This window comes from Providencia sp. 2023EL-00965, assembly GCF_033550225.1.
Lineage (GTDB): Bacteria > Pseudomonadota > Gammaproteobacteria > Enterobacterales > Enterobacteriaceae > Providencia > Providencia manganoxydans.
On the sequence record NZ_JAWUEH010000004.1, the window covers coordinates 1 to 57,671 of the forward strand.

At 39.4% G+C, this 57,671-nt stretch carries 49 protein-coding genes, 4 tRNA genes and 1 pseudogene (1 of these 54 running past the window's edge); 33 read left to right on the forward strand and 21 right to left on the reverse strand.

The features are described 5' to 3' along the window. Window positions 1–128: 128 nt before the first annotated feature. Together SC428_RS06720 and SC428_RS06725 are read left to right on the forward strand one after the other, a co-directional pair. Window positions 129–335 (forward strand): annotated as a pseudogene (locus SC428_RS06720) (RHS repeat-associated core domain-containing protein); the annotation flags it as partial. Between the two features lie 324 nt (window positions 336–659). After that, on the forward strand, window positions 660–1,355 hold the full coding sequence (locus SC428_RS06725) for a hypothetical protein (RefSeq protein WP_318706504.1): 696 nt from the start codon (window positions 660–662) through the stop codon (window positions 1,353–1,355). An 84-nt stretch (window positions 1,356–1,439) separates the two neighbouring features. Here the strand turns inward: SC428_RS06725 and SC428_RS06730 are convergent, their stop codons facing one another. Continuing rightward, window positions 1,440–1,724, reverse strand: a complete 285-nt coding sequence (locus tag SC428_RS06730; protein WP_318706953.1) for a SymE family type I addiction module toxin — start codon at window positions 1,722–1,724, stop codon at window positions 1,440–1,442. Window positions 1,725–1,906: 182 nt separating this feature from the next. Between SC428_RS06730 and SC428_RS06735 the strand changes: the two genes are divergently transcribed. Both SC428_RS06735 and SC428_RS06740 read left to right on the forward strand, forming a co-directional pair. Then, window positions 1,907–2,251 (forward strand): hypothetical protein, encoded by a 345-nt coding sequence (locus SC428_RS06735; protein WP_318706506.1) that lies wholly within the window; start codon window positions 1,907–1,909, stop codon window positions 2,249–2,251. A gap of 9 nt (window positions 2,252–2,260) precedes the next feature. Then, entirely contained in the window at window positions 2,261–2,668 is a 408-nt protein-coding gene (locus tag SC428_RS06740) for a hypothetical protein (RefSeq protein ID WP_318706508.1), read from the forward strand. 76 nt (window positions 2,669–2,744) lie between these two features. Here SC428_RS06740 and SC428_RS06745 read toward each other — a convergent pair whose 3' ends face one another. Continuing rightward, window positions 2,745–2,867: a hypothetical protein gene (locus tag SC428_RS06745; RefSeq protein ID WP_318706510.1), complete on the reverse strand. Its 123-nt coding sequence runs from the start codon at window positions 2,865–2,867 to the stop codon at window positions 2,745–2,747. Between the two features lie 543 nt (window positions 2,868–3,410). On the opposite strand from SC428_RS06745, the gene SC428_RS06750 reads away from it, so the two are divergent. Beyond that, a complete protein-coding gene (locus SC428_RS06750; RefSeq protein ID WP_318706512.1) occupies window positions 3,411–3,779 on the forward strand; it encodes a hypothetical protein in 369 nt (122 codons plus the stop codon). Window positions 3,780–3,906: 127 nt separating this feature from the next. On the opposite strand, the gene SC428_RS06755 is transcribed toward SC428_RS06750, so the two are convergent. Together SC428_RS06755 and SC428_RS06760 are read right to left on the reverse strand one after the other, a co-directional pair. Continuing rightward, complete coding sequence (locus tag SC428_RS06755) at window positions 3,907–4,230, reverse strand: peptidase (protein ID WP_254679770.1); 324 nt, start codon at window positions 4,228–4,230, stop codon at window positions 3,907–3,909. 1,233 nt (window positions 4,231–5,463) lie between these two features. Further along, a tRNA-Lys gene (locus SC428_RS06760) sits at window positions 5,464–5,536 on the reverse strand. Between the two features lie 252 nt (window positions 5,537–5,788). On the opposite strand from SC428_RS06760, the gene cycA reads away from it, so the two are divergent. Continuing rightward, the gene (gene cycA / locus SC428_RS06765; protein ID WP_318706515.1) at window positions 5,789–7,192 is read left to right on the forward strand and encodes a D-serine/D-alanine/glycine transporter; all 1,404 of its coding nucleotides are present in this window, start codon (window positions 5,789–5,791) and stop codon (window positions 7,190–7,192) included. A gap of 67 nt (window positions 7,193–7,259) precedes the next feature. Here cycA and putP read toward each other — a convergent pair whose 3' ends face one another. Next, window positions 7,260–8,744: a sodium/proline symporter PutP gene (gene putP / locus SC428_RS06770; protein WP_070924705.1), complete on the reverse strand. Its 1,485-nt coding sequence runs from the start codon at window positions 8,742–8,744 to the stop codon at window positions 7,260–7,262. A gap of 624 nt (window positions 8,745–9,368) precedes the next feature. Here putP and putA point away from each other — a divergent pair. After that, window positions 9,369–13,352, forward strand: a complete 3,984-nt coding sequence (putA, locus tag SC428_RS06775; protein ID WP_272580861.1) for a trifunctional transcriptional regulator/proline dehydrogenase/L-glutamate gamma-semialdehyde dehydrogenase — start codon at window positions 9,369–9,371, stop codon at window positions 13,350–13,352. Between the two features lie 289 nt (window positions 13,353–13,641). Here the strand turns inward: putA and fliZ are convergent, their stop codons facing one another. Further along, the gene (gene fliZ / locus SC428_RS06780; protein WP_070924709.1) at window positions 13,642–14,154 is read right to left on the reverse strand and encodes a flagella biosynthesis regulatory protein FliZ; all 513 of its coding nucleotides are present in this window, start codon (window positions 14,152–14,154) and stop codon (window positions 13,642–13,644) included. 1,167 nt (window positions 14,155–15,321) lie between these two features. Between fliZ and SC428_RS06785 the strand changes: the two genes are divergently transcribed. Then, a complete protein-coding gene (locus SC428_RS06785; protein WP_140181549.1) occupies window positions 15,322–15,630 on the forward strand; it encodes a DUF5339 domain-containing protein in 309 nt (102 codons plus the stop codon). Between the two features lie 173 nt (window positions 15,631–15,803). Beyond that, the gene (locus SC428_RS06790; protein ID WP_318706525.1) at window positions 15,804–16,682 is read left to right on the forward strand and encodes a hypothetical protein; all 879 of its coding nucleotides are present in this window, start codon (window positions 15,804–15,806) and stop codon (window positions 16,680–16,682) included. A 98-nt stretch (window positions 16,683–16,780) separates the two neighbouring features. Here the strand turns inward: SC428_RS06790 and mgtA are convergent, their stop codons facing one another. The 4 genes from mgtA to cspE all read right to left on the reverse strand — a co-directional run bounded on the left by mgtA (window position 16,781) and on the right by cspE (window position 21,602). Continuing rightward, complete coding sequence (mgtA, locus tag SC428_RS06795) at window positions 16,781–19,483, reverse strand: magnesium-translocating P-type ATPase (protein ID WP_318706527.1); 2,703 nt, start codon at window positions 19,481–19,483, stop codon at window positions 16,781–16,783. A gap of 237 nt (window positions 19,484–19,720) precedes the next feature. Then, window positions 19,721–20,419 (reverse strand): MgtC family protein, encoded by a 699-nt coding sequence (locus SC428_RS06800; protein ID WP_070924717.1) that lies wholly within the window; start codon window positions 20,417–20,419, stop codon window positions 19,721–19,723. Window positions 20,420–20,964: 545 nt separating this feature from the next. Further along, window positions 20,965–21,156: a protein DsrB gene (dsrB, locus tag SC428_RS06805; protein ID WP_070924718.1), complete on the reverse strand. Its 192-nt coding sequence runs from the start codon at window positions 21,154–21,156 to the stop codon at window positions 20,965–20,967. A 233-nt stretch (window positions 21,157–21,389) separates the two neighbouring features. After that, window positions 21,390–21,602: a transcription antiterminator/RNA stability regulator CspE gene (gene cspE, locus SC428_RS06810; protein ID WP_008911725.1), complete on the reverse strand. Its 213-nt coding sequence runs from the start codon at window positions 21,600–21,602 to the stop codon at window positions 21,390–21,392. A 470-nt stretch (window positions 21,603–22,072) separates the two neighbouring features. On the opposite strand from cspE, the gene SC428_RS06815 reads away from it, so the two are divergent. Further along, a complete protein-coding gene (locus SC428_RS06815) occupies window positions 22,073–22,591 on the forward strand; it encodes a YlaC family protein (RefSeq protein ID WP_140187377.1) in 519 nt (172 codons plus the stop codon). Between the two features lie 122 nt (window positions 22,592–22,713). Then, window positions 22,714–22,789 (forward strand) — tRNA-Asn (locus tag SC428_RS06820). Window positions 22,790–22,823: 34 nt separating this feature from the next. On the opposite strand, the gene SC428_RS06825 is transcribed toward SC428_RS06820, so the two are convergent. Both SC428_RS06825 and SC428_RS06830 read right to left on the reverse strand, forming a co-directional pair. Next, window positions 22,824–24,005 carry an anaerobic sulfatase maturase gene (locus SC428_RS06825; protein WP_318706541.1) on the reverse strand — a complete coding sequence of 394 codons (1,182 nt, stop codon included), beginning with the start codon at window positions 24,003–24,005 and terminating at the stop codon, window positions 22,824–22,826. A 9-nt stretch (window positions 24,006–24,014) separates the two neighbouring features. After that, the gene (locus SC428_RS06830) at window positions 24,015–25,730 is read right to left on the reverse strand and encodes an arylsulfatase (RefSeq protein ID WP_318706955.1); all 1,716 of its coding nucleotides are present in this window, start codon (window positions 25,728–25,730) and stop codon (window positions 24,015–24,017) included. 221 nt (window positions 25,731–25,951) lie between these two features. On the opposite strand from SC428_RS06830, the gene SC428_RS06835 reads away from it, so the two are divergent. The 5 genes from SC428_RS06835 (at window position 25,952) to SC428_RS06855 (ending at window position 29,027) form a co-directional block, all read left to right on the forward strand. Next, window positions 25,952–26,027: transfer RNA gene (locus tag SC428_RS06835), tRNA-Asn, on the forward strand. Between the two features lie 206 nt (window positions 26,028–26,233). After that, a tRNA-Asn gene (locus tag SC428_RS06840) sits at window positions 26,234–26,309 on the forward strand. 328 nt (window positions 26,310–26,637) lie between these two features. Next, window positions 26,638–27,681: a dihydroorotase gene (pyrC, locus tag SC428_RS06845; protein ID WP_070924802.1), complete on the forward strand. Its 1,044-nt coding sequence runs from the start codon at window positions 26,638–26,640 to the stop codon at window positions 27,679–27,681. A 211-nt stretch (window positions 27,682–27,892) separates the two neighbouring features. Further along, window positions 27,893–28,147: a biofilm formation regulator BssS gene (gene bssS, locus SC428_RS06850; RefSeq protein ID WP_070924804.1), complete on the forward strand. Its 255-nt coding sequence runs from the start codon at window positions 27,893–27,895 to the stop codon at window positions 28,145–28,147. A gap of 286 nt (window positions 28,148–28,433) precedes the next feature. Beyond that, the gene (locus SC428_RS06855) at window positions 28,434–29,027 is read left to right on the forward strand and encodes a LuxR C-terminal-related transcriptional regulator (RefSeq protein ID WP_070924806.1); all 594 of its coding nucleotides are present in this window, start codon (window positions 28,434–28,436) and stop codon (window positions 29,025–29,027) included. A 65-nt stretch (window positions 29,028–29,092) separates the two neighbouring features. Here SC428_RS06855 and SC428_RS06860 read toward each other — a convergent pair whose 3' ends face one another. Further along, on the reverse strand, window positions 29,093–30,139 hold the full coding sequence (locus SC428_RS06860) for a rhodanese-related sulfurtransferase (RefSeq protein WP_140182575.1): 1,047 nt from the start codon (window positions 30,137–30,139) through the stop codon (window positions 29,093–29,095). A 430-nt stretch (window positions 30,140–30,569) separates the two neighbouring features. On the opposite strand from SC428_RS06860, the gene SC428_RS06865 reads away from it, so the two are divergent. Together SC428_RS06865 and SC428_RS06870 are read left to right on the forward strand one after the other, a co-directional pair. Next, window positions 30,570–31,208 carry a DUF1007 family protein gene (locus SC428_RS06865; protein ID WP_070924810.1) on the forward strand — a complete coding sequence of 213 codons (639 nt, stop codon included), beginning with the start codon at window positions 30,570–30,572 and terminating at the stop codon, window positions 31,206–31,208. Next, window positions 31,199–32,227 carry a nickel/cobalt transporter gene (locus SC428_RS06870; RefSeq protein WP_318706545.1) on the forward strand — a complete coding sequence of 343 codons (1,029 nt, stop codon included), beginning with the start codon at window positions 31,199–31,201 and terminating at the stop codon, window positions 32,225–32,227. The genes SC428_RS06865 and SC428_RS06870 overlap by 10 nt, the downstream gene beginning before the upstream one ends. A 266-nt stretch (window positions 32,228–32,493) precedes the next feature. Here the strand turns inward: SC428_RS06870 and ttrA are convergent, their stop codons facing one another. The 3 genes from ttrA to ttrB are packed head-to-tail and all read right to left on the reverse strand — an operon-like array spanning window position 32,494 to window position 37,338. Next, window positions 32,494–35,580, reverse strand: a complete 3,087-nt coding sequence (gene ttrA / locus SC428_RS06875; protein ID WP_140182579.1) for a tetrathionate reductase subunit TtrA — start codon at window positions 35,578–35,580, stop codon at window positions 32,494–32,496. Further along, on the reverse strand, window positions 35,573–36,601 hold the full coding sequence (gene ttrC, locus SC428_RS06880; RefSeq protein ID WP_318706548.1) for a tetrathionate reductase subunit TtrC: 1,029 nt from the start codon (window positions 36,599–36,601) through the stop codon (window positions 35,573–35,575). Before ttrC ends, ttrA begins: the two co-directional genes overlap by 8 nt. Next, entirely contained in the window at window positions 36,601–37,338 is a 738-nt protein-coding gene (ttrB, locus tag SC428_RS06885; protein ID WP_318706550.1) for a tetrathionate reductase subunit TtrB, read from the reverse strand. The genes ttrC and ttrB overlap by 1 nt, the downstream gene beginning before the upstream one ends. Window positions 37,339–37,577: 239 nt before the next feature. Here ttrB and ttrS point away from each other — a divergent pair, with 239 nt between their 5' ends. The 13 genes from ttrS (at window position 37,578) to SC428_RS06950 (ending at window position 51,389) form a co-directional block, all read left to right on the forward strand. Continuing rightward, entirely contained in the window at window positions 37,578–39,311 is a 1,734-nt protein-coding gene (ttrS, locus tag SC428_RS06890; protein WP_318706552.1) for a tetrathionate respiration histidine kinase TtrS, read from the forward strand. A gap of 57 nt (window positions 39,312–39,368) precedes the next feature. Continuing rightward, window positions 39,369–39,965, forward strand: coding sequence for a tetrathionate respiration response regulator TtrR (ttrR, locus tag SC428_RS06895; protein ID WP_318706555.1), 597 nt, complete (start codon window positions 39,369–39,371; stop codon window positions 39,963–39,965). A 133-nt stretch (window positions 39,966–40,098) separates the two neighbouring features. Further along, on the forward strand, window positions 40,099–41,043 hold the full coding sequence (locus tag SC428_RS06900; protein ID WP_272580869.1) for a Kdo(2)-lipid IV(A) acyltransferase: 945 nt from the start codon (window positions 40,099–40,101) through the stop codon (window positions 41,041–41,043). A 62-nt stretch (window positions 41,044–41,105) separates the two neighbouring features. Then, window positions 41,106–42,326 (forward strand): multidrug efflux MFS transporter MdtG, encoded by a 1,221-nt coding sequence (gene mdtG / locus SC428_RS06905; RefSeq protein WP_140182589.1) that lies wholly within the window; start codon window positions 41,106–41,108, stop codon window positions 42,324–42,326. Between the two features lie 402 nt (window positions 42,327–42,728). Continuing rightward, window positions 42,729–44,261, forward strand: coding sequence for a peptide MFS transporter (locus SC428_RS06910; protein WP_070924821.1), 1,533 nt, complete (start codon window positions 42,729–42,731; stop codon window positions 44,259–44,261). Window positions 44,262–44,510: 249 nt separating this feature from the next. Continuing rightward, complete coding sequence (locus SC428_RS06915; RefSeq protein WP_070924822.1) at window positions 44,511–45,305, forward strand: PhzF family phenazine biosynthesis protein; 795 nt, start codon at window positions 44,511–44,513, stop codon at window positions 45,303–45,305. 146 nt (window positions 45,306–45,451) lie between these two features. Next, on the forward strand, window positions 45,452–45,862 hold the full coding sequence (locus tag SC428_RS06920; RefSeq protein WP_070924823.1) for an acyl-CoA thioesterase: 411 nt from the start codon (window positions 45,452–45,454) through the stop codon (window positions 45,860–45,862). 190 nt (window positions 45,863–46,052) lie between these two features. Then, window positions 46,053–46,508 (forward strand): DUF1097 domain-containing protein, encoded by a 456-nt coding sequence (locus SC428_RS06925; RefSeq protein WP_070924824.1) that lies wholly within the window; start codon window positions 46,053–46,055, stop codon window positions 46,506–46,508. A 532-nt stretch (window positions 46,509–47,040) separates the two neighbouring features. Next, the gene (locus SC428_RS06930) at window positions 47,041–48,087 is read left to right on the forward strand and encodes an aliphatic amidase (RefSeq protein WP_140182591.1); all 1,047 of its coding nucleotides are present in this window, start codon (window positions 47,041–47,043) and stop codon (window positions 48,085–48,087) included. A gap of 77 nt (window positions 48,088–48,164) precedes the next feature. Beyond that, window positions 48,165–49,187: an AAA family ATPase gene (locus tag SC428_RS06935; protein WP_070924825.1), complete on the forward strand. Its 1,023-nt coding sequence runs from the start codon at window positions 48,165–48,167 to the stop codon at window positions 49,185–49,187. Window positions 49,188–49,190: 3 nt separating this feature from the next. After that, window positions 49,191–49,676 carry an AmiS/UreI family transporter gene (locus SC428_RS06940; RefSeq protein ID WP_140182595.1) on the forward strand — a complete coding sequence of 162 codons (486 nt, stop codon included), beginning with the start codon at window positions 49,191–49,193 and terminating at the stop codon, window positions 49,674–49,676. A 526-nt stretch (window positions 49,677–50,202) separates the two neighbouring features. After that, window positions 50,203–50,769, forward strand: coding sequence for a tetratricopeptide repeat protein (locus SC428_RS06945; protein WP_070924826.1), 567 nt, complete (start codon window positions 50,203–50,205; stop codon window positions 50,767–50,769). A 182-nt stretch (window positions 50,770–50,951) separates the two neighbouring features. Then, a complete protein-coding gene (locus tag SC428_RS06950) occupies window positions 50,952–51,389 on the forward strand; it encodes a universal stress protein (protein WP_070924827.1) in 438 nt (145 codons plus the stop codon). A gap of 457 nt (window positions 51,390–51,846) precedes the next feature. On the opposite strand, the gene agp is transcribed toward SC428_RS06950, so the two are convergent. Continuing rightward, window positions 51,847–53,100, reverse strand: a complete 1,254-nt coding sequence (gene agp, locus SC428_RS06955) for a bifunctional glucose-1-phosphatase/inositol phosphatase (protein WP_070924828.1) — start codon at window positions 53,098–53,100, stop codon at window positions 51,847–51,849. 284 nt (window positions 53,101–53,384) lie between these two features. Between agp and SC428_RS06960 the strand changes: the two genes are divergently transcribed. Together SC428_RS06960 and SC428_RS06965 are read left to right on the forward strand one after the other, a co-directional pair. Beyond that, complete coding sequence (locus tag SC428_RS06960) at window positions 53,385–53,828, forward strand: GNAT family N-acetyltransferase (RefSeq protein WP_070924829.1); 444 nt, start codon at window positions 53,385–53,387, stop codon at window positions 53,826–53,828. An 8-nt stretch (window positions 53,829–53,836) separates the two neighbouring features. Beyond that, entirely contained in the window at window positions 53,837–54,391 is a 555-nt protein-coding gene (locus tag SC428_RS06965) for a GNAT family N-acetyltransferase (RefSeq protein ID WP_180355078.1), read from the forward strand. A gap of 69 nt (window positions 54,392–54,460) precedes the next feature. Here SC428_RS06965 and SC428_RS06970 read toward each other — a convergent pair whose 3' ends face one another. The 4 genes from SC428_RS06970 to fdnG form a co-directional block, all read right to left on the reverse strand. After that, complete coding sequence (locus SC428_RS06970; protein ID WP_070924830.1) at window positions 54,461–54,919, reverse strand: YbaK/EbsC family protein; 459 nt, start codon at window positions 54,917–54,919, stop codon at window positions 54,461–54,463. Between the two features lie 225 nt (window positions 54,920–55,144). Then, on the reverse strand, window positions 55,145–55,804 hold the full coding sequence (gene fdnI, locus SC428_RS06975) for a formate dehydrogenase-N subunit gamma (protein WP_070924831.1): 660 nt from the start codon (window positions 55,802–55,804) through the stop codon (window positions 55,145–55,147). Then, window positions 55,797–56,678: a formate dehydrogenase subunit beta gene (fdxH, locus tag SC428_RS06980; RefSeq protein WP_070924832.1), complete on the reverse strand. Its 882-nt coding sequence runs from the start codon at window positions 56,676–56,678 to the stop codon at window positions 55,797–55,799. Before fdxH ends, fdnI begins: the two co-directional genes overlap by 8 nt. Before the next feature lie 12 nt (window positions 56,679–56,690). Then, window positions 56,691–57,671 carry the final stretch of a formate dehydrogenase-N subunit alpha gene (gene fdnG / locus SC428_RS06985; protein WP_318706569.1) on the reverse strand. 2,067 nt of this gene lie beyond the right edge of the window, so 981 of the gene's 3,048 nt are visible here — the last part of the coding sequence; its start codon lies beyond the right edge, outside the window; its stop codon occupies window positions 56,691–56,693.

Consider the following 57,671-nt stretch of genomic DNA (forward strand, 5'->3'; position numbering starts at 1 on the left):
GCGAACATGAATATCCACAAATATCTCCTTGGTAATCATAAATTCCCCGTACAAAAATGTACGGATAATACCAAGTGGCTCAGTTTTCTATGATCGTTAGTGGATCAGTTTTACATGATCAGTGACATCGCTTTGCCGGACAATTCGAAGATAACGAAACAGGCTTGTATTACAACCGCTTTCGCTATTATGATAAAGACAGCGGACAGTATATTTCACCCGATCCCATCGGGCTGCTCGGTGGGTTGAATCCGTATGGGTATGTGCATAATCCAGTAGGTTGGGTCGATCCGTTTGGGTTGGCGGGTGAGTGCTGTAATGAACTTACTGGCACACTTAAAAGCACACCTAAAAATAATCCACCTAAACCTCATCAGCTTGAAGCTATGAATAAAGCTATAAATGATATTTTTAATGGAAAAGGAATACCAAGAATTAACCGACAAACAGGAACGCAAACTATATTCCAAGGTAGAGGAAATGTAGCTCAGGCTAGATGGAAAGGTGCATTAGAATGGGAAGTTATTCCTGGAAACAACGACCTTAGAATACTTACGAAAGACTTAGGTAATGGTAAAACTCAGGTTGGTTTTAGTAATGACCATTATGACAGAATATTCGATGTTATTATCAAAAAAACAGAATGATAAGGAGCTATAATGAATGGTCAATATAAAATATTTAATAATTGCGATGAGTTAGTGTTGTCTTTTAATGGCTTAGTCGAATGTTACGACTACACAGGCATGAAGGATAAATGTTCTTATACTTTTATGGATGTGAATGAATTAAATATAAATTTAAATAAAAATGGATACTATTCACTTAAGTGTGATTTATTCGATGGTAGATTGGATTTTGATTTTTATTTAAATGATTTTTACGTGTGTAATGGCAATTTAGTAGTTGATGTGAATATTTCGTCAGGAATGTATGAATTTGGCGCATTATCAACGCTAGAGTTCTCTTTAAATGATAATAAACGAATCTGGCTAGATATGAGAGGATGTGCAAAAAAAAAGTATATTTCAGCTAGTTATTTAAAGAATGGATTCCAAAAAAAAATCAAAAATGAAGTAATTGTAATTGAGGGTAAATACATACATGACTATTACTCATTTTACTGTGAGTTGGGATATTCTATTTTCGGTAACTATGGCTATATAGGAAGCAGTTTAAACGCCGTCTATGATATACTAAATGATACTATAGATAAAAAAATAAATCTTATTTGGAAAGATAGCTTTATTTCTTTTAAGGCCATTGATAACACTGTACCTGAAGATTATTATCAATCCTCTTCAGAGGATATATTAGTATTATTAAATGATTATTTTAATATCATACTAGAATAATTTAAACCTTATTTAAGTTAACTAACAAACCAGAAAATGTATCAGATCTTCTGGCTTACTTTTTTGACTTGCTCAATTCAACTTTTAGTCGTTTGAATATTCCATCGTCAATTCACACAAGCGCAACCTGACCTCACTTAGTTGCGCCTGCTGTTGTTGCTTCTGCTGCTTCATCGCTCGTATATCTTCGCTATCGGGGATTAATACCAAACAGCCGTTTAGAATTTTGACGGTAAAGATGAAGCCAGTCTCAAAACCTGCGTCTTTTAGCCAGTGCCCTTTTAGGTTTATCGCCAGCGGTGGTGTTGCTCTGCTGCCGTTCGGGGCATAGCCACGGTGTAATAACGCTCGGTTTTCGGGGACTTTGATTGCTTAGCTAAATTATCTGACAGAACGAGGCGCATCCGTTAAGATCATAAAAGTCTGCATCGGAAATTTTTGGTTGAGAAAGAATGTTCTTTAAAAAGTGAGGCGTAACGGGGCTTGCGAGGAGTCGGGATGTTGGGGGGAATCCGTATGGGTATGTGCACGATCCAATGGGTTAGGTCGATTTGTTTGGGTTATCAGGTGATTATCGTGATAAGTTACTCCAAAATTCAACTGTTCCTGAATATGAGCCTCGAATTAGGCAACGTGCTGTTGAAAATCCAGACGGACATAGTTTCTCATTTAGTTTTGACCAACAAATTTTAAAAACTGAACCAACTGTATTAAGTAGTGGTGATCTCGGCTATGCAATGTTAGGAACTAAAAACGGGAAAGATGTCATATATAACATAGTGGTCAGAGACGGAAAAATTAGCCGTAAGGGTATGATCAGCACCACTAACTGGGGACAACGAAGTCGAAGTTTTGGTTGGGATCTGAAACTCGAAGATATTCCAAGATTAGATTAAGGGAATAATATGAAATTAGAAGCAACAATATTTGATACCGAGGGGCATTATTTGACTTTAAATGAATTTAAGTTCAACGGTGATTATCTATCTGCTTTTATATCAATAAGATCTAATTGGTATAATGCAAAAGTCAAATTTGAATCATCGCGCGAAAGAATGGAAGATTTCATTGTATCACTAGAAGCGTTGGTATCGTATAAAACTGATAATATCGGTTTTATAAATGATGATGGAAATGTAGATATTAATTTTTCTCTTAATACATCAGGTAAAGTAACGCTCAAAGGTTGTCTAATAAACGATATGATGGAAGAATCATCTTTAATCTACGAAATAGAATCTGATTTGCAAAGTATAAATGATTTTTATTTCACTCTAAAAAAGATATTATATTCCTTTAATGATATGAAGTAAGCCTAAAAAAATGATAGCTTACTTCATTTTTAAGAAGTCGTTCAGTTTGCTGTTTAGCTGCCAATATACTCCGCCATCAGCTCGCGCATTGAGTTTTTATCTCACTCAGTTGCGCTTGCTGCTGTTGGTTTTGCTGTTTTATCGCTCGGGTGTCTTCGCTGTCGGGGATTAATACCAAACAGCCATTTAAGATTTTCATGGTAAAGGTGAAACCTGTCTCAAAACCGACCTCTTTTAACTAGTGCCCTTTAAGGTGTATTGCCGGCTGTGTTGTGGCTTTATTTGTTCTGCTGCTTAATCACTGCCTGCTGCTCAGACTCTATCAAACTGATGGCCTGAAACTGGAGTGCTAACTCTTCGGGGGTGATCATTGAATAAAGTGAGTGGCTTGATGATGGTTTCAATCATCAATGTTTATCCACGACCAACTATGAATACATCACTGAAACCCAATACAGCTCTGAACGACGTAACCAATATGAACGTTTTCAGTACGATGCGAACTTAAACCTAACTGCCCCCAGCCCGACAGTGTTCATGCCGTCATTCTTTAACTCGTGCAGGAGCAGCAAGATAGTCAGGTCATTCGCCGTAAAGCCCTCAAAGGCCATAAAAACCATTTTTACAATGCCAATGGTCGACAACTACTCAAAAAAAGCGCTGTTGATATCTATATCAAATCACCATTATGATATAGATACTAGAATGCATATACTCACCTAACCCTATTGAATTATAAAATATGAAATATTATGCAAAAGTCATTGCACTGAATCCTGATATTGAAGAAGAAGTAACAATTTCTCTTGGTGAAATTGTATTAACATGTTTTATCAGTGAACTTAGTAGACCAATACAATTGAATAGCGTTTATTTAGTTACGCTTGAGCTTGAAATTTTTGATGAAATAAGCGCTGAGTTATCTACTGATTCAGTACCAAAACAAATTGAGAGTTCATTTGCATATGAATTGAATGGATATCTATTCGAAAACAAACTCATTGTATGTAATACAATATTACAACATGATTTATTGTATGAGTTATCATTTTATGAAAATAAGTATGTGAGAATTTATGTAGATAGAATTAATGTTTCATTTTTAAATTGATTTTTTAATGTATTTTTTAAAGTTTATGTATTTATTTAATTTATAGCCACTTCATTTATAGATAAGTTTAGAAAAATAATGAAATATCAGTATCTAAATGACCTAATCTCATCAACTTCCTTCGATATTAATTATCTTTATCACTTTTAAATATACTATTAGCTACCCTCTCCGATTCAATTTCTCGAATTGCTTTTTTATCTAAGTTGCACTTGGCAATTGAATTCATTGCATCTACTAGCAATAGCGGCATATCTTTCCAATTCATTTTTTCTGGAATATCAGGTTGCTCACAATCAGCGGTTAGATGTACTGGGATCGGTACTGGTTGAACGGGCACTAATACCTCTTTTGTAGTTGTGCAACCCGTTAATAACATCATCAGGCACGGCAGTATTAGCACATTCATTATCTTTGAGTATTGTTTTGATAACAGTCTTAACCTTGACATACTCTGAGTCCTCACGTTGCTTTGCTTTAATATTGTGGAGTGAGACTTGATAGTGAAGAATGATCGTAGACCGAGTGACTTTACTTATTAACTCTAATGCTGCAAGTTCTTTTGTTAATGATTTATTCTCATTTATTAGCTGTCGATTCTCGGTGATTAGCCAATTTAATAAGCCGCCTAGTATCATAACTCCAACTAAAATAAGGGCTACCCTTTTCCAGTTCATGATAGTTCCCACGTTATTCCTAACGTAGCCTCATTGTAAACGAGCTCACTGTAAAATTCAGTGATGATAATTATTTTAGATAACGTATAATGATGAGCTAATTTACGCATAACATTTAAGCCCTATTTAATTTTAATAAAAGATATTAAACTTTTATCTTAATTAAATAATAACTGTATTTCTTAACGTTTAGTTGAAACTTACTTGTAAAAACTCACAATAATATTCATCATTTCTTAACCTTTCATGTCATAGAAAAAGTAAAATTACTATAAAACATTTTATAATGGATAAAAAACTATCCTAAACGATGATTGCAAGCCTATACTGGCCATCACAATTTAGTGTTTTTAATTAAAAAGTTAATTTTTTTCGATTTATAATATTTAAATCACTTATTTAGTAAATGTACACAATCAATTAATTTATTAACAAGCTCAAGTTTGGGGCTATTATTGAGGGGTATTCTCACTTTATTTTTAAGATAGCTATCCAATCTCAACTTATCATATTCATAACCTAATATACTGAATGTGGCTATAGTATATTGATTTTGTTTAACAAAATCTAACATGTCAATTTTTTCAGACATTTCAATAGATATCGAATCTCGACTTTGAAATCTAGAAGTAATACTTACAGAGCTTATGTCTCTACAGGAGACAGAAAATTCATTTTTATCGGTTTTAAATGACAAACAAATATCATCCAATTGACACTGATTAGCCGAAATTGCAGATGTAGACAAAAAAATAGCTATAAACAACATTGATAATCTCATGCTAATAAACTCATTCAACTTAGATAAATTTATTATATCAGAGTATCGACTCACTTGGTTTAGATGCATTATCAATATTGAAAGAAATACTCAGGGAAGAAAATACTGGTCTACACTTGGCTAGCTTGCACCAAAAATCGAGTAGTTTTGTGATAGCTGTCTCGATTATGTCCCAAGTGACACTGGTTAGTAACATGAATAACTCATAACCCATTGAAAAACTTAGTGGGTTGTGGGGGGCTCGAACCCCCGACCTAATGATTAAGAGTCAACCGCTCTGCCAACTGAGCTAACAACCCATTGAATTTATTTAACGCCTTCAATTTCATACAGTCAATATTATTCTGCTATTTTTACTTAGATAATTAAATTTTAGTTACTAATGTTAATTCAATGTTATTGTTAGATTAAGATATCGCCACTTCGATGATTGTAAGTTAAGTTTTCCTTACTCTAATTGAGATTTGTGTCACAATATTTTATGCAAACACCGTCACACAACTAAAAATACACTGTGACTGCACATTACTAACCGCCTTGGATCGATATATATGGAAGAAAATCAACCCGCAATCCCAACGCATTCTTCAGCTGATCGCAATCAGCTAAAACGTAGCCTCAGCAATCGACATATCCAACTGATCGCCATTGGTGGCGCTATTGGAACAGGTTTGTTTATGGGGTCAGGTAAAACGATTTCTCTTGCTGGGCCATCAATCATTTTTGTCTATATGATTATCGGCTTTATGTTATTTTTTGTTATGCGAGCAATGGGGGAGTTACTACTTTCAAATCTCAACTACAAATCTTTTAGTGATTTCTCCGCTGATCTGATTGGTCCGTGGGCTGGCTTTTTCGTCGGCTGGACTTATTGGTTCTGTTGGGTGATCACAGGAATTGCCGATATTGTTGCTATCACATCGTATGTCAGTTTCTGGGTACCCGATTTCCCTGAATGGGTTACCTCATTTATTTGTGTAGTAACATTATTGACCCTGAATTTAGTCTCAGTCAGATTATTTGGTGAGCTTGAGTTCTGGTTTGCCATGATCAAAATTGTTGCCATTGTTGGCTTGATCGCTGTTGGTGGAACATTAATTGCCATGAATTTCCAATCACCCGCAGGTCATACCGCTTCTTTGAGCAATATCTGGAATGATGGTGGGATGTTCCCTATGGGGATCAGTGGTTTCTTTGCTGGCTTCCAAATCGCTATCTTTGCCTTTGTAGGGATAGAACTGGTGGGCACCGCAGCAGCTGAAACTCGTGATCCTGAAAAATCATTGCCAAGAGCAATTAACGCCATCCCATTTAGGATCATTGCATTTTATGTATTATCACTGATTGTAATTATGGCGGTCACACCATGGCGCACGATTTTAGCGGACAAGAGCCCGTTTGTTGAAATGTTTGTACTCATTAGCTTGCCTGCTGCCGCCAGTGTGGTTAACTTTGTGGTGCTCACATCAGCGGCCTCTTCTGCTAACAGTGGTGTTTTTTCGACTAGCCGTATGTTGTTTGGTTTATCCAAAGAAGGTGATGCACCGAAGCAATTTAGCCGTTTATCAAGCAAGGCTGTACCCGCAACAGGGCTGATTTTTACCTGTATTTGCTTAAGCTTTGGTATTGTACTGATCTATTTTATTCCAGATATCATGCATGCTTTTACACTGGTTACCACAGTGTCTGCGATCTTGTTTATGTTTATCTGGAGCATGATCCTACTTAGCTATCTTAAGTTTAGAAAACATCGTCCGCAGCTGCATAAAGCATCACACTATAAAATGCCCGCAGGGATTGTGATGTCGTGGATTTGCCTAGCTTTCTTTGTATTTATGGTGATCATATTAGCATTCCAGCACGATACTAGGCAGGCGCTAATTGCCACGCCAATATGGTTTATTATCTTGTTCATCGGTTACCATTTCGCTAAACGCCACAAAAAAGCACAATAATCCATTTAAATAGCAAGAAAAAGGCCGAATGCGCAATGAGCATTCGGCCTTTCATTTATGTAATTATTTACTTTGTTTTATACTCTGCTTCTGCTTCTTCAAATCGAGCCTGAGCCGCTGCACTTGGTGCTTTGGTTAGTAGGCTGACGACGACAATCGCAATCGTCGCTAAAATGAAGCCTGGAATAATTTCGTACAGTCCGAACCATTTGAATTTCATCCACACCAGCACAGTCACTGCCCCCACAACCATACCAGCAAGCGCACCTGTACGCGTCATGCGTTTCCATAACACTGACATCAGAACAACTGGACCGAATGCGGCACCAAACCCTGCCCATGCGTTACTGACTAAAGCAAGCACTTTGCTATTAGGATCACGTGCAATATAGATAGCAATCGCAGCCACTAACAGCACCATAAAGCGCCCTACCCAAACTAACTCTTTTTGGCTGGCATTTTTACGGACGAAAGGTTTGTATAGATCTTCTGTTAAGGCACTTGCACATACTAATAATTGGCAACTTAAAGTACTCATCACGGCCGCTAAAATTGCTGATAGTAAAATACCTGCAATCCATGGATTAAATAAGATGCCTGCAAGTTCCATAAAGATCCGCTCATTATTCCCCATCACTGAGGAAGCCAACGCAGGGTTCATCTCAAAATAAGCAATCCCAAAGAAACCAACCGCAGTTGTTCCGCCCAGACATAAGATCATCCATGTCATACTGATACGACGAGCAGAACGTATGGTGCGATGAGAATCCGCCGCCATAAAGCGCGCTAAAATATGTGGCTGCCCGAAATACCCCAGTCCCCAACCTAGTAGAGAAATAATAGCGACAAAGTTTAGCCCCTTAAACATATCTAAATATTCAGGGTTTTTCGCTTTAATTACCTCAACCGCGGTATCTAAACCCCCTAATGAAAAAATGATCACAATAGGCGTTAAAATCAAAGCAAAGATCATTAATGAAGCTTGAACGGTGTCAGTCCAACTTACCGCTAAGAAGCCCCCTAGGAAGGTATAAGCAATTGTTGCCAATGCCCCTAACCACATCGCTTTTTCATAACTAATATTGAATGTGCTTTCGAATAGCAATCCACCAGCAACGACGCCAGAAGCACAATAGATAGTGAAGAATACAAGAATAACAACAGCAGAAATAATACGTAAGATTTTGCTCTTATCTTCAAAACGGCTCGTAAAATAATCAGGTAATGTGAGCGCGTTATTATTCTTTTCAGTTTGAACCCGTAGCCGACCTGCTACGAATAGCCAGTTTAGATAAGCTCCTAAGCTCAAACCAATGGCAATCCAACTTTCTGAGATACCCGCTAAGAAGATAGCGCCAGGTAACCCCATTAGCAGCCAGCCACTCATATCTGAGGCCCCTGCTGATAATGCGGTGACAACACTTCCTAAACTTCGCCCACCAAGAATATAGTCATCAAAGTTTTTTGTTGAGCGATAAGCTAAGTAGCCAATAAGTAACATGCCAGTAATGTATACGATGAACATAATGATCATCGGAGTGCTTACGGTCATTCGCCTTCTCCATAGAATTGTTGTTTCCCGCCTATCCTATTTATAAAAATATTTGGGATTTATATTTATTAAGCAGTGATATTTTTTGATTTGTTGCACTTAATTGCACATCTGCAAATTAAATAATAAATATTATGTGTATTGTGATTTTATTGTGTTGCACTTTTTAATTAAAAAGATTACACCTGCATGCTAGACAAACTCATTTCAATTTAACAAGAAATTAACGTTATTTTGTTCCATAAACGATATCTGTATCACAAATGTTACAATTTTGATAATTTAACCAATAGATTGATTAACTTATGCTCTAAAGGCAAATCACAAATAACACAATGATTTAAATTGAAAATTTATTAATTCACCTATCAACCATCCAATTTAACCAATAAAAATACGATATATTTCACACTTCGGTTAGAATTGGCTTTAACAATGTTGCACAAAGTTGCAACATGGTGCTATTAAGGTGTAACTTTATTGTTTTCTTACTCTTACATACTCTAAATAATTCAACGTATCGTTAATGAACGAACCACTAGGACATACAATGTATGTGACTGGTGCGAGTGAGTGCACTACAGCTTGAAAAATGAAGAGTATCAATCATTTGAGGAAATAGGGATGAGTAGTACAACAACTATGGGTGTCAGACTTGATGAGGCAACTCGTGAACGCATTAAAACTGCTGCTCAGCGTCTTGATCGCACACCACATTGGTTAATTAAACAGGCTATATTCAATTACCTTGAACAACTGGATAATGCGCAATTCATCCCTGAAATTTCCACGGGACAAGATAGCAAAGACAATCCAATTTCAGAAGAAGAATCATTAACTGAATCAAATTATCAGCCATTTTTGGATTTTGCTGAGCATATTTTACCCCAATCGGTTAAACGTTCAGCGATAACATCTGCTTATCGTATTCCAGAAACTCAAGCTCTGCCTATGTTATTACAACAAGCACAGCTGCCTCCTGAGCAAGCCGATGCCGCACATAAATTAGCCTACTCTATCGCGGAAAAACTGCGTAACCAAAAAAATGGTATTGGCCGTTCAGGGCTGGTGCAGGGCCTATTGCAAGAATTTTCTCTTTCTTCACAAGAAGGTGTTGCACTAATGTGCCTAGCAGAAGCATTGCTACGCATTCCAGACAAAGCCACTCGCGATGCCTTGATCCGCGATAAAATCAGCACGGGTAATTGGCAATCCCATTTAGGGCAAAGTAGCTCAATGTTTGTGAATGCGGCAACTTGGGGTTTATTGTTTACAGGTAAATTAGTTTCTACTCACAATGAAGCCAAACTCTCTAGCTCTTTAAACCGGATCATCAGTAAAAGTGGTGAGCCACTTGTCCGTAAAGGCGTTGATATGGCCATGCGTTTGATGGGTGAACAATTTGTAACAGGCGAAACTATTGCTCAAGCCTTGGCTAATGCACGAAAACTCGAAGAAAAGGGTTTCCGCTACTCTTACGATATGCTAGGTGAAGCTGCACTCACTGAAAAAGACGCTCAAGACTATATGGTGTCTTATCAACAAGCGATCCACGCTATCGGTAAAGCCTCTAACGGTCGTGGTATATATGAAGGTCCTGGTATTTCCATCAAATTATCAGCATTGCATCCACGCTATAGCAGAGCCCAATATTCACGTGTGATGGAAGAGCTGTATCCACGCTTATTATCACTGGTACTGCAAGCACACCAATACGATGTAGGAATTAATATCGATGCAGAAGAAGCCGATCGCTTAGAGATCTCCCTCGACCTGTTGGAAAAATTGTGTTTTGAACCACAGCTAGCGGGTTGGAACGGTATTGGCTTCGTTATTCAAGCCTATCAGAAACGCTGCCCATTTGTGATTGATTCAATTATTGATCTTGCTGAGCGTAGTAAACGCCGTTTGATGATCCGACTCGTAAAAGGGGCTTATTGGGATAGCGAAATTAAGCGCGCTCAAATGGATGGATTAGAAGGCTACCCAGTTTATACACGTAAAGTCTATACTGATGTTTCTTATCTCGCTTGCGCTCGCAAATTGTTATCCGTTCCTAACCTGATTTACCCTCAATTTGCGACTCATAACGCACATACACTGGCTGCAATTTATCAACTTGCAGGTAAAAACTACTATCCAGGTCAATATGAGTTCCAATGTCTACATGGAATGGGTGAACCTTTATATGAGCAAGTGGTTGGTAAAGTTGCGGATGGTAAACTCAATCGACCTTGCCGTATTTATGCGCCTGTAGGAACGCATGAAACATTATTAGCCTATTTAGTACGCCGTTTATTAGAAAATGGTGCCAATACTTCTTTCGTTAACCGAATCGCTGATACGACGATCCCTCTTGATGAGCTGGTTGCTGATCCCGTAAAAGATGTTTTAGAAATGTCCAAAACTGAAGGGCAAATAGGCTTACCACATCCAAAAATTGCGCTACCTCGTGACCTATATGGCAAACGCCGAGTTAACTCAATGGGTCTAGATATGTCCAATGAGCATCGCCTAGCTTCCCTCTCTAGTGCGCTATTGACCGCTGCAATGCAGGAAAAATTAGCACAACCATTATTAGGTGGGGAATTTAAAGCCACTGTCGCGGCAGAAGCGGCTTACCCTGTCATTAACCCTGCTTGCCACGCCGATATTGTCGGTCAGGTACGTGAGGCAACCGTTGAAGAGGCTGATCATGCACTCAACATTGCCAGCGATGCAGGAGCCATTTGGTTTGCGACGCCACCATCAGAGCGCGCAGCAATTTTATTACGTGCTGCCGATATTATGGAGCAACAATTACAGTCGTTGCTGGATATTTTAGTTCGAGAAGCAGGAAAAACCTATGCTAACGCCATTTCTGAGGTACGTGAAGCGGTTGATTTCCTTAATTATTATGCGACACAAGTCAGAGATGATTTCGATAACAATACCCATCGCCCATTAGGCCCAGTCGTTTGTATCAGCCCATGGAACTTTCCACTGGCGATTTTCACTGGCCAAATCGCAGCTGCTCTAGCCGCAGGTAATACTGTGTTAGCCAAACCGGCTGAACAAACCCCGATTATTGGCTCAATTGCTGTATCAATGTTGCATCAAGCGGGTATCCCACGGGAAGTGTTGCAATTTTTACCCGGTAAAGGTGAAACAATTGGTGCGAAATTAGTCGGCGACCATCGAGTTCGCGGCGTGATGTTCACGGGTTCAACTGAGGTTGCAGGCTTACTACAGCGTAATATTGCAGGCAGACTGGATGCTCAAGGCCGCCCAACACCATTAATTGCTGAAACAGGTGGCTTAAATGCCATGATCGTCGATTCATCGGCTCTGACAGAACAAGTTGTGACTGATGTTGTTGCATCTGCATTTGATAGTGCGGGTCAACGCTGCTCTGCTCTACGTATCCTTTGTATTCAAGAGGATGTTGCAGATCGCACCATACGTATGTTGAAAGGCGCAATGGAAGAGTGTCGCATGGGCAATCCTGAGCATCTTTCTACTGATATTGGTCCTGTTATTGACAGTGAAGCCAAAGAGAATATTGAGCAGCACATTCAACAAATGCGCAGTAAAGGTAAAGAGGTTTTCCAAGCAGCATTCAATAGCTTAGATGATCATCGCGAGCAGCAAGAAGGCACTTATGTTAAACCAACTTTGATTGAATTAGACAATGTCTCTGAGTTGAAAAAAGAAATTTTTGGCCCTGTGCTACATGTGATCCGCTTTAAACGTGAAGAACTTAAAGAATTGGTCGATCAAATTAATGCTGCTGGCTACGGGTTAACATTAGGTGTACATACACGCATCGATGAAACCATCAACCAAGTCGTGGCGAAAGCGAAAGTCGGTAACCTTTATGTCAACCGTAATATGGTAGGTGCCGTCGTTGGTGTACAACCATTTGGCGGAGAAGGTCTATCTGGAACGGGTCCTAAAGCAGGTGGTCCATTGTACTTGTATCGTTTACTCAGTGAACGTCCTGACAATGCAGTCTGCCGTACATTAGAAAGACAAGACAATGAATTGCCTATGGATGCAAGTGCTCGCCCTATTCTACTTGAAACCTTTGACACCTTCTCAACATGGTCAGAGAAGCAAGAATATGGTGTTGAACCTGCCGTGTTAGAGCGATTTGCTCGCCAAGCTCAGGCAGGCACTTCACGTCTATTACCTGGTCCTACAGGTGAACGAAACACTTATACTTTAACACCACGAGGCGTAATTCTTTGTCTCAGTGACAATGAAAAAGATTGCTTGATCCAGCTAGCTGGGGTATTGGCAAATGGTTGCCAAGCGTTATGGCCGGAAAGTGAAATGCATCAGCGCTTGTATAAAGCACTACCAGAAAAAGTTCGTCATACTGTTTCAATAAGCAAAAATTGGTCTGAGCATAGCCAACACATTGAGGCCGTTATCTATCATGGTGACAGTGATCAACTTAAAACGGTATGTGAAACCATTGCTCAACGTAAAGGACCTATTATTTCAGTCCAAGGGTTTGAACGTGGCGAAACTAACTTACTGCTAGAAAGATTAGTTCATGAGCGTTCATTAAGTGTTAACACCGCGGCAGCTGGTGGTAATGCAAGCTTAATGACTATCGGTTAATCAATTAGCCTGAGTCTAATATCTTTAGGCTCAGGCATTATTAAATATATTATTTCTAATCTTAATAACAATATCAGTCCATAAAAAATAAAATTGTTATTTTTTATGGACTGATATTGTGGTTAATACTTACTCTAAATATGATAATTCAAACGAGATATAAAATCTCAATTGATGATTTTTTATATCATAGAGACTTACAAAAACAAAAAGGTGCCCTTTAAGGACACCCTAAACAATTTAATTATTTTACTTTGAATAAGTAGTTAACTTAATTCGCAGCTAATAATTAGTTCTTTTCTGATTCCCAGAACAAATATTGCTCATATTTACGTAAAGCAATATTGTAATTACTGAATGCAGATTCGGTCATTCTATCGCTTAATTGTTCTTGGATTTTGCTCGCTGTGAACTCTTTCATGGAAAAGTTTGATGATGAGAGGAGTTCATCAAGACGGCGCAAACGAACAACATATTCACGAACGGTACTATGGCTCATTTCAGTCTGTAAAAACAAGTACTGTTTAAATGACATAATGTCAAAGAAATCAGTATCGCTATTGCAGTAAATTTCACTACAAAAACGACAAAGTGCGGTAAATTTATCTTGTAAATCAAGCCAAGCACCTTCATCGACTAGCTCTGTCATCTCAGCAATCGCTTCTTTATTCAAGATAGCATCGTTAAAGACGAGAGAGATACGATCCAGTGTTTTATGGCAGTGCGCACAATGAGTTTGGCTGTGTTTAAAGTCTTTGATATAACGACTCAGCGGCCGTTTCTTAACAATAGAAGCAGACATGATGATAAAGCCCTGTGTGTAAGTCTAAAATTAAAATAGTAATGTGACATGTCACATTACATACTGAATATGCCCATAACATTATTATTATCCGCTATGTGACATATTGATACAGATGACTCTGTATCAAGTTCTTTTGCTTTTACTTAAGGAATGAGTTCATACTAAAAATACACTGTATGTACTGTTTTTCCCTAAGTGAATTGCATTCTATCGCGTCTATCGCTCTTTGGCGAATTTCTGCGAAGACTAGAGTGTGGTACGAATTTCATTTAGCGTCAACCTATTAAACCAGTCATTTATTGTCTTTTCATACCGACAAAAATGAATAAAGCATTATCAGACACTAACTATACCAACCACTAAGCTCAAGACTTTACCCGATAATCAACAATGCATTCAATAATAATTTGATTTAAAAATCAGTTTGATAGGACATTGAGCATTAAAATAGTAAAATTGTGAACCAGCTCACTTAACATAACTAAAATTTAACTATTGTTTCAATAGCTGTTTATTTTTTAAATATACATTAAGCAGCTATAAAAAATAAAATGTAAATTTTTTTTTACACACTAAGCTAGATTTATTATATGAATTTATTTTCTGACTATATGCAAAATAGTTATAGTTTATGGTGAAAAGTTATATTCAATCCATAGCTTATACGTTATTTTCCATTATAAAAAACAGTACATCATTCAACCTATCTAGGTATATTTACTGATTTTATATTTATTAACCAGAGAAACTTTGTGTTTATTTTATACTGAAAATCGATATTAAGAGGCTAAGTGTTCTGTAAAATATTTGTGAATAAATAAATGGCTTAATCAAGGAAAATTTTTTAGATAATCTTAGGTAGACTAATCCACATAAAAATAATCTTTCACTCTGTAAAAAACCAATAAAGAAGATTTATCATTAGATGATAGTCAATAGAACATTTTTTCATCATAGTAAGTCTTTATTCTTTACTATAAAAAAACAGCATTTTTTGGATTAAAACACTAAATAACAAATTCATTCCAAATATAATCTGCATTTAATACTAGCTTATGACCGATTTAACGAATTATTTTTTAGGATTTGTTACATTTGATATTAAAGCGAACTCTTATATACTCGATTTTGCTACTTCAATAACTAATAATTTTAAGGTTGATTATGAAAAAGTTAATTCTAGCTTGTGGTATGGGTTTAATGGCATTGGCTATTACAGCATGTTCAGATGAAGAGAAAAAACCTGAAGTTGCTGGTGCAACTGAAACTTGTAATGCTTACTTCGCTGAAGTTGATGCACTGATTTCTAAAGCATCTGAAAACCCACAAGCGAAAGCTCAGTTAGATGCTATGAAAGGTCAACTGGAAGAAGGTAAAAAACAAGTTGCAGCACTACCTAAAGATCAGCAAGACAAAGCTTGCCAACAAGGTATTGACGCAATGAAACAAATGAAGTCTGCGTTAGGCCTGTAATAATCCGATCGCCATAAAAATGGGGCCATAGGGCTCCATTTTTTTCAACACATAAAACAGCATTGTTAAAACCGCTCACCTAAATCTCCCCCCTCCGTAACATCCATTTATGAAAGCCATTCTGTAATCATTTATTTTATATTGGTTAAAATTTCAATACATAATGGTATTTTATGATTATCAATCACTATGACTTAATCACATTTAAAGAATATTATCAGAAGAAACATCATCTTTTTGATACAACTCGTTCAACTTATACACCTGATAAAAAACAATATATTAAAAATATCAGAAATCTACACAACATAAATTATGCTTACACCTTCCCTGTCAAAGGAGGAAAAGTAACCTACTATCTGAATGATTTATTAAAAATAGTGACCAAAAGCAAGAAGAAATGTTTTATTGATGGAATAACACAGCCTAACACCACAAGTACAATTTTGACAGAAGCAGCAGGAACATCACTTAAAAATAAGGCGTTCTATTGCATCAAAAACATTAAGTGTGAAAATAACCACTATGTGAAACTTAAAGCAGAAAATACGAGTGAACATTTTAACGATGATATAGAAAAGTATAATAGTGAAATGTTGGATTCCGAAAAAAACATTACTATATCAAGAACAATAAATATAACTATAGATAATATAATCAAATTTTTTATTGAAAATTATTCTTTTAATAAAGAACAGATTCTAGAAATTAGAACTAAAATCATAAAAACATTACAAGAAAAATTCCCAGAGTTACAAAACATCAATTTGAATGCCGCATCTGAATGCGGTATTTATCGAATATTATACCCTAAAGTCGCCCAAGATTGTGCTAAGAAAAAACCCATTTATTATAATCCTCAGTTAAATATTGTTCGTGAAATCACCGAAATACTTACAAATGAAATTTTAACTCAAGAGATAATCAGAAAAACAGGAGATGAAAATTTTTCTCTGTATCAGTTCCACAATGATACTCTTGAAATAGCTCATAGAGAATTTATTGAAAGTATAAAACAAAATAAAATTGAACCTAAACCATGCCACGATTAGAACAAAAAAAGCACCATGTTAATTTACCCATATTATTCATACAGTTAAACTGTAAGCAAGGTTGCTAACATGATTAGCAACCTTACTTTTATTTCATGCTATAACCAAGTTCCAAAACGTTTTATATAAAACTGTTTCATAAGTTGAGCAACGACACAATAACTGACTAAGGTTAATACTAACCATGGGAAATACTCAATAGGCAGAGGTTGTAAGCCAATCATTGCACCAAACGGTGAGAATGGAATATATAAACCAAGTGCCATAATTAGCCCTGTTGTTAATAATACTGGTAATGCCGCGGTACTTTGAATAAACGGGATTTTCTGTGTACGTAACATATGAACCACTAATGTTTGCGACAATAATCCTTCCACAAACCAACCTGATTGAAATAGCGCTTCATGAGCAACACTATTTGCTTGGAATACATACCACATTAATGCAAAGGTAGTAATATCAAATATCGACGATGTGGGTCCTATCCACACCATAAAACGACCAATATTTTTAGCATCCCATTTACGTGGACGTTTTAAAAATTCTTTGTCCATTTTATCCCAAGGTAATGCTAATTGGGAAATATCATACAGCAAATTTTGCACTAATAGATGGATAGCTAACATGGGTAAAAAAGGAATAAATGCGCTGGCAATTAAAACTGAAAACACATTACCAAAATTAGAGCTAGCGGTCATATTCAAATATTTGATGATATTACCAAAAGTTTCTCTTCCCTTAATAACACCTTGCTCCAAAACCATTAAATCTTTTTCTAACAAAATAATGTCTGCTGACTCCTTGGCAATATCAGTGCCTGTATCAACAGAAATACCCACATCGGCATCACGTAATGCAGGTGCATCATTAATCCCATCACCTAAGAATCCAACGGTATGACCATTTGCTTGCAGTAATTTTAAAATTCTCGATTTTTGTAACGGCGTTAGCTTACAAAATACGGATACCTGTTCAACTTTTTGCTTTAGTTGTTCATCAGATAATGCTTCAACCTCAAGACCCGTCATAATTTCACTGATATTTAAGCCAACATCATGACAAATTTTTTCGGTAATAACGGCATTATCACCCGTTAATACTTTTACCGTCACACCATTTTCACGCAGCGCCGCAATTGCAGCAATTGCACTTTCTTTTGGGGGATCAAGGAAAGTCAAAATACCACGTAATTCGAGCTGTTCCTCAGCTAAAGCAGAAAGAGGTAAACTTGCCTCATCATTATTTAATACACGAGTAGCAAGCAATAACACTCGAAAACCTTGACGATTATAGTCACTCACTAATTCAGTGATGTGTTCTCTAGCTTGCTGATCCAATAGTTGAGATTGACCATTTTGCTGATAGTGAGTACATACAGCTAACATCTCTTCTGCCGCACCTTTGCAAATCAATAGTGCGTCACCCTCCGGCGTTCTGACCGTAACGGAGAGTTTGCGACGTACAAAATCAAAAGGTAACTCATCGATTTTTTGGTACGCCCGTAGATGTTCGATATCATCTTTTCCTCTTCCTCGACGGATAATCGCCTGATCCATCATATTTTTTGCACCGCTTTGATTAAAACTATTCAACCAAGCCAGTTGCAAAATTTGATTATCTCTCTGCCCATCACTATCAAGATAATGCTCTAATATGATCCGATCTTGTGTCAATGTCCCCGTTTTATCTGTGCACAGAACATCCATCGCCCCAAAGTTTTGAATAGCATTCAACCTTTTGACTATCACCTTGTGTTTAGACATGGCAATAGCCCCTTTGGCTAAGTTTGAACTGACAATCATCGGGAGCATTTCTGGTGTTAGTCCAACAGCCACGGCAAGGGAAAACAAGGTTGCTTCAAACCAATCACCTTTTGTAAAACCATTAATCAGTAAAACAATCGGTACCATGACTAACATGAAACGGATCAGTAACCAACTCACACTGTTAACACCGCGATCAAACGCCGTTTGCGCACGACTACCCACAATTGACTTGGCTAATGAACCTAAGTATGTTTTCCCCCCCGTCGCAACCACAATCCCTCTTGCTGTGCCGCTAGTTACGTTGGTTCCCATCAAACAAATATTAGACATCTCTAATAATTCATTTTCAGTCGGTGATGTTGGCTCAATACTTTTAGCGGTTACATCACCTAAAGTGTCATATTTTTCAACAGGGATTGATTCACCGGTAAGTATCGCTTGGCTGATAAATAAGTCTCGCGATTCAATCAATTTAAGATCAGCAGGTACCATATCTCCCGCTGATAACAGCACGATATCACCGGGAACAAGGCATTTTATCGGCACCTCTTTGCGTACGGAGCGCCCAGTTTTATTATCACGGCGAAATACTGTTGCAGTTGTGCGCACTAAAGATTTCAGAGCCTCCGCAGCTTTATTGGTACGATATTCTTGCCAAAACCGTAACAATCCACTCAGTAGCACCATAGTGACAATGATGATAACCCCTGTTAAATCAGTTTCTTCACCTTGTCGCTCGGGGATCAGATAGTCAGTAAAGAAACTCACTATCGCTAATGTTATTAATACAAAAATGAAAGGATTTTTAAATGATGAAAGGAGTTGCTTCCATGCCGGTGGTGCTTTTTCATGAGCGACTTCATTTTCGCCTTCAGTCACTAAGCGATCCAATGCTTCATTATCAGACAAGCCCAATAGGTTAGTTTGATATTCATTCAACACTTGTTCCATTGTTTTACTTGCTTGTTCACCAACAATGAATTTTTGGCGCACGGGTGCTTTAGCACTTTTACGTTGATGCCTTATTTCAGTCATGATACTTATCTCTATCTAGCACTTATGATGCTTTTATAACCGCTATCTAACTGAAAATAAGTTGACTCTAAATAATTCGAGGTACAGATAGGTGACTGGAGTAATAAACCTAGTCAACAATACAGCAACTTGAAGTATGACGAGTATCTTTATTCATCGTTAGATAGCTCCCATATTTTCTCCATGACGGAGGGTGATCGTCCATTTTGGCTCCTTTAGTTAATCGTTCTTCAGCAATCAGGCTGGTAACTCTGATGCCACTTTCCAGTTGATAGCACTGACACTTTGTTCAAGACTGATCCGACAAACCAGCGCTTCAATTTCTTTTTGTTCCGCAGGTGTTGCTAAAAATTCAGCAACAACTTCTAACTGTTCAGGTTTCAGTGTATCGGCACTACTTAATGACTGTAGGCGAATGTGTAATCCATTTATGGCTTGCAAAATCAGTGTCCTAACGAGTATTTCATCACCTTGATGGCACATAACACGGATCTTATAACTCTGTTCAACATCAAGCGCTTGCTGTTGTGGCTGCTTATTAATACGTTGTGCAGCTTCTCTCAATAAAATATTGGCGCAGAGGATCAGCAGTGTAGCCATAACCGCCAAAGAATATTGCCCTAAGCCACATAGCACGCCGATCCCCGCTGAACACCACAGTGTTGCCGCTGTATTCAGACCTCGAATGTTCATCCCTTCGCGCATGATCACGCCTGCACCTAGAAAGCCGATCCCTGAAACGACTTGCGCAGCAATCCTTCCAGGGCTATCAGGTGATGTCGTTACAGAACTTAAAATAAATACCGCCGCCCCCGTTGCAACCAATGCATTAGTGCGAAGACCAGCCATACGTTGGCGCCATTGGCGCTCAGCGCCAATTAAAGCACCTAAGCACATTGCGGAAGCTAAATTTAAAATTTCGAATGTAAATAACATGAGTATTCCTCCAAAAAATAGATATTTTGGATAGCAAAATATATGGAATTAAATCCATAGCACCTTAAGTTTGAATAATTAAATAATTATTCAGAAATTATTGGCTATTGCCTGGAGGAAATAATGAATAAAGGTAGATCTTCATGATCTGTACTCGCAATAAAACTTAAGTTGTTGATAGTAAACAACTGTAAAAAGGAGTATCGAGTGAGTTAACGCTGGATACTGCCTACCCTATTAGTCACTAGTGGCAAGCAGTTAATAGAATAGATAATTAATAACTTGCCAGTAAATTTAAATTTTTATTACAACTCTGACTGTCCAAGTAATTATCTCCTAAGAAAATTTGCAAGAAGTATAGATTGCTAAATTTATGAAGTAAAGCCTTAATATTATTTTTATACTCTAAATAATTCGAAGTACTGCTAGATGGTAAGTGAATAAGGTGTTAGGAATATCCATAAACATGTGATGAGCAGCGAATGAATCCAGCCGCTATACCCCAACCAAACCATTGAACTCGAAATATAACGAGTATAATAAATTTAGTTTTCAATCGGTGTAACAAAAACCCCTTTTCCGCCCTCTTTTTCATTAAAAAACCAGATACCACCAGGGTAATCAGGCAAAGAAACTAAATACATAACCCCTTCATTAAATGGCTCAATCAGTAAGATTTTACCTTCACGGCGCTCTTGGCCATCTGTTTTCACATAAACACGGTCATGGATTTTCATTAGGCGGTAGTCTCCAATAAAAATGTATACACTAAATAATTCAAGATGCAGTTAGTCGGTAAGCAAATGAATCACAAAATGCAGTAACTAATGCGAATGAGTGTGATCACCATACCTTGATGAAAGGCGCTGCAACTTGAAGTGTCACGAATATATACAGGATCGAGTATAGCGGATACGAAAAAGCCCGTCATTAAAATGACGGGCTTTAGAAATCAGTTAAGCAATTAAGCTTAGATTGCAGTTACGTTAGCAGCTGCTGGGCCTTTTGCACCGTTTTCAATGGTGAATTCAACTTGCTGGCCTTCAGCCAGAGTTTTGAAACCAGCGCCCTGAATGGCAGAGAAGTGAACGAAAACGTCTTTGCTACCATCAGCAGGAGTGATGAAACCGAAGCCTTTAGACTCGTTGAACCACTTAACTTGACCTTTCATTTTGTCGGACATTTGACTTTTCCTATATAACATCAAAAAAAACTTGCCTTTTCGGCATATATTGGCCGGAGTCTACTATTTAACAGGAAAAAACCAAGATGAAGCGTAACGGTCAAAGGCTATCTGGGATAACTTTCTCTTTCGAACACAATAACTCAGTAATCGTACATCAAATAGGACTGCTAAACAGGCCGATACTCATTAACTCATGAGTTAAGGATAATAGCAACTATTTTGTATGGATTACCCTTAAAAAAATGCTGTTTTTTCGGTTGTGTCACTTTTCCGATAATTGGGTTAACAAAAACTTTGCATTTTGTTGATAATTTAAAGTTTTATGAAGGTAAACCGCCCAACCACTCAGTCAGATAATTCTTACCCTGAAACAATTACACTCAAAATTTTTCATAATTGATATATAACAATTTCATTTACGCATGATACTCTTCATGCATAGAAGTCTTACAAAGAGCGGTCACATCATGGATATTATTAAACAAATACTTATAGAAGATTTGGATACCATCAATAAAAATGAAAAACGTGATGGAAAACCTTACTTCAACAGCCAATTCATCGCTAACCATCCCTATCTATGCATTGGTATGGTTGCCGCTTATATCCCATTGGCAATCTTAGTCCTCTATGCGCCCTACTTTGGCGTGTATTGGATGCTTGGCTTTACTCTATTATTTATTATATTAGGTGCTGTTTTGCTGTTTGATATTAAGCCAGTTTATCGTTTTGAAGATATTGGAGTGCTTGACCTGCGGGTTTGCTATAATGGAGAGTGGTTCGTCACTGAAGAAGTTTCACCATCCTCTATTCAAAAAATCCTTGATTCAAATGAAGTTAATCATGCAATTAAGCAAGAAATAAACCGTTTGATGGCACTTAAAGGAACATTGTCGTTTTATGATATTTACCATATTGCCTATCCTGAAATTCCATCGCCAACACAAACGACAGTGATGGCACAGAATAAAGCGCAATATCAATAATATAGAATAAAAATCAACCATAATGCACAGTCAATAACCAAACGAATTATTTTTGTGTTTTTATCGTTGACAGTCTGAGGTGATATCGCTAATATGCGCCTCGTTCTCAGGAACAAAGCAATTCCTCCATAGTTCAGTCGGTAGAACGGCGGACTGTTAATCCGTATGTCGCTGGTTCAAGTCCAGCTGGAGGAGCCAAATTTGAAAAGCCCGCTATAAAGCGGGCTTTTTGCTATCTGATACCTAGCACTTCTCTGCGCCAACTCTGCACACCTTGTGCATTGCGAGCATATTGTCTTACTGGCTTTAATACATTACTGAAAAAGGCATAATAGCCTTCACATAATTGATTGCGGCCTGATTGATTAACATGAGCTGGGCAACCACCTTGGCAAACCATTTTCACATCACACTGTTGGCACTCTTTACGACGGCTTTTATTTTGCCCAAAAGGCAATGCCACTGATGAATTTACAAAATCACTCAATCCTTTTTCACCATTAAACAGACCTAAATAATGGCGTTGGTCTGCTTGGTGGTCACATGCGTAAATCTCCCCTTTTGTTTCCATCATCATATTTGTACCGCAGTGTTCTGAATGTACACACGAAGTACTCACTTGCGTAAAATATTGGCTATAAACTTGCTCAATATTCATCACGAATACCTTACCAAGGTGATGATGTTGTTGCCATTGTTGATAAACACTGTTTAAAAATTTACCCCAATTCTCTGCGCTCAATGTAAAACCTTGCCCAAGAGCATCACCTTCTAACATTAACGGCTGAAATTGAATATAACGCCCCCCAAGTTGAACAAAATGAAGGTAAATTTCCTGACCAAGATCCGCAACGTCATCATGGATAACAGTCAATATGTTAAATTCAATCTCAAATTGTTGAAGCAAGCGAATACCTTTGATGACCTCATCGTAGCTCCCGACATTTCCTTTTCGGTTATGACGATAACGATTATGCACCTCTTCAGGACCATCAAGACTCACTCCAATAATAAAATCATGTTGTTTGAGAAAGCGGCACCACGCAGGGGTCAGTAATGTTGCATTGGTTTGCAACGTATTAATAATGCGCACGCCCTGCGGAGTATAGTGTTTCTGTAATGATACTGCCCGCTTGTAAAAGTCCAATCCTGCCAATAACGGCTCACCGCCTTGCCATACAAAATTGATTTCTTTGCTATAAGCTGGCTGAGCAGCAACATAGTTTTTGATAAAAGGCTCTAGCATCGCTTTTATCATCGGAACGGCTTTTTGTTGCTCGGATTGGGGATAGTAGCAATAATCACACTTTAAATTACAACCAGCGCCAACAGGTTTTAACAGTATATGAAACGGGATCGCCGATCTTAATGGCTTTGTCTGCAATACCGGAGGGTCATAAAATGCGATTTTCATGTTCCCCCCTTATTTCACTGGTACGGGTTCAATACGTTTATTGGTTTTCGGATCAATACCAATATAATGACCACTCGACTCATCAACACCGATATAATCAACCGCTTCCCCCTTCGCTTCAATAATCATGCCTGTCGCAGCAAACTGTTCATATTGCTGTTGTAGTTTCTTAACAATATCAGGGTGCTTTGCTGACACATCTTGTGTTTCAAGAGGGTCGTCTTTTAAATTAAATAATTGCCATGGTGCCATTTCTGCTTTTGGCGAACCTTTAACTAAGCGCCTTAACTTCCAATCACCGTCAACCAATGCCGCCTGATTATGTAATTCGACACCAAATGAATATTGTGGATTAATATTAGCTTTATCAAGTAAATGAGATTTAAAACTGGTTCCTAACATAGGAAGTGGATGAATGTTTTTAATCTGCTTATTTGCATCAATACCGGCAAATTCATATAGCGTTGGCGCAATGTCATATACGGCCATCGGGGTGTTATCAATACTCCCCGCTTTGCCAATACCCGGCCCTGTGATAATCAGATCAGTGTTGATCCCCCCTTGTGCACTGGTTGTTTTATGAAAATTTGCATAAGGGGCATTGCTGACATTAGCCCAATGAGGTCCCACAGAAACAAAAGAATTCTTACGACCAATATTTTCATAGCTATTATCAAACTGCTCCCAATATTCAGGTTCAGATTCATAATAAAAGCCGGATGCAGGGTTAGCGCCATTATCTGTAGCAAAAATAATAATGGTATTTTTATCTCTTCCTGTTTCTTTGAGTGTATTGATCACGCCACCAATCTGATCGTCCATATAGGCAATCATCGCCGCATAAACTTGCATGGTTTTAGCCGCATAACGTTTTTCTTCAGAAGTCAGCTGTTCCCACTCTTTATCAAGATCAAGCTCGGGCATTGGCGTTTTATCATTAATAATACCAAGCTCCTTCAATCGATTGATACGCTGGCGATAGACTTTGCCAAATCCTTCATCATATTGGCCATCAAATTTACTGATCCAATCATCAGGGGCTTGGATTGGGTCGTGAGGAGCGGTAAATGCAAGGTAAGCAAATATGGGTTGATCTTTAGGTGTCTGCTTAATCCACTGCTCAAGCTGCTGAGCATAGTTTTTGCTTGAGTAAAAATCGCTTGGTAATGACGTCTTTTCACCATTTAATGTGTAGTAGGTATGAAAACTTTCTACGGTGCCTAAAGGCATCGCATCATCAAAGTGGCTAGTTCCTCCTCCCATAAAAGCAAATGCTTGATTAAATCCTCTATCTGTCGGTCTAGCGCCTTTGGTATAACCTAAATGCCATTTACCTGACATTAAAGTATTATAACCCGCATCTTGAAAACGTTCCGCCATCGTGACGACACGATCAGTTAAACGTAATTCATAACCTGGTTGGCCGACCGTGTTTTCGTACCACCACATTCCCCCCATTCCTGCTTGCTGGTTGGTTGCCCCTGTCATCAACATTGAACGAGCAGGAGCTGACATAGGCGAGGTATAATATTGGCTCATCCTAACGCCTTGATCAGCCATCTCTTGTAAATTTGGCGTTGGAATTTCCCCACCAAATGGGCTTATGTCTGAATAGCCCATATCATCAGCAATAATAATGAGAACATTAGGTTTTTCATTGGTTTCACCAAATGTAGCCCCTGAAATAACTGAACTTAATGCAACTGCTAACATCGTTTTTTTGATCATAGCCTATCCATTATTGTTAATTATTTGTGACATTAACGTTAAGTATTGTTTCCCTCTATGGCTATCGTTCTTCAGTATGATAGCTATAGGACTACTTTTCGCTGACATAATCACCAATTTGCTTATTTAGCAATCACTTGACGTTTTTTTTAATATTTATGCTTTACAACGAACGGCAGGATGGGTAATATGCGCCTCGTTCTCAGGAACAAAGCAATTCCTCCATAGTTCAGTCGGTAGAACGGCGGACTGTTAATCCGTATGTCGCTGGTTCAAGTCCAGCTGGAGGAGCCAAATTTAAAAAGCCTGCTTTTATAGCGGGCTTTTTGCTTTTCTGGACTTACCTTTTCCCTCTCTCCCCCCTCTTAATCACCTTAAATATTGCCTTTCGGTGAAACTTGCATCGATTCGATCACATAACAGGCAATCAAACTTTTATTGTGGTTTCTTCTTTGACATTTCACATCGGTAAGGCTAATATTCGTCTCGCTTTAAGGAGTTCCTCCATAGTTCAGTCGGTAGAACGGCGGACTGTTAATCCGTATGTCGCTGGTTCGAGTCCAGCTGGAGGAGCCAACTTAAAGATCCCCCGTCTATATCGTTATTCCATTTATTTCCCTTTTAATTATATATCCTTAGCGTGTTAACAACCATTTTTACTGCCTAGCAAGATAATCATTAATTAACATAGATATTTTATCATCGTCGCTTTATACTCTAAATAATTCGAGGTGCGGCTAGGCGGCAAGTGAATGAGTCGCTGGGAGCATAGAAAACTATGTGACTAGTACGAATAAATGCAGCCAACAACGCTGCAACTTGAAGTATGACAAGTATAAGATCCTGTCCCGGCTTGAGCAGCACCTCGCTCATCATTTTATTTTCCCCTTACGGAGCCGGTTTCATGACAACAACTTTAACTATTCGCCGCCCTGATGATTGGCATGTTCATTTTCGCGATGGCGAGATGCTAAAAACAGTTGTACCTTACACCAGTCAATTTTTCGGTCGTGCCATTGTCATGCCAAACTTAGTCCCACCCGTGACAACCATTGAAATGGCAAAAGCCTATCGCGAACGTATCATTCAAGCTGTTCCTGCTGGTCAGCAATTTACCCCATTGATGACATGCTATTTAACTGATAGCACAAATGCTGATGAATTGATCCGTGGTTTTAATGAGGGTGTATTTACTGCATGTAAATTATATCCAGCCAACGCAACAACCAATTCAAGTCATGGTGTATCGGATATTAAAAATATCTATTCGGTACTGGCAGCCATGGAGCAAGCGGGTATGCCTTTACTGATCCATGGTGAAGTCACCGCCAGTGATATTGATATTTTTGACCGCGAAGCGCGTTTTATTGAACAAGTGATGGAGCCGCTCAGAAAGGCATTCCCTAAATTGAAAGTCGTTTTTGAGCACATTACAACTAAAGAAGCAGCACAATATGTACAAGAAGCTGATGGTTCTTTAGCCGCGACACTGACCCCTCAACATTTAATGTTTAACCGTAATCATATGTTAGTGGGGGGCGTTCGCCCTCACTTGTATTGCTTACCTATTCTCAAACGTAATATTCATCAAGAAGCGTTGCGTACAGCCGTGGCATCAGGGAGCGATCGTTTCTTTTTAGGGACAGATACCGCACCGCATGCCCAGCACCGTAAAGAATCGTCTTGTGGTTGCGCGGGTGTATTTAATGCGCCAACCGCACTGGCAGCTTATGCAACCGTATTCGAAGAATTAGGGGCATTAGAGCACTTTGAAGCATTCTGTTCATTAAATGGTCCAAAATTCTATAATTTACCTGTCAATGAAGGCTATATTCAGTTAACGAAAGAGCAAAATATCACTACAGAAACCATTGAATGTGGTAATGATAAACTGATCCCATTCCTTGCAGGCGAAGATTCTCGCTGGACTATACGTAATCTCGATTAAATGTTTTCAACGGGGAATTTATTCCCCGTTGATTTATTTGTTATATGTTAAGTTTTTGTGCATTAACTGCTATTTCTGCATAAAAAAGTCAGTAACCCCCTTTTCAATTAGCAAAATCCCCTTATACTAACAAGTACTCATTGCGTATGAGTTTTCGCCCTTAGTCAGTTATCGATATATATTTATCTCGCAGTATGATTAGGAGGTGTACATGAATAGAAAAGATGATGTAATTCAGACCCACCCTGTTGTTGGCTGGGACATCAGTACTGTTGATGCTTATAATGCAATGATGTTACGTTTGCATTACCTCCCAGAAAAAAGTGAACAAAATGAGAATGCCATTGTTGATAAAACAATGTGGTTAACAACCGATGTAGCCAGACAACTGATTAATATTCTACAGGCCGGTATTGATAAAATAGAATCCGGCGATTATGTAGAACCAGGTTTTAAGACGCACTAGTGAAAGTAATGGATATTTGGTACATACCAAATATCCATTAACCTAATATTTTTCAATCTTAGTCAATACCCTCTAATAATTCATATCATTAATTCATTTTAAATTATATTTACTCCTATATAATTCAATCATATTATAAATTTATGCTATTTATAATGATATGATTTAAAATTATTGCTTTATTATAAAAAAATAAGAACAATTAATCGTAATTTATAATTCACTTATTGACTTCAGCATCCATTCCAATTTATTGTAATATTCTTTTCGAACAAGGATGTTCCTTATGAAAATATTAGTCATTGATGAATGTTATTATACTCGTGTCGGCATTACTGAATATTTATCTTCTAATAAGAAATTAGAATTTATTAGCGTAGGCTGTATAAAAGAAGCGATTAACTGTATTAACAATTGCAAGCCAACCATTATACTGGTTAATTTAACCTACTATTGTCATCATTCTCATTTTTGCTTAGCCTTAAAAAAACTATTAAATACTTCAAATGAGATAAGATTTTATATTTATATTAACGCAACTTACCCAATATCAGATAAACCATTGTTATTAAAAGACAATTACTTCATTATGTCTAAGAAGATTATTATTCCGACATTAAATAAGGTGATCAACGAACCCGAGCAAATCGAAGAAACTATAAAATTAACCAATAATACGAACTCTTCAATATTTACATTAAAAGAACAGTGTATAATCAACAGCTGGATGAATGAAACACCTAATCATATTATTTCAAAGAAGTTGGGGATCAGTAACAGTACGGTTTATTCACAAAAAAGACATATTGCATCAAAAGTTTATGTAAAAAATCGCATTGAACTGTTTTTTATTTATAATATTTTTAAATATTTATATTAAAAAAATCCCCAATAATTGGTTAAACAACTATTGGGGCTGAAAATAAATATTTTTATTTATATGAATTACTTATCATTATTTAACAAACCATCGGATAAACGATGACGTGATTTATTAAATATTTTATTACTCACTTCACGCCCTGCACGGCGAGCGCGTTGCTCTTCTTCTGGCAGTTTCATTTCTTCTGTACATGCACTGCTGCAACAGCCTTCATATTTTTCAGCGCATGAAGGGCATTGAATAAACAATAAATGGCAGCCATCATTACGACAGTTAGTATGCGAGTCACACGGCTCACCACACTGGTGACAACTCGCTAGCATATCTTCAGTGATCCGCTCACCCATACGGTTATCAAACACAAAGTTTTTACCTTTAAAGCGTAATGGCAAACCTTGCTCTTTCGCCTTGCGTGCATACTCAATAATACCGCCTTCAACGTGATAAACGTTTTTAAAGCCATTATGCAACATATAAGCACTGGCTTTTTCACAACGAATACCGCCCGTGCAATACATCACAATATTTTTGTCTTTTTGTTGTTGCAGCATTTCAACTGCCATTGGAAGTTGCTCTCTAAAGGTATCAGAAGGCACTTCAAGCGCATTTTCAAAATGACCAACTTCATACTCATAATGATTACGCATATCAACAAAAATGGTCTCAGGATCATCAATCATCTCATTAACTTCATGAGCTTTGAGATACTTCCCAGTATTCGCTGGGTTAAATGACTCATCAGTAATACCATCAGCAACCACTCGCTCACGCACTTTCATGCGCAAAACCCAGAAAGATTTACCATCATCATCAATAGCAATATTCAGACGTAAATTATCTAGCTCAGGACTGGTGGTATAAATGAGTTCACGTAGAGCTTCAACATGAGATTCAGGTACACTGATTTGCGCATTAATCCCTTCTTTCGCGATGTAAACACGCCCAAAAACATTCAGCTCTTTAAATTGTTTGTACCAGTTATCTCTGAATGCATCAGGATCTTGGATGTTAAAATATTTATAAAATGAAATCGTCGTACGTGGTTCCGTCTCCGCCAACATACGTTCTTTTAGAATTTTATTTGAAACTTGGTTATGTAACACTGGCATGGTGTTCTCTTTTCCTTTGTAACGAGTTAATATTTATAACTTTAAAGCATATTGTGTCCACGAAGTGTCCACACTAAAACATTAACAATATTATCGCTGTTATTTTGTTAAGAAAAAACCCTTTATATTAAATGGTTTTGTTAATGATTAATTGAAGAACAGTATCCGCAATATTGACTGATTTCAGGATCTCCAACCATTTATGTCGAAGAGCTGAAATATGATCTAGGCTGAGAAGCTACACTTCTGGGCAATAGAGATGATATTTTCGTATCTTAAGCGCTGAAGTAGGTATTGAATGAATACCTGATGGTTGGCACGCTTTCCCTATACACTTTGATAAATAATCATTGAATTTATTTCAAATTGAAATTAAGTTATATTATAACATTTAACCTTCAATACCATTATCGCCACACCTGTTTAATCTATGATGATGAAATTCAATATATTATTTCTATTTTTCAGTTTGATATTCACCACAAAAAGCTTTGCTCACCCTCATAGTTTTATTGATATGCAGGTTACCCCAGAGATCAAAGAACATCAATTTGTTGGGTTGGCATTTACATGGAAAATGGATCCGATGACTTCCGCAGACATCGCTTATGAGCTTAAAAATAGTAAAGAAGACGAACCAAAATGGCGAGCCCAAGCCGCTGCTATTATGGCAAATATCCTTGCTCAAAACTATTTCACCGATTTCTATTCGCAAGGCAAAAAAATAGCTTTTCAAACATTACCTAGCAATTACCGCTTGCAGCGAGATGGATTACAGCTCATTTTTTCATTCACCGCACAACTAAAGCACCCCATTCCAGTTGCAGGTGCCAATATTGAATTTATGACCTACGACCCTACTTTTTTTGTCAGTATGACTTACCCTGATCAAAAAGCGCTCCACTCAGCAAAAGCGCCTCAAACACAATGCAAAATCACCTTACATGAGCCCGATGTTACCGATGAGCTACGTTTTTATGCCTATTCTTTGGATATTGACCAATCCCCCGAAGAGGATGAAACACTGGGGCTACAGTTTGCACAGAAGGTAAAAATACAATGTCAGTAATTCAAACGATTAATGCATCTCGTTTAAAAATAATGGGTTCAGTTTTATTACTGGTTGTGATTGCAGGTGTCAGTTATCAAATTTATCAATATTGGCCGTTGTGGTTAAAAACGAGTGTGATATGGCAACGTCAGCTCAATTTATCGCTAACTGAACTACTGCAATCTACTCAAGAGCAACCTTTTCACGCGGGATTGCTGTTAATAGGGGTGAGTTTTTTATATGGATTACTGCATGCTATTGGCCCAGGGCATGGCAAACTGATTATTACCACATATATTGCCACTCAGCCGACCCAACTAAAACAGAGTGTTGTCCTAAGCCTATTGGCCTCATTACTTCAAGGACTCGTTGCTATCGTACTGGTATCAGTGATTTTAATTATCTTTCAGCTATCTACTCGCCACTTACACATGGTTGGCCAATACAGTGAAAAGCTCAGCTATGCATTCGTGATCCTACTCGGTGTATTGTGTTGTTTTAAAGCACTGCGACAAGGGTGGAAAATTCGTCAAAAAAAAGCGGCCTCCGTGTTAAAAATTCAGTCGGTTTCCGTACTCAACAGCACAAAACCAAATGCAGTAATTAAACCGCCATCCAATGTAGAGCCCATCTGTGGTTGTGGGCATCAACATGTGCCTGCTCAGCATCAATTACACACCAATCTCAAAACACAAGCTATTGTGGTGCTATCTATGGGGTTAAGGCCATGCTCTGGAGCTTTATTAGTCCTGCTGTTTTCTTATGTTATTGGGGTATATCAGTGGGGAATACTAGCAGCACTGGCCATGGCAGTGGGTACCGCTTTAACCATTTGCGCTATCGCATTGTTTGTCTATTCTATGCGAAATGTAGCCACTCAGATGGCAAAGTCTAAGGGCTTTACATGGTCTCCCTATTGGGGGATCGCAATTAGCCTCTGCGCAGGTGTGATATTTATTTTATTGGGCCTATTGATGTATCAAAGTCTCATACTCAATGAAGTGGTTTCTCCGCTGCTCGCGCCTCGCTCTCGATAAAGAGACATAAAAAAAGGAGGGCTCCCCCTCCTGAAACTACGATGAGGTAGCCACATCGTATAAGCGCAATGTCAACTTTTTAATTATTCAGTGATCGGCGGCGTAGTACTGCTTTCGATCACTGTTTATATACTCTAAATAATGCAAGTTGCAGGTAAGCGACAAGTGAAGATAGTCGGGGGAGCATAGATACGCTCTATAACTCAATGAGCGTAGTCCCTTATCTCTTAACGCAAAGCCCTGCAACTTTAAGTATGATGAGTATATTAGCCAATTAGCTCAATTTTAGCTGGTAGGCCTTGTCTTACCGAAGCACCTGATACCCAATCTAACCATGTATTCGCTACTTCACGGGTTGGATCAGCAAAACCTAAGTCATTTAAGTTAATCCCTGAGCCATTCGCTGCATTCATTGGCAATGGATTACCATCAAGATAGTGCTGTTTAGCGCCCATTTCTTTGTGTCCATAACCATGCTCAATCGCTAGTACGCCAGGCATCACTCCATCCAATACACTGATTTGTGCCTCTGCATAACCACCCGGTGTGGTAATTTTGACCCAATCACCGTGCTTAACCCCCATTTTTTGCGCATCATCAGGGTGTATCGCAACCATATTCGTGGGTTTCACATGACGCAAACGCTCAATCATCGTGGTAGAGCTACTCATCACATGTGACTTAAATGACATCAGCTTTAATGGCCATTCCGCAGGTGGAAACACGTTGTTGATATCATCACCATTTGCTAAACGTGGTGGGTAATAGGTTGGACAACCGCTGTAACGTTCCCCCGTAATTGCATGTCGGTTAACGGCAACTGTTGGGTTCCAGATTTGTAATCCTTTTTTCCATTGCGGACCTGTCGCCTCACCATCCCACGCTTTTTCATAAGGAGCAAAACGTCCACCACGTGTGTAGATATACGCCACACGACGTATTTCTTCTGGCTTTAATGTTTTGCTCATGGCTGGCAAAATACGTTCAACACCACTGATTTGAATATCTTCCGTTGCCGCCTCTGGCACCGGTTTTTCGCCCATCCATGCCATATTCGCCGCGACACGTAGATAGTAATCCTCCGCACTATTTAACGGATATTTATTACCATCCATATCTTCAATGACGTTATCACCAAACCCCGGAAGGTTAAGTTCTTTAGCGACGGCGATACAGAAAGCTTCCATTGAAACGGGTTGTCCATCCGCCGTTTTCGCAGTACGTGACTCAACAATTGGCCAACGTGCTGTACTCGCTTTTACTTGTACACCAGACCACGGAGCACTGAACCCCCAGCTCTCAAAGTTATGTGTATCAGGTACAATATAATCTGCCAATGCGGTGGTTTCGTTCATAAAGGCATCGATACCGATAATTAATGGCAGATGCTTTGGATCTTTAAGCTTTTCTTCCATAACTTGACGGATCCCCGCAATACCATAGACAGGGTTAGTCATATTGGTGATCCAAGCCTTCAATGAGTACGGATACCCCATCAAAGCAGAAGCCAGCTGTTCAGTTAATTGCCCTTTCGCAAACGGATACCAAGGTGCTTTTGCTGGATACGGTTTTTCACCGGCCGCGATCCGCGCCTTAAATTCATCCGATTTTTCATAAACTTCATTACTGCGTGATAACACAACCCCTTTTGGCTTCACTTTACCTGCATAGCTTGCCATGTTGTAACGTGGGCCATCGCTTTCACCGTTAAATTTACCACCACCAACCGATACCCCACCTTTTAGGTTCAGGTTACCAATTAATGCGTTTAACATGATCACCGACCAAGCCGTATAAAAACCGTTACCGCCCATCATGCCACCATGAGAGATGACCGCAGCTTTACGATCATAGGAGGTTAATGCACGTCCTAAGGATTCAATAGTTTTCACTGGCACTTGGCAACGTTGGCTATATTCATCCAACGTCATTCTATCTGCGGCATCTTTTAGACATTGGAAGCTTGATTTCACCGTCACTTCGCTGCCATCGTGTAATGTGATGGTACGCGTTACGAACAATTCGGCGTTAGTCACATCATCAGCCAGTTTTAATTCACCTGTTGCATCTTGAACCATGTAAGCTTTTTGACTTGCTTCATCGTCAATAGGCTGGCCATTAAGATGAGCTGCAATCAATAATTGCCCTGCTAGTGGGTGATTGTCATCGGTGATCACTAAATGCGTTGAGTTCGTCCAACTTTTCTCACCCACGGCTTGCATTGATTTTTCACTGGGTACACTCAAATAAGCTGCATTGTAGCGCTCATTTTCAATGATCCAGCGGATCATCCCCATAACTAAGGCTGCATCCGTTCCCGGTTGCACGGGAACCCAATGCCCATGGTCATTCGCGAGCGTCGTGGTTAATGGTAACGCAGGTGCAACCACCACATAATTGAAATTATCGCGTAAACGCGCAGAAGCAAGTTGACGTCCTTGGCGTTTGAAAGGGTTACCTGATTGTGCTGGTGAAGTACCGATAAATAACGCAAAACGAACGTTATCCCAATCAGGTTTAACGTGGGCGTTTTTATCTAAATCGTCCATTAACGCGCCAGAGCCAGCACGATAAGCCAAACCACAATATGAGCCGTGTGCACCAAAGTTTTTACTACCAAATGCATTTTGTGCAAAGCGACGAATAAATCCATCACGACCATCATCGCCCGCGTTAGTGACTAATAATTGGTTAGCTTTAGGACCAAGCTTTGGTTGTGAGGGATCCAGTGGTGTTTCCAGATCACGAATGGCACGTAAGCCATCAACATGACCTTCACCAAATAGATCACCGCCTTCAACCACTTCTTTGACTAATTGTTCAAAACTGATGCGTTCCCACTTGCCTTCACCACGTTTGCCCACACGTTTCATGGGTTCAAGTATGCGCAGTGGGCTAGTCAAACCTTCCATGAGTGTTGCACCACGTGCACAAGCCGTTGAGCGATTTTCTAATCCACTTTCCCCACCCATTTTATTAAATGCCGTTTTTAAAGGCATACCATATGGGAAGTGTTTTTCATGTGACAGAGGGTGGTATGGATTTCCTGCTATGCGCAGAACTTCGTTTTTCGTTGTATCGACACGCGCACGAATACCACATTGCGTCCAACAACCAAAGCACTGGGTCATCGCAACCACTTGTTCTGGGTTTTCTTTCCATTCACTGTTGGCTTGGCCTTCTGGGCGTAACGAGTTGCCATGAATGCGGTCTAAAGTAACTTTACCTGATGTACCGTTCGCTAGGCCATCCACAGCACGCTTCGCTACATCACGGTAGCCAGCGCCGAACAGTGCTAATCCACCAACAACTAAACCACCTTTAAGCCATTGACGTCTTGAGAATTTAGCCATGTTGCACTCTCCTAGCAAACCAACGAACACCTTCACGAATAATAATGGTTAATGCGATCCACAAACCAAAGGTTCCAAACAGTGCGAGTAATCCATCTGTTCCCATCGGGAAATGATAAGGATTCACTAAAATGCTATATTTCGGCACTGCCTGAACTTCCATTAAGAACACCCAACGTAAGCTCCACGTTAGCCCCATCGCCACTAATGCAGTGATAGTGATATAAACCATCGGGCGTGTTGATTTTAAGTTACCGATTGACATCACCAGTGAGACTAACCACAAGGCACAGATCCCCATTAACATCCACCAACCAGGACTCGCGACATCAACTTGATGGCACACAGCAATACCTGAAATGGTGTCGCCTGATAACCATAGCGCAAAACAAACCGCCAGTAGTAATAAGGTGATCACTTGCATACGTGCTAAACGTTGCTGATACTGCGGTTCACGACGAGCCCCTAAGCCAATCAGAGCAGGAACCGCTTGCATTGCACTTAAGAACATTAAGACAGGGATCCACCAGCTAAACCAAATAGGTCGCGCAATCAGTACTGATGCTTCTCTACCTGTGTATAGCAGTAAACCAATCGCTGAAAGTGCAGATAATAAAGCAACCCAACGTGTGGCTTTAAACTCTTTTTTCCAGATAAACTTCACTAACAAAGCGATAAAATAAAGACCGGTAAATGTGGTAAATAAAGGTAATAATACTGAACCCCACCACATCCATGACCACAGCGTTGGATAGGCATAGAAATGCCAAACACGTGCAGTTTGATGTAAATCAGCGGTTAAAGCTAAAGGTGCCGTGATCCCCATCGTTATCGTGATAAACACGGCTATCATCTCTAAGCGACTATTTTCGCTCTTACCTTGCCAATGTAGGTAGCAGGCATACAGTGTTGCACAAGCCGCAATACCGATAAAAAAGAAGTATTGAACCGCCCAAGGTAACCAAAAAAACTCTTGGGGTTGTGCCATTATTTCTGCAATATAGCTCACTTGTTCACTCATCAGAACACCTCCTGCCACAATGCGGGTTGCCCTTTACCAGCCAACGGTTGAACAAAAGCATCGTCCAGACCGAGATAGAACACTTGCGGCAAGGTGCCACTTTCAGGTTTTAATACCTTAATTTCTGCTTCATGTTCCGTCAGCATTTGGCGAATAGTACTGTTAGGATCTTTTAAATCACCGATAATACGCGCACCACCGACACAGGACTCAACACAGGCAGGTAACAAGCCGACTTCAAGTCGATGTGCACAGAAAGTACATTTATCCGCGGTTTGTGTCGTGTGATTAATAAAACGCGCGTCATATGGGCAAGCTTGTACACAATAAGCGCAACCCACACAGCGTTCATTATCAATAACCACAATGCCGTCTTCGCGTTGAAACGTCGCTTGTACTGGGCAAACAGGTACACAAGGTGGGTTATCGCAATGGTTGCATAGGCGTGGTAGCAGGACGTTTGTGAAACCTTCCTCTCCCTTTAAGGAGACTTGATATTGGTTGACTGTGGTACGGAATTGCCCTTGTGGTGTTTGGTTTTCCACCGCACAACTGACAGTACAAGACTGACATCCAACACAACGGCGTAGGTCAATCAGCATCCCGTAACGCTTTTCAGGATTGCCTTCACGACGAGTTGGGGAGAAGTTTAGCCCTGCTTCAGCAATCGGGATCAACGATGCTCTCGCAGTGACTGCCCCTAATTGTTGTAGAAATTTTCGTTTACTCAGATCCATAATTGGCTCCAGTAGGACATTGCTAATACATAAATATGGTAAGTTTTAGTTTTACAGGCTTTATTGGCCGTTATTGCAATCTATTTGTGATAACCACAATAATTTTTATTTTTCTTTAAAAACGGTGTGTTATCTTTAGTTACTTGTATTGTATGAGGGGCAGGAGAACCACCCTATTGTGGTTTACCACATACCCGTAATTAACTTGATCTAACGCAACGAATAACTCAAATACGCCTATGTCTCTGTATCGATTAATGATAGTTATGGTCATCGCATGGTCATTTCCCGCCATGGCTGCTGAATGGAAAATTGGTGTGCTAGCGCTACGCGGAGCAGCTTCAACCCAATCGCAGTGGCAAATACTGGCCGATACACTGAATAAATCGTTACCTGATGAACACTTCACCCTACTCCCTTTGAATCTTGATGAAATGCGCAATGCAATTTCAGAACGTAAAATTGATTTTTTGCTCACCAACCCTGCACAATTTATTCAACTCGATAGTCGCTACCACCTACGTTGGCTACTCTCTTTGCGCTCTTCATTAGAGCCAGATAGCGCAACTCGCAATGTTATTGGCAGTTTGATTTTAGTGCGTGCAGACAGCGACATTACTGAAGCCAAAAATCTGATAGGTAAGAAAGTGGGGGCAATTTCGCCTGATGCTTTTGGGGGATATCTATTAGGTTATAAAGTATTAAGGGATATGGGTTACGATGCAGAGAAAGATTTTCGTATGCAATTTCTTGGTTTCCCTGCGGATGCTCTACTGTATGCTTTACGTGACCATTCCCTTTCCGCGACAATTATCCCTGTTTGCTTGTTAGAAAACATGGATAAAGAAGGTTTAATTGATAAAACACAGTTTCGCCCTTTGATTGAACATGACAGCGCCTTGCCCTGTAAAACCAGCACTGAATTATACCCTAATTGGTCATTTGCTGCTCTTAGCGATGTGCCTGATAATCTTGTCGATAAAGTTACCAAAACCTTACTGTCTTCCGATAATTTAAGAATGCGTTGGGGAGCTCCCGCTTCGGTTAATCAAGTTGAAACCCTATTGCGCGATGTGAATCAACATCCACGACAACGGCAAATTTGGCAAGACATCGTGAGTTGGGTGATCCAGCATCAAATCACCATAACCATAGTCACATTATTTTTTATTTTATTGGGTATTAACCATATTTGGATCGCATTTCTTGTGCGCCGCCGTAGCCGCCAGCTGGAAGAAGCACATAACCGTTTACGACAACAAGAAGCCAATCTTGAACAAGCGCAGCGGCTGAATATTTTAGGGGAAATGGCTTCAGGTTTTGCCCATGAGCTTAATCAACCACTTTCTGCGATCCGCCACTATGCACAAGGCTGTATTTTGCGTCTCACCAAAGAATCGGCTGAGCACCCTCTTATCGGTACGTTGACTAAAATTGACAGCCAAGCACAACGTGGTGCGGACATTATTCGCAATTTGCGGCTCTGGGCAGGTAAACCTCACCAAGAAGTGGCATTACCACTACATCAGCAGCCTGTTTTAGCCACTATTCAACATATTTGGCAATTACTGCGGGTTTCACAACAGTACCCACAGGTAAAATTGATTTTACCTGACAATCACGACATCTCACTCAAACTTCCTGATACTTTGCTCGATCAGTTATTATCAAACCTGATTAACAATAGCTTACAGGCTGGAGCCAATACACTGCAATTTAGCTTTCATCTCGCGCCTGAGCGTTTTTTACTCGTCCTACAAGATGATGCGGGCGGTATGGATACAGAGCAACTCACTCAAGGTATTACCCCCTTTTCGACCACGAAAAAAGCGGGGTTAGGTTTAGGGTTGGTGATTTGCCAACGACTGATCCAAAGCCAAGGCGGTGATATTCGCATTGAAAATAACATCAATGAAGAAGGCTTAAATGGCCTAAGAGTGACGCTGATCTTTCCATATACTCTAGAGGTGTAACATTTACGGCGCTAATATGAGATAATGCCCATTAATCATAATGTAATGAGACTAACTATGACGCTAATTCATCTGGTGGATGACGATCCTGATGTCACAGATGCTTGCCAATTCCTACTTGAAACCCTCGACTATCATGTTGTCGTTTGGAATGACAGCGAACAATTTATTCAGCAAGCCAATCTTTTTGAAGAAGGTGTTGTATTGCTCGATATGCGTATGCCGAAACTGGATGGCCGCCAAGTTCATCAATTACTTAAAGAGCAACAAAGCACCTTAGCTGTGATTTTCCTCTCTGGCCATGGTGATATTCCTATGGCGGTAGAACAGGTCAAATTGGGTGCGGTTGATTTCTTACAAAAACCTATTGATAGCCAACAATTGGCAAAAACACTTGAACAAGCAAAAATTAAAACCATTCAAGCCACTGAAAGATATCTTATTCAGCAACGCTATCAAACACTAACGCCAAGAGAAAAAGAGATCTGCCAATACGTTTTACAAGGGCTGATCAATCGTGAAATTGCCGATGTGGCTTGCGTTTCAGTGCGTACAGTAGAAGTACATCGCTCACGAGTGATGGAAAAAATGGATGTGCGAAACATGGCTGAGTTAATCAGCACGTTACAAACAGCCAAATTATTGAATGAATAGTTTGTTATAATAAGATAACCATTGATTACTTTTTAGTATCCATTCAGTCATCAAAGGGTGACTGGTATCAGAGTATTAATGGCTGTTACAACAAATAGATAAATCAAAATATTAACCTGATTTTTGGAAAACAATGATACAAGCGCCAAAGTTTAATAAAAGTTTACTACATCCACGCTACTGGCTAACTTGGCTCGGGGTCGGCCTGCTTTACGTACTGATACTACTGCCCTATCCGATGATATATTGGATCGGTACTCGTCTAGGCTTGCTATCAAAACGATTCTTAAAAAAACGAGCTCAAATTGCCGATCGCAATTTAGAATTATGTTTTCCTGAAATGAGCCTACAAGAACGCCAACGTTATATCGATAAAAATTTTGAATCTGTCGGTATGGGGCTTTTTGAGACGGGTATGGCATGGTTCTGGCCTGAATGGCGTATTCGCCGTTGGTGCCGAGTTGAAGGCCGTGAAAATATGCTAGCTGCGCAAGAAACGGGGCGCGGTATTATTGTATTAGGTATTCATTTCTTAACGTTAGAAATGGGAGGCCGTACATTTGGTATGCTCAACCCCGGTATCGGTGTGTATCGCCCTAATGACAATAAACTACTCGACTGGATACAAACACGAGGTCGTTTGCGTGCTAACAAATATATGCTCGATCGCAAAGATGTGAAAGGCATGGTCCGAGTTTTGAAACAAGGTGAAATTGTTTGGTATGCTCCCGACCACGATTACGGCCCACGTAACAGCTCATTTGCCCCTTTATTCGCCGTACCGAATGCAGCAACCACTAATGGTTCAGCCATTCTATTACGCTTAGCCAAGCCCTTAGTGGTGCCATTTACCCTTCGTCGTCTCCCCGCAGGTAAAGGCTACGAGCTGTTAATTCAACCCGCTGTTGATGATTTCCCAATTAAAGATGAAGTGGCTGTTGCTACTAAAATGAACAAAATCATCGAAACGGAAATTCTCAGGGCGCCTGAACAATATATGTGGCTACATAGGCGGTTTAAAACTCGTCCCAAAGGAGAACCCTCTTTGTATGGCGATTTAGATAAAATTCATCATTAATCACACATCACGGCTGTTAATCATCTAACAGCCGTGAGTTTTTTAAAATAAGTAAGGAGTCTATGTTAACCAAAAACAATTATTGGAAACGCAATCTGTATGTGGTGTGGTTTGGCTGTTTCTTAACGGGTGCCGCATTTAGCCTCATCATGCCTTTTCTTCCGCTTTATATCGAGGAGCTGGGAGTCACCGATCACAGTTCATTAAACCTGTGGACAGGCGCCGTTTTCAGTATTACGTTTTTGTTTTCCGCCATTGCTGCGCCATTTTGGGGGCGGCTCTCCGACCGCAAGGGAAGAAAGCTGATGTTGCTACGCTCTGCATTAGGCATGGCAATTGTGATGGTATTAATCGGCTTCGCACAAAATATTTGGCAATTACTTGCACTCAGGGCAATACTTGGCCTGCTAGGGGGTTTTGTTCCCAATGCCAATGCGTTAATTGCAACCCAAGTTCCGGTGAAGAAAAGCGGCTGGGCAATGGGTGTTTTAGCTACAGGTGCCGTCAGTGGTGCTCTTATTGGCCCATTAATAGGCGGACTGCTTGCCGATCAATATGGTTTACGCCCCGTATTCTTTATCACGGCAACGGTACTGTTTATCTGCTTTTTTGTGACGTTATTTTACGTCCGAGAACGTTTTACCCCTGTATCACGTAAAGATGCACTCAATACCAAACAAGTTTTTGCCTCACTAAAAAACAAAAATTTAGTCATCAGCTTGTTTTTCACTACCATGATCATTCAAGCTGCTATGGGGTCGATTAACCCTGTGATCACCCTCTACATCCGTGATCTATCCGATTCAATAGAGAATCTTGCCTTTATCAGTGGTGTCATTGCCTCGATACCCGGTATAGCAGCCTTACTCAGTGCGCCGCGATTAGGGAAACTCAGTGACCGCATAGGCCCTGAAAAAGTCCTCTTAGCCGTATTAGGGGCTTCCATATTTGTGTTGTTCCCGATGGGACTTGTCAGTAGCTATTGGGAGCTAGGTGCTTTACGTTTTTTACTTGGCGCACTCAATGCCGCATTACTGCCCGCGGTACAAACCTTAATTATCTATAATATATCCCATGAGGTAACAGGGCGAATTTTCAGCTATAACCAAGCATTGCGTGATGTCGGTAATGTTACTGGCCCATTGATGGGTTCATTTGTCGCGGCAAGCTATGGTTTCCGAGCCGTTTTCTTTTTCACTGCGGCTTTAGTTTTATTCAACCTGATTTATTCATGGTATATGATCAAACGCCAAACACGCAGCAGCAAAACACCTTCTGTTTAATTTTTTGCATAAAAGCTGAAACGTTATTTTTCTATTTGTTCTTTATTCATTTCCCTCATTTATTGTAGGTATAACAGCATTTTATGCAAAAACAGCAAAAAACATAACTTAACATCATGTTTTTGAACGCTATGCTAGTTTTATAATCGACTCTTTTCATGTCAATAGAATTCCTGTATCTTCGCCTACCTTATCGTGAGAAATGCGATTGATATCGACTTTTCACCTTAAAAATACCATTTTCACCATAAACATATTCTGTTTATAAGTGTTTTTATAATAATGTATGTTAAAAATATGTTTACAGAGTGACGTTAACATATCTATATATTTTGGCGCCTTCAACTTTCTAAGGCGTTTTTTCAAGCACAACCAAATCAAAAATAAATATCGGAGTTACAGATGAATACTTCTGCGACCAAAACAAAAACCTTCTTTGGGCATCCATACCCACTGAGCTCACTATTCCTGACTGAAATGTGGGAACGGTTCTCGTTTTATGGTGTGCGCCCACTGCTCATCCTGTTTATGAGCGCAGCACTACTGCAAGGCGGCATGGGCCTACCTATTGAGCAAGCATCCGCTATCGTCGGTATCTTTGCGGGTGGGGTTTATATCACATCACTACCCGGTGGCTGGTTAGCTGACAACTGGTTAGGGCAACGCAGAGCAGTTTGGTACGGCTCACTGATCATTGCACTCGGCCATTTATCGATTGCTATGTCTGCGTTTTGGAGTAATACCTTCTTTTTCGTTGGATTACTATTAATCGTTCTAGGTACAGGACTGTTTAAAACCTGTATTACCGTTATGGTAGGTACACTGTATAAGAAAGAAGATACACGTCGTGATGGCGGTTTCTCGCTGTTCTATATGGGTATCAACATGGGGTCATTTATCGCTCCGCTGATCATCGGTCCATTACATGAAAAATATGGCTGGCACCTAGGCTTTGGCCTCGGTGGTATCGGTATGTTAATTGCCCTGCTGGTTTTCCGTTTTTACGCCATTCCACAGATGCGTCGTTATGATAAAGAGGTTGGCTTAGATTCCACTTGGAACCGCCCAACGGTTGAACGTAAAAATGTTGGCAAATGGGTTACCGTTGCCATGGCACTACTTGCAGTACTGGTTATCTTAATTGATAACGGCACTATTCCATTTAATGCTTCCACTATCGCCAAAAGCTCTGCTTATATCATTGCAACCTGTGTTGCCATTTATTTTGTTTTCATGTTCTTCTTTGCAGGCCTTAACAGTAGCGAACGTTCTCGCCTACTCGCTTGCCTGATATTATTAATTGCAGCCGCATTCTTCTGGTCCGCGTTTGAGCAGAAACCGACCTCATTTAACATCTTTGCTCGTGACTATACTGACCGCCAAATGGGTTCATTCGAGATCCCAACAATTTGGTTCCAGTCGATTAACGCCCTGTTTATTATTCTATTAGCCCCTGTATTTAGCTGGTTCTGGCCTTCTCTTGCTAAGCGCAACCTAAACCCAAGCAGTATGACTAAGTTTGTAATTGGTATCCTATTTGCTGCGGGCGGTTTTGCGGTGATGATGATGGCAGCAAACCAAGTATTAGCGACTCAATCAGGTGTATCACCTTTCTGGCTAGTCTCCAGTATTCTGTTGCTGACGCTCGGTGAACTATGCTTAAGCCCTATTGGGCTCGCCACAATGACTTTATTGGCACCACAAAAAATGCGTGGCCAAGTCATGGGGCTATGGTTCTGTGCAAGTGCGTTAGGTAACCTTGCAGCAGGTATCATGGGAGGAAATATCAATAAAGAACAACTGAATTCAATGCCAGAGCTGTTCTCTCACGTTTCGATGGCATTAGTTATCTGTGCAATCGTGCTAGCTGCATTGATTATCCCTGTTAGAAAAATGCTGAAAAATGCTGATGCCAATGAAGCAAAAGCAAAATAACTTATAGCCGTTCTTGATACTCTAAATAATACAAGATGCAGCTAGGTGATCAGTGAATAAGTCGTTAGGAACATAGAAAACACGGTGACTAGCACGAATGCCCGCTATCACCATATACACTGTGAAGTATGACGAGTATATAAAAACACCCGATACGCCATTGAGCCTATCGGGTGTTTTTTTATTTCGACGATTAACTATTATAAAGTATATACTTTCCTTCCCTACTTTCTTTTTTGGAACTCCATGATGAGTGGTATATCGCTTCCCGTTTACTATGTCGATGCTTTTACTAATCAACAATTCCGAGGTAACCCTGCCGCTATCGTATTATTAGAAGAGTGGCTTGCCGATGAGAAACTGATGGCGATCGCCGCAGAAATTAATCTCTCAGAAACCGCATTCTTAGTTGATGACCATATTCGTTGGTTTACCCCCAACCAAGAAGTTAAGTTGTGTGGTCATGCCACCCTCGCCTGTGCGTTTGTACTCCATCAATTTAAGCAGTTACCAATTACCCCTTTTACCTTCCAGTCCCTTTCGGGAGAATTAACCGTTTATAGAGATCAGCATGGTTTTACACTCGATTTCCCGCATCTGGAAACCGAACAAGTTGCCGTCTCCGATTATCCTCAATTAGCTGAAATCTTAGGTGTTGAGATTGCTTCTTTGTGGCTCGCTAAAGATCGCTACATCTGTTTTTTAAATGATGCAACTCAAGTCGCTAACTGCCAACCTGATTTTCTGGCTATGGCAAAGCTACCCTTAGCAGGATTAACGATCACCGCTGCCAGCGATGAAAAAAATGCGGATTTTGTATCACGCTACTTTGCCCCCGCAAAAGGCGTCGATGAAGATCCCGTTACAGGCACATCACACTGTGCGATAGCGCCTCTTTGGGCTAAGCAATTAAATAAAACGCAATTAATAGGTAATCAAATATCTGCTCGTGGGGGTATGATGCGATGCTCTATTGAAGGTGAACGCGTTAAGTTAACCGGAGAGGCAACTCTGTTTTTGACTGGCTACATCCATCTTACATAATTCGAGGTGCCGCTAGGTGAAAAACGATGGCTTGGCTAACGGAGTGTCTTTGTAACTTGAACGATAACGCGCCTAGTCAGTGTAATTTTTTTGAAAGCGTATTACACTGACGGCCTATTGTTTTTTATTAAGGCTAAGGCAACATCATGCGTTCTGAAGTTGATGAACTCATCACCCAAAAAATCGAAAATTCGATTACCAGTGTCTCCAAAGTTATCTTTCCGACGACCACCAATCACCATGACACCTTGTTTGGCGGCACAGCGTTAGCATGGATGGACGAAGTTTCTTTTATCACAGCAACACGTTTTTCTCGTAAACGTTTAGTCACGGTTTCGACAGAAAAAATTAATTTCACTCACCCCATTCCCTCTGGAACGATTGTCGAACTGGTAGGCAAAGTCAGTCGTGTAGGCCGAACCAGTTTAACCGTGAATGTCTCTATTTTTTTAGAAAATATGTACTGCGAGGGACGTGAAGAGGTGATCCACGGGCAATTTAATTTTGTGGCTGTTGATGATAACGGTAAACCAACCCCGCTGTTTGAACCGCAGTAACTATTATCTCATTGGGGTAAACAAAACAGTTTATCCCACATACTCTTTAGCATTCTGAATATATATTGATCCAAGTGCTTTTTTTACAGCACACGCTAATGATAGAATCCCCGCCCTTCGAGAACTCGATACGTGATAACAGCATGGCATCGCCATTGCTCTATTTGACTTAATCATTGTAAGTGCCATTGTGAAAATACTTTTTTCTATTTCTTTAACTACTGCAATACTTTCCGCTGTTTGGGCGTGGCTAGCAAACTCATTAGGATTAATTGGTTGGGCAGGCTTCTTAGGTTGTACCTCTTATTTTGCCTACCCAAAAGAAGGCTACAAAGGAGTATTAATTACGTTGTTGACGATTGCGAGCGGAGTTGTTTGGGGACTGGTCATGATCCACAGCAATAGCCTACTCGACAATATCCCTAATTTTGTTGAATACCTGATCACTGGCATTGTGGCCTTTATTATGTGTATTCAAGCTCAAAAGATATGGCTTTCTTATATACCCGGCACGTTTATTGGCGCCTGCGCCATCTTTGCTGCTCAGGGTGATTGGCCTGTGACTTTGTCATCGCTATTAATTGGCGTGTTATTTGGTTTCTCAATGAAAAAAAGCGGCTTATGGCTATCTGAGAAGCTGAAATAAACACTGGGGTTGTTGCCTTGAAATATTACTCAGCCATTTCAACTAGGATTGAGTCAATACAAACAACAACCCACCGCTTAAAATATAACTGCAAAAAATCACCCCGTCTGACTCATGGCAAGATTATTTATTACCTCTTTGTGACAGCATAGAACAAATCAAAATAAAACCATCATAATTAGAATACTTAATGCTGGCTTTTTTCTTATTTACCACCAATTTAAATATGGTTTAAACTTAAAAAGTAAAATATTTAGCAATATAATCAAATAGTTACCAACAATATCATTCTATAGTGATCAGAATCACATAATAATACATTACGTTCACCCCCACCTTCTCAACTAGCTATATTTACTTAGTCTTTAAACGATTACTAAACACGCTATTTTTAACTGGCTCATGGCGTAGCTAAGTCACAAGGCAGTGAGTAATTGGAGCACTAATCACACTTTAATCAGTGAAAAATGTAGCCGCAGTTCCTTAGCATTCGCTGCACCTTGAAGTATAACGAGTATATTAAGGAAACATTATGAGACATGGTGATATATCGAGTAGCCCTACTTCCGTCGGTGTTGCTGTAGTGAACTATAAAATTCCTCGCTTACATAGTCGTAAAGACGTCATTGAAAATGCGCAAAAAATATCAGATGTCATTGCTGGCGTAAAAACAGGTTTACCGGGCCTCGACCTGATTATTTTTCCAGAATATAGCACCCAAGGGATCATGTATGACCATGAAGAAATGATGGAAACAGCGGCTACTGTTCCTGGAGATGAAACACAAATATTCTCTGCTGCCTGTAAAGCCAACAAAGTTTGGGGAGTCTTTTCAATTACAGGAGAGCAGCATGAAGATCATCCTTTAAAAGCACCTTATAACACACTGATTTTAATTGATGACAACGGCAATATTGTTCAAAAATACCGCAAAATCATCCCGTGGTGTCCTGTTGAAGGCTGGTACCCCGGTGACAAAACCTATGTTTCAGAGGGGCCAAAAGGGTTAAAAATTAGCTTAATTATCTGTGATGATGGCAACTATCCTGAAATATGGCGCGACTGCGCAATGAAAGGCGCTGAACTGATCGTTCGCTGCCAAGGTTATATGTATCCCGCTAAAGAACAACAAATTTTGATGGCAAAAACCATGGCGTGGGCAAATAACTGTTATGTTGCTGTCGCGAATGGAACAGGATTTGATGGCGTATATACCTACTTTGGACACTCTGCAATCATTGGCTTTGATGGTCGAACGCTTGGCGAATGTGGTGAAGAAGAGATGGGTATTCAATATGCTCAACTTTCTGTGACTGAAATTCGTGATGCACGCAAATATGACCAATCACAAAATCATCTCTTTAAGATTTTACATCGTGGCTATACAGGTATTTATAATTCAGGTGATGGTGATAAAGGGTTAGCTGAATGTCCATTTGAATTTTATCGCAGCTGGGTATTAGATGCAGAAAAAACGCGAGAGCAAGTGGAAACCATCACACGTGATACTGTTGGAGTTTCAGAATGCCAAGTTTATGATTTGCCTACCAACGGAAATAAAACCAAAGATGTTGGTTAACACGAATTAATGAAAAGTAGTCACTCTTCATATATTAAAGAGTGACTACTAATATCGCTGTTATTTAGGAATAAACTATGCCTTTTATCAATGACATGTTGGCATCAAATCATCCCTCTCAAAAAAATAGCGACACCCAGCCGTCACAACATGACTTAAAGGGATTCCGCTTTACTTTTGATCCTGATAACGTTATCCAATCGATAGAGAAACAGATTATTGGGCAAGATGATGTATTAAAACAATTGAAAGATGTGTTGTATTGCATTAAAGCCAATATATTTGATCCGGAGAGACCACTTAGCACCTTGCTATTTTTGGGGCCAACAGGTGTAGGTAAAACAGAAACCGTTATTGCTTTAGCAAAAGCGCTCAATAATGGCAAAAATCTATCTTGCCGTATTAACATGAATACCTTGTCCCAAGATCATTATGCCGCATCCCTATCCGGTGCTCCACCAGGCTATTCAGGCAGTAAAGAATCCTATTCTTTATTTGATAGCGATAAGATAGCTGGAAGTTATAGTACCCCTAGTGTCGTTCTGTTTGATGAAATAGAGAAAGCGAGCAAAGAAGTGATTAGAACGTTGCTCAACATTCTTGATACTGGTGAACTGAGTCTCGCTAATGGGCAAAAAAATATTAATTTCAGAAATGCGATTATTATTATGACGTCTAATTTAGGCTCAAAAGATATTCTGAACGAGAAACGAACATTATTTGAACTTTTTAACTCAAAGTCTCAACAACAAAAAATGCTTAAGCAGCTTGAACAGCGCTTTGAGCCTGAATTTATTAATCGTATTGACCGGAAAATCAGTTTTAAGAAAATTGATTCCGAGCAGGCAATCAAAATTATCGACTTAGAATTATCAAAGCTCAATAAAAGGATCGCTCGGTCTTTTATGACCGTCGTATTAGATAATGCAGCAAAATTAAAAATAAATTCAATGTGTGATCGTCGTTATGGTGTCCGAGATATAAAGCGAGTGTTTAAAGTGCATATAGAGCCTTTAGTCGCCAACATAATCTTGAAGGGAAAACATAGTGAATACATCGAGTTTACCGTAAATGATAACCAATTGACCCTCAAGAGGTGATATATGGGCGGTATATTACTCATTTTTATCGGTAGTGTTTTAATTGTAAATGGTATCTCGATAATCAAAGGATATGATGATAAAGAAACGGGGATTTTTAATGGCATTATTGGCTTTTTCTGCCTCATTGGAAATATTGTATTAATGCTAAATGCCAAAGAAAGTGCTGACTATGTGGCCATTGCACAATCTATGTTATTTACGTTCACCTATATTTTTCTCAGCTTAGTAAAAATCTGTTCGTTATCGGGAAAATTATTTGGTTGGTATTGCTTATTTGTTTTCTTTAATGCTTTATTTTATGCTTATTATACCAATTCAGATCTTAGAATGGTTACATTATGGCTGCTATGGGCTGTACTTTGGTTTTTATTTTTCTGCGTCTTTTCACTTAATAAAAAAATCAGATACTTAGGAAATTTAACCCTAATAATAGGTATTGCTACTTGTACTATTCCAGGGTTGATGATGGTGACCAATAATTGGTAATAACAATATGTCACTTAAAAATCCAAGCTATATACACTTTAAATTAGTAGATATTTCATATGTTTTTCACAATAAAAAAACACTTTTATAGTGTATTGTTACAATAGATAACTAAGTCTAACGACATTATATAAAAAAGCTTAAAACACATTGATATTCTATCTCTGTAGTCGTAGAGTATTTACAACAAAATAAGGTTGTTACTCGGTATATTAGCTACTGTTAACATCGCTATGCTTGTTAAAACATGATATTAATATATTTAATAAGTTATTTAAGGTGTAGTCATCATCCGTTAAAAGTGTACAGAGCAATGCTCTAAATAATTCATATTGGCAGCTAGGCAATAAGTAAATAAGCCGCTAGGAACGATAAGAGACCATGTGAATGCACATAGTCGCTATACCTTATCAAAAGAGCTGTAAATTGAAACGTGATGAGTTTAAGTAAAAATACCAATACCAAGCGTATGTAACAATAAAACTAACCGGCTAATCGATGGACTCAATAAGATTTTAATATTGCTATGTATAAAATTTACTCATTAATTCTATTTTTTATCCTTTCTATTCATTCAAGCTTTGCGGCCGTATCAAACGAAACCCTTAAATTGATTGAAAAAGAAGCGCAAAAAGGGGATATCAAAGCCCAAGTTATGTTGGGTATTGGTTATTATCTTGGTAATGAAGTAAAGCAAGACTACCCTAAAGCCAAAAAATGGCTAACTATGGCATCAAATAAAGGAAACTCAGATGCGCAGCTATTTTTAGGTGATATGTACTTGAATGGCCATGGTGTTGAGCCCAATATCGAAACGGCTATCCAATGGTTTGAAAAATCCGCAACACAAGGTAATGCTGAGGCTCAAAACTATATGGGACAGATCTATTACCAAGGTATTGGTGTTAAACAAAACTACATTGTGGCATTCGATTGGTTTAAAAAATCAGCAGATAAAAAATATCCACCAGCGCAATATCAAGTAGGTAAAATGTATGAAAACGGTGAAGGCACTGAGTTAAGTGATAAATCAGCGGCCGAATACCTCGACAAAGCCTGCAAAGGTGGCCTAAAGGAAGCTTGTAAAAAATAATTGTGATGATGACCACCGTGATTACCATGATCACGGTGGTTATATCTGTTCCATTCTCCCCTCATAATCCGTTTCTTTTTTACTTTTTATAAACACTCATTATATTGAAAATATTAATGATTAATTTCAATATACAATAAAATGATCTAAACTTATAAAATAAAAGATAAAAAGGAGGATGTATGTACAAAACTATTTTAGTTCCGATTGATGTAACCGAAGATGCCTTGACGGACCTCGTTATCCCTCACGTTGAAGCCATCCAAAAATTAAACAATGCAAACGTTCATTTTCTTGCCGTTACAGCCCCCATTTCAAACTATCTACGTTACGGTGGCACCATACTACCAGGCGACTTCCCTGATGATGAAAAACAAGCTGAGATCATCCTTAACGAGTTAAAAGAGAAAGTAAAACGCTTCTCACTTCCCGCAGATAAAATTCACGTGACCTCTTCAGTCGGTTCAGTTAAAGATGAAATTTTAGCTATCGCAGAAGAAATTAACGCCGACATCATCTTAATTGGCTCTCGCCATCCAAGTATGTCGACCTATCTACTGGGCTCAAATGCGGCTTCAGTCGTACGTTATGCCAAAACATCGGTTTTAGTGATCCGTTAATCCTCTACATATAATTTCATATGCAGCTAAGCAATAAGTTAATGCAATGATTAGAGCGTACATCAATATGTTATGGAGCATGAGTAAATATGCTATCTATGACTTTACGAAAGATACTGCAACTTAAACAGTCAGCGGCATAGCTAAAAATAGTCTCTTTAGCGGAATTATCAGTCATTTAACTTTTTACGATCATCTTAAAACGAACAAATCGAGAGATAATAAATACACACAATTTATAAGACTATTACATAAGATTATAGGTTAGATTAGAGACTCATAAACATTTTCGTGGCTTTCACGCCCTGCTATCTAGCAGGGTTTTTTCTGACTTTTAGGTACTTTTTTCCTGAAGTTCCCATCATACTACCTCAAGTTGTCTATGTGCCTCCCTGTATACTAACAATGAAAAGCCCGCCAATCACTCAGGCGGGCTAACAACTACATTTAAAACCACTTATTGCTCTAGCGCGGACTTCATCACCTTTTGGAAATCTTCCCAAGAACAATAACCATTTTTATCGATTGGGCAATTTTTCATTTCTAAAGTGACGTGTTTTGGCGGTGTCTCTAATGAGAGATAGCTATTATTTCTTAGCTGATCTGCGGTTTGATACACATATTCCACCTTAACATAATCTTTTTTATCACTCTTATCATGCCAACGTTGGAACACTAATTTACCGCCAATTGGTGTGTGTTCATATTGTTCCGCTAATTGATAAGGTTTGAAATCCATAGCCGATAATAACGATGCAATATTCGAATCATGGCCTACTAACATAATAAACTTAGCTGTTTCACCTTTACTCGCGGAAGTAAAACCTTTATTGATATAATTTAATAAAGGGTGAGCGACATTCTTAGCAATTAATTTTGGCGTAAATAACGTTTCCTGATAGCCATTTTTTAACGTATTAAGCTTCTTCCACTTATCAGCGCTATTAACAAGTCCCCAAGCCACTTGATCCGCTGGAAAACCTTCATAGTACTGTAAATCAATGGCATCAACAGCAGAGTTCGCAATTTTAAGTGAGCCCACTACCCCTGGCTCTTTATCCGCTTCAATAATAAAACTGTTATCCTGTGATGAGAGCTCACATAACTTATCAGCCTTACATTTCTGTGAATCTTTAATATTGAGAACAGTATCTAACTCATCATAACCCGGTTTAAGATCAAGTCCTTTTAAATGCTCAGCCATTGCAGCAAGTGCTTTTTGCTTAAATTCAGGGCTATCATTAGTAATAATTGGGTTAAATACAGGATCCATCTTACCTATTTCAGGTTGATGATGAATTTTTACTGCACAGCCCGGAAATGCACCTGCGGTAAAGAATTGAGCGGTGGCAATCGTTCTTTGCAAACTATTAGTATAAACAAACAGATCTTCATTATCTGTTGGGCAAAGTTCATCAGAGACAAGTTTATTTTGATCAATCCACTCTCTGAAATAGTGTCCCATATACACTTCAAGTGCACCGCCTTTAGTCGTTAAATAGCCACTTTGCGCATCCCAAGCAGGCCACTTTTTATCTGTGACTTCAGTCAAAATACCTGTATTAACAATTGGTGTCCGTAAATTATGACGACTTAATAATAAGACTTGTTCGAGTTGCATATTTTCAGCATTATCTGTACTTGCCAGAACGGGTGCTATCGGTGCTGATAATGCGGCGGATAAACAAAATGTTAAAACCTTATATTTCATCGAGATACCCCTACCATTTTAATATTTTTACAGTTATTCAATATCAGCAACTCTCTGAGAAAAATAACCAATAGAGTCGATACAGTGATAAATATGTCATCCTCTTATCATGAAGTAACTGACTTTTTTTTCTGCGATTAATATCTCAAAAATAGACTTATCAATGAATTAACATCTAATACGCCTATTTATAAATGAGGTTATTGTTACGAAGTAAGCCTGCTATTGACATTAATTAGAGACGCTTTAAGATGCTTTTTTGATTAACAAAAGAATAAAATTACGTGAAAATCTTACCCGCAATACCCTCTCAGTATCATGAAATTATTGATGTTTGGGAATCATCAGTCAGAGCAACACACGACTTCTTGCCTGAAAAAATACTACAACAATTAAAAGTCGCTATCCTTGAACAATATTTGCCACATCTTACAGTCTATGTTGCTCTCAATAATAATCGCATCGATGGCTTTTTAGGTGTTGATGGCAATAAGCTTGAAATGTTATTTATATCTCAGGCTAATCGCGGCAAAGGAACAGGTAAACAATTACTGAATTTCGCCATTAAAGAACTAGGTATCACTGAAGTTGATGTGAATGAACAAAACCCTCAAGCAGTTGGTTTCTATCAATATATGGGGTTTAAACAATTCGCTCGCTCTGAAAAAGACGGTGAGGGTAATCCTTTTCCAATCCTACATCTAAGACTAAATCCATCAATAAAATGAGGAGCACCATGTCAATTATTGAATTAGAAACACCTCGCCTGCGATTACGGGGCTGGACAGAACAAGACAAGCCTGCTTTTTTTAAAATGAACAGCTCTACAGAGGTGATGCGCTATTTCCCTTCTGTATTAGATAAAGCGCAAAGCGATCACCTAATGTCACAAATAATGGCAAGGTTCGATTCGCAAGGTGGATGGGGTTTATGGGCTGTTGAATTAAAATTAACGGGTGAATTAATTGGATTTGTTGGGCTAAATATTCCTAGATATCTGTTTCCTTTCTCACCTTGTACTGAAATTGGCTGGCGATTGCGCGCCGAATATTGGCGTCAAGGCTATACCACCGAAGCCGCTCAAGTTGTGATCAAATTTGCCTTTGAACAGCTAAAACTGAAAGAATTAGTCGCTTTTACTGCTGTGTCCAATACCCCTTCAGAGGCTGTGATGAAAAAATTGGGGATGCATAAAGACGCAGAACATTTTAATCACCCAGCACTTCCGGAAGGTCATTGGCTGAGTGAACATGTGTTATATCGGCTACAGAATCCTGAAATAGAGAGCTAATGTAGCTCCCTAAAGGTATTTATCTTTGGTAGTCGATGGTCATTCAAATTAAAGCCATTTTAGATAACCTTATTGGCAGATATCAATCCAAACTCCTTTGGTGAGTTCTAATATACGCTGTGGTGAAATCCGCAACGCACTATTCACTGAGCCAGCTGCCGGCAATACTTCGCTATATTGTTGTAACGATACATCGCAATATACAGGTAATGCTTCTGGTAGCCCAAAAGGGCAAACCCCACCTACTGGATGACTCGTCAACTCAACGACTTCATCCGCTCTTAGCATCCTTGCTTTAGCCCCGAGAGCTTGCTTAACTTTTTGATTATCTAGCCTTGCTTCCCCAGCGCAAACCACCAGCACAACCTCATTTTTGACTTTTAAGGATAAGGTTTTCGCGATTTGATTTGGTTCAACATTATGGACAATCGCCGCCTGTTCAACTGTTGCAGTCACACCATCTGTTTCAAGAATTTCAATATCAGGGGCATGTTCGGCAATAAATTTTCTAACGGATTCAATACTCATCGTGATGCTCTTTCATTATGATTTGCAAGTAACTATTAGTTTTAGCTTACCTCCCGTCTTTTTTGTATTGAAAAAATTTCAAATAGCACCAAATCATCAAATTAAAAGGCCTGACTCCGATTGAATATCGAAATCAGGCCTTACAAGCCGCTTAACTAAAAGTGTCCAACTTTACGGGGTCACTTCAATTTGACAGCAATGGCTTTATACCTCTCAGTTTAATTACTAAGATTTATTCTTTTGCGTTTCAGCTTTGGCTTCTTTGGCTTCAACTTCACGGTACCAACGCGGGTGGTGTTTTTTCGCCCAACGGCGACTCACTTTTCCTTCGATCATGCCGTTAATAGAGCCTTTTACCCAAAATGCCATATACATATGGATCAATATCGCATGGATTAAAATAATTGCAGCAGCAGCATGGATCAATAAACTCCAACGCACTAACCACATAGGGAATAGATGGGCAAAATAAGGACGCCAGATAATGATCCCTGTCGCCAACAGAACAAAAATCATGCTCATGATGCTCCAAAACATCATTTTTTGCCCTGCGTTGTATTTCCCCACATCAGCCACATGGTGTTCATTGCCTTTTAACACTTCAACAATGTTTTTAATCCAAGGTAGATCTTGCTTGTCTGGAATATTATGTTTAACAAAACGAAAAAACATAAACATCAGCACAACAAAGATCAGCACACCAAAAAATGGATGAAGAATACGCCCCATTTGCGGTGTACCAAAGGTTTCAGTCAACCATTGTAATGTCGGGAAGAATAACGCTATCCCTGACAAAGCCACTAAAAAGAAGCTGATGACCACTGTCCAGTGACATGCACGGTCAATGAATTTTGTCCGAACAATCATTTTGCTCTTTTTACTCATGATCGTCTTTCTCCTCTTCATCATCCACTTCTTTATTTGGCCCAATTCCTACATAGTGGAAAATTAGACCGGCAAAAGTGGCAATAAAGCCTACCACTGAAAGTGGCTTGAGAACCCCTTTCCAAAGGTTAATCGGTGTATCTATTTGAGGATCTTTTGGTAATCCATGATAGAGCTGAGGGTTGTCCGCATGTTGTAACACGTACATAACGTGTGTGCCGCCAACGCCTTGTGGATCGTAGATCCCCGCATTACTAAAGCCTCGCTTCTGAAGCTTAGTGACGCGTTCATCTGCATACTCCAACATCTCTTGCTTAGTACCAAAATGAATGGCGCCTGTTGGGCAAGTTTTCACACACGCAGGCTCTTGCCCTACCGCGACTCTATCCACACATAAGGTGCATTTATACACTCGATTATCTTTCGGATTCAGCCGTGGAATATTAAATGGACAACCCGCAATGCAGTAGCCACAGCCAATACAATGTTCAGATTGGAAATCCACAATCCCATTGGCGTACTGAATAATGGCACCCGCGGAAGGACAGGCTTTTAAGCATCCAGGATCACTACAATGCATACAGCCATCTTTGCGGATCAGCCATTCGAGCTTACCGTTTTCAGTGGTTTCACTAAATCGCATCACGGTCCATGATTTGGCACTCAAATCCATTGGGTTATCATAAACCCCAACACAATGACCTACTTCATCACGAATATCGTTCCACTCTGAACAAGCAACCTGACAGGCTTTGCAGCCAATACAGGATGTCACATCAATCAGTTTTGCAACTTCAAACTTGTCATCACGCACCTGTGGCGGAGGCGTAATACTGTTGGTCGCGGAACGTTTAATAATGTCTTGAGATTGCATTTGTTCCCTCCCTTACGCCTTCTCGATATTAACTAAAAACGCTTTATACTCAGGTGTTTGAGAGTTTGCGTCGCCGACTGATGGTGTTAACGTATTGGTAATAAAACCTTTTTGTGTTGCACCTTCAAAGCCCCAGTGGATCGGTAAGCCAACCGTTTCAATCGGTTTACCATCGACCATCAAGGTTTGTAGTCGTTGAGTCACCACGGCAACTGCTTTGATAAAGCCTCGTTTGCTGCTCACTTTAACTTTGTCACCGTTGGCTATTCCTTTTGCCTTCGCTAACGTCTCACTGATTTCCACAAATTGTTCAGGTTGCACAATCGCATTTAAACGCGCGTGCTTAGTCCATGTATGGAAATGCTCAGTTAAGCGATAGGTGGTGCCGACATAAGGGAACTGCTCGTGATTTCCAAGGCGTTGTTTGTCCTCCTCAAAAATCCGTGCCGCTGGGTTTGAAATCACATTAGGATGTAATGGATTGGTGCCCAGTGGTGTTTCAAAAGGCTCATAGTGCTCAGGGAACGGCCCTTCTGCCATTTTATCAATCGCAAATAAACGCCCTAGACCTTCTGGCTGCATAATAAATGGCGCTGTCCCTACTTCAGGCGCAGAGGTATTAAAATCAGGAATATCATTACCGACCCATTTTTTACCATTCCATTCAATTAAGGTGCGTTTTTTATCCCACGGTCTACCTTGAGTATCACAAGATGCACGGTTATAAATGACACGTCGGTTTAGCGGCCATGCCCATGCCCAACCTAATGTATTACCGATGCCTGATGGATCGCTGTTATCACGATTTGCCATCTGGTTGCCTTTTTCTGTCCAACTGCCGGTATAGATCCAGCAAGACGAAGCCGTAGAGCCGTCATCGCGTAATAGCGCAAATGAACTGAGTAATTCACCTTTTTTGGCTTGCAAGTTGCCATCAGCATCATACAAATCGACCAATGCAACACCATTGTTCTCTTTCGCGACTTCTTCTGA

Coding starts and splice junctions, on each gene's coding strand:
- SC428_RS06725 (WP_318706504.1), top strand. CDS start 660: ATGAATGGTCAATATAAAATATTTAATAATTGCGATGAGTTAGTGTTG.
- SC428_RS06740 (WP_318706508.1), top strand. CDS start 2,261: ATGAAATTAGAAGCAACAATATTTGATACCGAGGGGCATTATTTGACT.
- SC428_RS06745 (WP_318706510.1), bottom strand. CDS start 2,867: ATGAAAATCTTAAATGGCTGTTTGGTATTAATCCCCGACAGCGAAGAC.
- SC428_RS06750 (WP_318706512.1), top strand. CDS start 3,411: ATGAAATATTATGCAAAAGTCATTGCACTGAATCCTGATATTGAAGAA.
- SC428_RS06755 (WP_254679770.1), bottom strand. CDS start 4,230: ATGTCAAGGTTAAGACTGTTATCAAAACAATACTCAAAGATAATGAAT.
- cycA (WP_318706515.1), top strand. CDS start 5,789: ATGGAAGAAAATCAACCCGCAATCCCAACGCATTCTTCAGCTGATCGC.
- putP (WP_070924705.1), bottom strand. CDS start 8,744: ATGACCGTAAGCACTCCGATGATCATTATGTTCATCGTATACATTACT.
- putA (WP_272580861.1), top strand. CDS start 9,369: ATGAGTAGTACAACAACTATGGGTGTCAGACTTGATGAGGCAACTCGT.
- fliZ (WP_070924709.1), bottom strand. CDS start 14,154: ATGTCTGCTTCTATTGTTAAGAAACGGCCGCTGAGTCGTTATATCAAA.
- SC428_RS06785 (WP_140181549.1), top strand. CDS start 15,322: ATGAAAAAGTTAATTCTAGCTTGTGGTATGGGTTTAATGGCATTGGCT.
- SC428_RS06790 (WP_318706525.1), top strand. CDS start 15,804: ATGATTATCAATCACTATGACTTAATCACATTTAAAGAATATTATCAG.
- mgtA (WP_318706527.1), bottom strand. CDS start 19,483: ATGACTGAAATAAGGCATCAACGTAAAAGTGCTAAAGCACCCGTGCGC.
- SC428_RS06800 (WP_070924717.1), bottom strand. CDS start 20,419: ATGTTATTTACATTCGAAATTTTAAATTTAGCTTCCGCAATGTGCTTA.
- dsrB (WP_070924718.1), bottom strand. CDS start 21,156: ATGAAAATCCATGACCGTGTTTATGTGAAAACAGATGGCCAAGAGCGC.
- cspE (WP_008911725.1), bottom strand. CDS start 21,602: ATGTCCGACAAAATGAAAGGTCAAGTTAAGTGGTTCAACGAGTCTAAA.
- SC428_RS06815 (WP_140187377.1), top strand. CDS start 22,073: ATGGATATTATTAAACAAATACTTATAGAAGATTTGGATACCATCAAT.
- SC428_RS06825 (WP_318706541.1), bottom strand. CDS start 24,005: ATGAAAATCGCATTTTATGACCCTCCGGTATTGCAGACAAAGCCATTA.
- pyrC (WP_070924802.1), top strand. CDS start 26,638: ATGACAACAACTTTAACTATTCGCCGCCCTGATGATTGGCATGTTCAT.
- bssS (WP_070924804.1), top strand. CDS start 27,893: ATGAATAGAAAAGATGATGTAATTCAGACCCACCCTGTTGTTGGCTGG.
- SC428_RS06855 (WP_070924806.1), top strand. CDS start 28,434: ATGAAAATATTAGTCATTGATGAATGTTATTATACTCGTGTCGGCATT.
- SC428_RS06860 (WP_140182575.1), bottom strand. CDS start 30,139: ATGCCAGTGTTACATAACCAAGTTTCAAATAAAATTCTAAAAGAACGT.
- SC428_RS06865 (WP_070924810.1), top strand. CDS start 30,570: ATGATGATGAAATTCAATATATTATTTCTATTTTTCAGTTTGATATTC.
- SC428_RS06870 (WP_318706545.1), top strand. CDS start 31,199: ATGTCAGTAATTCAAACGATTAATGCATCTCGTTTAAAAATAATGGGT.
- ttrA (WP_140182579.1), bottom strand. CDS start 35,580: ATGGCTAAATTCTCAAGACGTCAATGGCTTAAAGGTGGTTTAGTTGTT.
- ttrC (WP_318706548.1), bottom strand. CDS start 36,601: ATGAGTGAACAAGTGAGCTATATTGCAGAAATAATGGCACAACCCCAA.
- ttrB (WP_318706550.1), bottom strand. CDS start 37,338: ATGGATCTGAGTAAACGAAAATTTCTACAACAATTAGGGGCAGTCACT.
- ttrS (WP_318706552.1), top strand. CDS start 37,578: ATGTCTCTGTATCGATTAATGATAGTTATGGTCATCGCATGGTCATTT.
- ttrR (WP_318706555.1), top strand. CDS start 39,369: ATGACGCTAATTCATCTGGTGGATGACGATCCTGATGTCACAGATGCT.
- SC428_RS06900 (WP_272580869.1), top strand. CDS start 40,099: ATGATACAAGCGCCAAAGTTTAATAAAAGTTTACTACATCCACGCTAC.
- mdtG (WP_140182589.1), top strand. CDS start 41,106: ATGTTAACCAAAAACAATTATTGGAAACGCAATCTGTATGTGGTGTGG.
- SC428_RS06910 (WP_070924821.1), top strand. CDS start 42,729: ATGAATACTTCTGCGACCAAAACAAAAACCTTCTTTGGGCATCCATAC.
- SC428_RS06915 (WP_070924822.1), top strand. CDS start 44,511: ATGAGTGGTATATCGCTTCCCGTTTACTATGTCGATGCTTTTACTAAT.
- SC428_RS06920 (WP_070924823.1), top strand. CDS start 45,452: ATGCGTTCTGAAGTTGATGAACTCATCACCCAAAAAATCGAAAATTCG.
- SC428_RS06930 (WP_140182591.1), top strand. CDS start 47,041: ATGAGACATGGTGATATATCGAGTAGCCCTACTTCCGTCGGTGTTGCT.
- SC428_RS06935 (WP_070924825.1), top strand. CDS start 48,165: ATGCCTTTTATCAATGACATGTTGGCATCAAATCATCCCTCTCAAAAA.
- SC428_RS06940 (WP_140182595.1), top strand. CDS start 49,191: ATGGGCGGTATATTACTCATTTTTATCGGTAGTGTTTTAATTGTAAAT.
- SC428_RS06945 (WP_070924826.1), top strand. CDS start 50,203: ATGTATAAAATTTACTCATTAATTCTATTTTTTATCCTTTCTATTCAT.
- SC428_RS06950 (WP_070924827.1), top strand. CDS start 50,952: ATGTACAAAACTATTTTAGTTCCGATTGATGTAACCGAAGATGCCTTG.
- agp (WP_070924828.1), bottom strand. CDS start 53,100: ATGAAATATAAGGTTTTAACATTTTGTTTATCCGCCGCATTATCAGCA.
- SC428_RS06965 (WP_180355078.1), top strand. CDS start 53,837: ATGTCAATTATTGAATTAGAAACACCTCGCCTGCGATTACGGGGCTGG.
- SC428_RS06970 (WP_070924830.1), bottom strand. CDS start 54,919: ATGAGTATTGAATCCGTTAGAAAATTTATTGCCGAACATGCCCCTGAT.
- fdnI (WP_070924831.1), bottom strand. CDS start 55,804: ATGAGTAAAAAGAGCAAAATGATTGTTCGGACAAAATTCATTGACCGT.
- fdxH (WP_070924832.1), bottom strand. CDS start 56,678: ATGCAATCTCAAGACATTATTAAACGTTCCGCGACCAACAGTATTACG.